Raw genomic sequence first — 57,671 nt, 5'->3', positions numbered from 1 at the left:
TCAGTTCATCCTGCGGATCCCCGTCGAACGCGACATTGAGCCCGTACGGGAACGCCACGCTGCTGACGCGGGACGCCTCGCCCGTCGCGGCCAGCCCGCGGTCGCTGGCCCGGAGACGGTAGAACTGGCTCGTCACGCCCCCGCTCACGCTGCGGGCCAGTTCGAGCACGACCTGTTGCAGGAGCCGCGCCTGCCCGTTCGTGCCGATGTGCACGATCAGGCGCATCTCCAGCTCGCCCGCCGCGGCGACCGGGTCGCTCTCGGCGCCGTCGGCCAGTTGCGTCACCTTGTCCAGCGTGACGTTGCCGACCCACAGCCCGTACGGCCACAGCGCGTCGTACGGGCTTTCGGCGCCGTACTCGGCGACCACGGGCACCCGGATCAGCGTGCCGCCCTCGTCCGTCACCTCCAGCACGCTCTGCCAGGTCGCGTTGGTGGACGGCGGCTCCGAGAGGGCCGAGCGGTCCACGGCCAGCGTGACCACCCACTCCTCGTTGCTGGACAACTCCTTCGTCAACGGCACGCCCTGAACGAGCGGCGTCCACTCGTAGCGCCCATCCTGGTAGTTGTACTCGAAGTGCAGCAGGGGAACGTCCCCCACCCTCTGCGGCGCGCCGGCCGGCGACGCCTCGCTGGCCACCAGTTGCACCGACACCTGCTGGTTGCTGCCGCACGTGTTCCAGAGCGAGAAGGAATTAATGCTGACGCCCGGCGGATAGCGCAGCGAGCCCAGCGTGGCGTGCGCGAAAATCTTCCCGATGAACGCCGAGAGCCCCTCCGTCAGGATCCAGTAGGCCTCCTTCGGGTTGATCGCCAGGATGGCCGTCTGCGAGGTGATGTCCTGCTGCGTGCCGTCCGTCTTGGTCCGGAACACCTTCCCGCCGGCCGGGGTCGGCGACACGTCGATGTTGTGCGCGTGCTCGAAAAACTCGGCGAACGTCACGCCGCCGGCCGGGTTCACGGGCAGCCCGACGAAGTTCCAGGTGTTCGGCAGCCACAGCCGCGCCGGGATGACCGGCACGCCCGTGGGCGTCCACGTGCAGTTCGTCGTGCACTCGATCAGGTAGGGGCTGTTCCCGTTCAGTTTCCAGAGCGTCGTCAGCACGCGGTGCGGCGAGTTGGAGGGATACCAGATCAGCCATTCCGTGCCGCGGGTCGGCAGGTCGGCGGCGCTCTCCGCGAACTGCGTCGTGTCGTACTGGAGGTAGTTGCGGTGCACGGCGCGGATGGGCAGGCCCGCGAACTGCGCGTCCAGCGTGTCGGGCCACGGCGTGCCCCGCAGGTACACGGCGTTCCAGCCGTTCGTGAGGTAAAAGGTCTCGGAAATCCATTGGCCGCGCGCCGGGCCGGCCGCGCAAAGGGCCGCGAGCAGCCCCCACAGGACCCGCGCTCTCGGACTATGTCGGTATTTCATGGAGTCGCCTCCCTTTCGACCTGGACGGCGGGATTACAGGGCCACGCTCACCCCGGCCAGGAATCCCTGGAATCCCATGTCCAGGTCCGCCCCTTCCTTGCTGAACTCGTACTGCAGACGCCGGTAACCCGCCCGCGCGGAGAACCGGTCGTTGAAATGGTATTGCAGGTCGGGTTGCAGGCCCCAGACCAGGTCCGAGTCGCCCGCCCCGACCGACAGCGCCGTGTTGAGGCGCAGCTTTTCCGAGATGAACCGAAGCGGGAAACTGCCGTGCAGCATGACCATGCCGTCCAAGGCGTCCGGCGCCCGGCCGCCGGCCCCCTCCCCGTTGACCTCGATCCGACCGTCCAGCCGCAGGTACCGGATGCCGGCCAGGACCTCCACCGTCGAACCCCTCTTGAATCCGTCAAACCGGTAGCCGGCCATGGCGTTCAGGAACAGCAGGTCCGATTCGAACGTCCCGCCCGGCTCGCGCTCGATGTCCCGCTCGAGCGAGAAGAAATCCGCCTGGGCGAACCCGACCCAACGCCCGCGCGCCGCCGTGCCCAGCAGCGACCCGGCGAAATCCGCGTTCTCAAACAGGTCCTTGAAGTCGGCGCTGAAATCCGCCTCCCGGCCCTCGAAGCTCACGCTCCCGTCGATGTTGACCAGCCACGCGTACGGCGTGATCTCGAAGGCCCATTCCGGCTCCCCGGCGAAAGCCGCCGACGCGAACAGCACGGTCCAAACGAGAAGGACGAATCCCGCTCTCTTTCCTGCGCTCATTTTCCGCCTCCTCATTTCTCGCGTCGGCGGCCCCGGGCCGCGGATATCAAACCCTTACGGAAAGACGACCGACACCACCGCGCGGACGTCCCAGTCCTGCACCATCTCGGGCTTCTCGAGGTAGTAGCTGCCCGCCACGGCCACGCCGATGAACTGCTTGCCGATCGGCGGAAGAATCTGGCCGAGCCCCACCGTCACCGGCACCTGCCACGCGTCGTCCTCCGCGTCCCAGTTGAACGTGGTCTCCGACCCGACGGTCAGCGAAGTGCCCTTCTTGTTGAGGAAGAGCGTCCCGGCCGGCTGGATGGTCGTCATGTTGATCCCGTCGCGGCTGTCCTTGCCCGCGAAGGACCAGACGTGCGTCAGCAGGCCGCCGACCGTGTACTTGCCCGGCACCTTCTTGGCGGCGACCAGCGTCGGCCCCGCGGATCATTTCTCCGTGCCGTAGTACTTCTCGGACGCCGTCGGCACCATCAGCGCCGCGCCGTAGCCGAGGATCAGTTCGCCCGCCGTGGGCACCCAGTACGCCGAGAGCAGCGCGTCGCCGATACCCTCGTCGTCGAACCGGAACGGATTGTCCAGCCGGTCCACGACCGCGCCGCTCCCCCCCGGGAGGGTCGGCAGCTCGTACGGCGGGGTCACCTCCGTCGAGTACAGCGGCAGGTACGCCCGGTAAAAGAGCGAGGAGTCGTCCGGAAGCTTCAGGAACCCGGCGCCGTTCAGGCGGAGTTCCTGGTTCATGTCATTCTCGGGCCCCACGTTCTGGTACGCGCGGTAGGCCGCGTTCAGGTACGTGATGGTCGCCGACGGATCGGCCAGCATCTCCGCGACCTCCTGCGCCGTCACCTTGTGGTGCTCGGCCGCCTTCTCCTTCGCCATCGCCGGCAGGGCGACGACGCACAACGCCATTGCGATCATTCTTCTCATCTTCGTTCCCTTTCTGTTCTGTTCACCGGGCCCGCGCGGTTCGCGCGCGGCCGGCTGTTTACTCGTTTCCCGCTTCCGTCGCGTCTCCGATCCGCCCAAAGCGCACGTCGAACGTCTCCCCGATCGCCGCCTGGTAGTACACGCCCGCCAGGCTGTCCGAGCCGGGAAGATAGTCGAGCTGGTAGGTGCAGCCCGGATACCCCTGATCCCGCAACTCGACGAAAAGATCAGGGCCGCCCTCCCGCTCTTGCACCTCCGCCCGCGCCACGTGGATCGGGCGCGGATTGAAGTAGCGGGCCTCCAGCGCGCCCCCGGGCAGCACCCGCACGATCTCAAGGAGGTACCCACCGTCCGGCCGCTGCCACCGGCCCACCAGCACCGACGGGTCGAAGCGCGAAGCGGCGCGCCAGGCGAGGAAGCCCCCGCCCGCGAGCAGGAGGGCCGCCAGCCCCGCGGCCGCCCAGGCCCTCCCGCGTCCCCTCCCCGCCGCGCTGTTCGCTCCGACGCCCATGCCGCTCCTTATTCCGCCGCGCGATGCGCCTGCTGCATGGCCCGCAGTTTCTGCTGCTCCTCCGGCGACAGCGGCTTCGGCTCCTCGATGTGCACGACCAGCTTCTCGATCTCGCCGGTGAACTTGAACGGCACGTCGTAGTCCTCGCAGACGGGCGTGCCGGTGTCTTCGCCGATGTCGAAGGTCTCGTCGAGGGTGAACCGGAACGGGATCGTCCGCTCGATGCGGCCCTGGGCCACCGTCGCGCCGTCCACGCTCAACGTGCCGCTCCCGCCCTTGCCGAAGCCGCCGCCGTCGTGCTTGTAGTCGAACGCGATCGTATGCCGGCCGGCGGACAGTGCCGCCGGGGCGGCGATCTCGAAGTGCGCCACGTTCAGCATGTTGTAGTGGAACACCGGCTTGCCCTCGCGCAGCATCAGCGCGTACCCGCCGAACAGGCCGCCCTGCGTCACCAGCACGCCCTCGTCCGCGTCGCCGGCCAGGACCACGTCCGCGGTGACGCTCCACGACTTGTTCTTCACGTCGGGCGCCGCGCCTTCGGGGATGCGCTTCACCGGTCCGAAGTAGGTGAAGTCGGTCCGGCCGCGCGTCAGGCTGGGCCGGTTGGCCGGGTTCAGGCGCTCGATCTTGCTGTCGTCCAGCGGCAGCACGTTGTACTTCGCCGCCTCGGCGTAGAACAGCAACTGCAGCTCGCGCAGTTTGTCGGGCTGCTGCTCCGCGAGGTTGACCGCCTCGCTGAAGTCCTCGGCGACGTGGTATAATTCCCATTTATACCCGCTGATCACGTCCACCGGCGGCAGCCGGGAGGTATCCTGCCACGGCGCGGCGCGCGGCGTGGTGCAGGCGACCCAGCCGTCGTGGTAGACCGCGCGGTTGCCGAACATCTCGAAGTACTGCGTCCGGCGCGTCGTCGGCGCCTGCGCGTTGTCGAACGTGTAGGCCATGCTCACGCCCTCGATGGGCTTCTGCGCCACGCCGTTGACGATGGACGGGGCCTGCAGGCCGCAGGCCTCGAGGACCGTCGGCACGACGTCGATCACGTGGTGCCACTGCGGCCGGATGCCGCCCGCGTCCTTGATCCGGGCCGGCCAGGAGATGACCATCCCGTTGCGCGTCCCGCCGTAGTGCGAGGCGATCTGCTTGGCCCACTGGAACGGCGAGCACATGGCGTGCGCCCAGCCGGCCGGGTAGTGGTTGTGCGTCCTCCACGTGCCCAGGTCGTCCTTTCGCTTCAACACCTCGTTGTAGTCCTCGCCGACCCCATTGAGTCCCGCGAGTTCGTTGAGCTCGCCGTTGTCCAGGCCCTCCGCGCTGGCCCCGTTGTCGCCGCAGATGTAGATGACGAGCGTGTTGTCGAGCTGGCCCATCTTCTCGATCCCGTCCAGCACGCGCCCGACGTTGTAATCCGTCTGCTCCAGGAACCCGGCGTAGACGTCCATCATGTAGGCGTAGAGGTCTTTCTGCTGGGCGTTGAGCGTATCCCAGGCGGGAATGCGCTCCGGGCGCGGCGTCAGCTTCGTGTCGGCCGGAACGAGTCCCAGTTCCTTCTGCTTCGCGAGCGTCTCCTCGCGGACCGCGTCCCAGCCCCGGCCGAAGCGCCCCTTGTACTTGGCGATCCATTCCTTCTTCGCGTGGTGCGGCGAATGCGTCGCCCCCGGCGCGTAGTAGAGGAAGAACGGCCGGTCCGGCGCCACGGACTTCTGGTTGCGGACCCACTCGATGGCCCGGTCGGCAATGTCGTAGTCGAAGTGATAGTCCGGGTTGCCCAGGTACGGCTCGATGGGCGACGTGCCCTCGGTGACCGCCGGCCGCCACTGGCTGGTCTCGGCGCAGACGAAACCGTAGAAATGCTCGAACCCGAGGCCGAGGGGCCACAGGTCGAACGGCCCCGCCTGGCTGCTCTGCCAGTCGGGCACGTTGTGGTTCTTGCCGAACCACGCGGTGTTCCAGCCCTTCTGCTTGAGGATCTCGGCGATCGTCGCCGTGTCCTTGCCCATCAGGGAGTCGTAGCCCGGGTAGCCCGTCCCCTGCTCCATGATCACGCCGGTGTGCGCGGAATGATGGTTGCGCCCGGTCAGCAGCGAGGCCCGCGTGGGCGAGCTCAACGCCGTGGTATGGAACTGGGTGAAGCGCAGCCCGTTTCGCGCCAGCCGGTCGAGCGTGGGCGTCTGGCACGGCCCGCCGAAGGTGCTCGACGCGCCGAACCCGACGTCGTCCAGCAGGATCACCACCACGTTCGGCGCGCCCTGCGGCGCCCGGACGGGCTGCGGGAAGTCGGGCTTCGAATCCCGCGCGCTCAACCCGATCTGCCCCTTGAACGGGGCGGGCGGCACGGGCAACACTTCCTGCGCGCGCGCGCCGCCGAACAGCGCGCCCGCGGCCAGCACGGAGCCGACCGCCGCCCACCGCCCGGCGCGACGCAGCTCATGATTCTCTCGCAGCTTCATGCTCACCTCTCGTTGGGCCCGTCACTCGGACGGGCCGGTTGTTCTTCCTCGATTGCAAACACGCGGTTCCAGTCGTCTTTCATGTCCACCACCGCCCAACCCCGGGCCTGCGCCTCGTCGAGGGCCTGGTCCAAACGCCCCGCGTGGGATTCCCGGTCGTACGCCCACTCGCGCTCCGCGTCGGTGTGGTGGACGAGCAGGCACAGCCGCGCGCCCGGCCCGGCCGCGGTCCACTGGAGCATCGCCAGGTCGCCGTCGGAGTTCCCGAACGCGGCGATCGGCCGGCGCCCGATGTGCATCTGGATGCCCACCGGCTTGCCCGGCCCGTCGTCCACGAAATCGCTCTCCGGCAGCCGGACGAGCACCGGGTGCCCGTCGCGCAGCTCGAATTTCGTGCGGATGCTGCTGCCCACGACCTGCTCCGGCGGGATGCCGTAGACCCGCTCCGTCCACGGCCGCATGAACTCCATGCCGCCGCCGGACACGATAAACGTCTTGAACCCGTTCGCCCGCAGGTAGTCGAGCAGTTCCAGCATCGGCTGGTAGACCATCTCGGTGAGCAGCCGCCCCGTCTTCGGGTGCCGCGCCCCGGCGATCCAGTCGGCGACCAACCGCGAGAACTCCTCGCTCGTCATGCCCGCGTGCGTCGTCATCAACAGCCGGCCGACCGCGCTCTCGCCGCCGGCCAGGGCCGCCTTCACGTCGCCCTTGAGGAGCGAGGCAAACGGCTCCTGCTCCCGCCATTCCGGGTGCTGCGGCGCCATGCGCTTCACGCGGTCCAGCATGAAGAGCCCCTGGAAGTACATCGGCTGCTCGGCCCAGAGCGTGCCGTCGTTGTCGAACACGGCGATGCGCTCGGCCGGCGGCACGAAGTCCGGCGACCCGTCGGTGGCGACCTTCGCGACGAACTCCAGGATCGCCGCCTTCGCCGCGCCGTCGTTCCACGACGGGAGCGGACCCGCCCCGATTTCCGGGGCGGGGTCGACGGCGGCAGCCGCGGAAACGCCCAGCCACAAACCGAGCGCGAGAACGGTGAAGACGGTTTTCATAGGGTGGCCCTGCTCCTCCGCGGCTATTCCGCCGCTTCCCCCTTGAGCATCGGGAAGGCTTTTTCGAGCGCGGCCTTCGCCTTGATCCCGGTCTTTACGTCCTTCATGATGTTCACCGGGTTGAAACTCGGCGGGTACGAGCGCGGCGGGAACTCCTTGAACGTCGCGACGAACTTGGAGATCTCCGCCATCATCCCGTAGTTGTTGCCGATGTGGTCGAAGTACCAATCCCAGTAGGTGTTGGACGTGATATCCGCCCGCTCGTACGGGTCCTGCATGAGATTGAAGATCTTGGTCATGCGAAGCTCCGTGAAGGGCTCGGCCCAGACGCCCATGGTGCCCGCCATGCGCTGCTCGGCGAAGACGAACTTGTAGTCGCCCTGGCGCGCGCCCACGAGCAGGCCGTCGTCATCGGAATAGAAGAACAGGTGGCGGGCGCTCTTGACGCCGTTGTTCCTGCCGACCGTGCCCTCGACCGACGTGAGGAATTGACTCTGGTCATAGCCGTCGAGATGGACCCTGTACTGGATGCCGTTCGCGGTGTACCCCTGCCGGAGCTTACCGACGATGTCCGGCTCGCCCGCGATGGCGCACAGCGTCGGGATCCAGTCGTTGTGGCTCATCAGTTCGACGGTCACCGTTCCGGCCTTCACGTGGCCGGGCCAGCGCACCAAGCAAGGCACGCGAAAGGCGCCCTCCCAGTTGGTGTTCTTCTCGGAGCGGAACGGCGTCATCGCGCTATCCGGCCAGCTGTTCATGTGCGGGCCGTTGTCGGTCGTATAGACGACGAGGGTGTTGTCCGCGATCCCCATGTCATCCAGCGCCTTGAGGATCTTGCCGATGGTTTCGTCGTGCTCGATCATCCCATCGATGTACTCGCTGTCCCCGTGCGTATAGCGGCCGCGATGCTCGGCGCGGACGTGCGTGCGGAGATGCATGCGGGTGGTGTTCATCCAGCAGAAGAACGGCTTGCCGGCCTTCACCTGCCGCGCCATGAAATCCACGGCCGCGTCGGAGGTTTCGTCGTCGATCGTCTCCATCCGTTTCCGGGTCAGCGCGCCGGTATCCTCGATGGTTTGCTTGCCGACCTTGCCGAAGCGCGGGTCCACGGTCGGGTCGTCCACGTCCGTCGCCTTGCAGCGGAGCACGCCGCGCGGGCCGAACATCTTCAGGTAGGCCGGGTCTTTCGGATAATCCGGCATCTCCGGCTCTTCCTCGGCGTTGAGGTGGTACAGGTTGCCGAAGAACTCGTCGAACCCGTTCACCGTCGGCAGGCTTTCATTGCGGTCGCCGACGTGGTTCTTGCCGAACTGACCCGTGGCATACCCCAGGTTCTTGAGCAAGCCGCCGATCGAGGGATCGAGCTGGCTCATCCCCATCCGCGCGCCGGGGAACCCGACCTTGGACAGCCCGGAGCGGATGATGTGCTGCCCGGTGAGAAACGCCGAGCGGCCGGCGGTGCAACTCTGCTCGCCGTAGTAATGAAGAAAGCGCAGCCCTTCGTCGGCGAGACGGTCAATGTTGGGCGTTTCATAGCCCATCAACCCGTCGCTGTAACAGCTAAGATTGGCGATGCCGATATCGTCCCCGAAGATGACGAGGATGTTCGGCTTCTCCGCCGCGGGCTCTTGCGCCCGCGCCGGGCGCGCCGGTACCAGCGCCCCCGCCGCCAGCACCGAGCCGACCACGGCCCAGGCGCCCGCGCATTGTCTTACGTTGGCTATCCTTTTCATGCTTGTCTCCTTTGCTGTTGTTCAACCGGTCTCGCGATCAGGTACGCCAGTGTCTGCTCGGCCCGCAGCAGCGCCTGCAGCCGCCCCACCCCGTCCTCGCCCAACTCGCGCCGCAGCGCGGCCGGCGGAACGCCGCTGTCGCCGGCCATCCGCGCGATGCGCTCGTCCACGTCGCGCGCGTCCGCTTCGATCCCCTCGGCCTCGGCGATCTGGTCGAGGATCTGCATCAGCTTCACGCGCTGCGCCGCCGCGCGCCACGCCTCGCCCCCGGCATCCGCTCCCGGCGGGCCGGACCGGTCGCATTCTTCCCGGACCAGCGCCTCGGGCGGATCCCAGGCGGTGTGCTCCAGCAGCCACGCGGTCAGGGCCTCGCGGCGCTCGTCGTCCGTCGCGCCGGTCCGCGGCGCGGCGGCATAGTCCGGCAGCTCCAGCCGGGCCAGCGGCACGCATTCAGCCGTGAACTCGAACGCGCGGCCCGGCTCGAGCACGATCTCCGTCACCGCCATCGGCCCGGCCGCGCGCAGGGTGCGCTCGCCCAGCGCCTGCCGCGCCAGCCGCCGCCCGCAGCGGGCCGTGAAGTCCGCGCGCAGTTCCTTTCGGAACCGGGTCTCGAGCACCGAACGCGGGGCCCGGCCCGGCCGGAACCCGGCGACGGCGAGGCGCCCGTAGCCCGCCAGCACGTCCTCGTAGTCCGCCGCGACCTCCGGCCACTCCGCCGTGACGCGGAGCGCCTGGCGGCCTTCGCGGAGCGGTGTGAGTTCGTGCTTCATTCCATCACCGAGCTCGTCGCGTAGGTGAGCCGCTTGACGGGCGTATGCCCGAGGTCGCGGACGATTTTCTGGATCGGCTCGTCGATGTGCTGCCAGAACCGCTTCCAGCCGGGGCAGAGATAGTTCATGCCCGGCTGGCCGTCGGGCGACTTCACGAAGCGGTTCTTGGGGCACTCCCCGTAGCAGGCGAACTCGTACTCGCACTGCCGGCAGGCGTCCGGCAGCGTGGCCTCCTTGTTCCGGCCGAACCGCTCCTGCCGCGGCGAAAAGACCATGTCGGCCAGGGGCGTCTCTCGGACGTTCCCGAGGCGGTACTCCGGGTAGACGTAGTGGTCGCACGAGTAGAGGCCGCCGTCGTGCTCGAGCGCCACGCCCTTGCCGCACAGCGGCGCGAGGGTGCACATCGGGCTGACGCGGCCCATCCACGTCTCCACGGCGGTCTCGAAGTAGTTCACGTAGATCCGGCCCGCGTCGCGCTCGATCCAGCGGTCGAACACGCGGCACAGGAATTGGCCCCAGTCGTCCGGGTCCACGCTCCAGTCCTCCACCACGGAGTCCGGCGCGCCCGGCCGCGCCGCGGGCGTGCCGACGACGGGCATCCGGTCCGGCGGCCAGAACTGCGGCGCGGTCCGCTCGAAGCCCCTCGGCTCGACAATCGGAATGAACTGCATCCGCTTCGACCCGACCTCGTCGCGGAGGAAGCGGTAGACATCGATGGGGTGCCCGGCCGTGAGCCGGTTGACGCAGGAGAGCGTGTTGAACCGGACCCCGTGTTTTCGCAGGAGCTGCGCCGCGCGGAAGACCCGGTCGAAGCTGCCGGCGCCGGCCTTGTCCTTGCGAAAGGCGTCGTGCAGGGCGCGGGGCCCGTCGATGCTCAAGCCCACGAGGAAGTTATGCTCGCGCAGGAACTCGCACCAGGCGTCGTCCAGCCGCGTGCCGTTGGTCTGGAGGTCGTTCTCGCAGCGCAGGTGCGGCGGGGCGTACTTCTTTTCCAGCGCGACGACCTTCCGGAAGAACTCCAGGCCCAGCAGGGTCGGTTCGCCGCCCTGCCAGGAGAAGATGACCTCCCGGTAGTTCTGCCCCTCGATGTACTGGCGGATGAACGCCTCGAGCGTTTCGTCGGAAATGCGCCAGTCGCTCGTCGTGCCCAGCAACTGCTCCTTGCTCAAGTAGTAGCAGTACCGGCAGTCCAGGTTGCACACCGGCCCTATCGGCTTGATCATGGCGTGCATCCGGACGACCGGGCGGCCGCGGCATACGGCGCCGGGGGTCATGCCACGCCCTCCTCGATCCGGATCTCCGCCAGTTCGGGGCAGGGCGACAGGAAGCGCCGCCCGGCCTGCGCGGCGCGCAGCGCGGGCAGCAGGTCCGACCCGAGCCGCGGCTTGACGACGTACCCGATCCCGCCTGCCGCGAAGCTCTCACGGGCAAAATCGCTGTCGGCGTGGACGGTCAGGAACACGATGCGCGCCGGGCAGCCCCTTGCCGTCAGCCGGCGCGCCAGTTCGATGCCGTTCGCGCCGGGCAAGGTGATGTCCATGACGATCAACTCGGGGCGCAACTGGGCGACCGCCGTGTCCAGGGCGGCCCCGCTCGCCAGGCTTCCGACCACGTCGAATTCGCCCTGGAGCAGTTGCTCCACCTGGCGGACCAGGAGCGGATGGTCATCCACGATCAGCAGCCGTGCCGGGTTTTGAGGGGTCTCCACGATGCCTCTTGGACGGGCACCATAGGAAATCCGCGCGGCGCGGCGCACCTGTCAGAACTGACAGGGGGGCAGCGGACCGCCATGGTCGGCGACCAGGCCGAGCCGCACGGCGTACTGGACGAGTTCGGCGCCGGTCCGGAACCCGTGCTGTTTCATCATGGCGTACTTGTGAAAGGCGATGGTCCGCGTGCTGACCTGGAGAATCGCCGCGGCCTCTTTCATCGAGCAGCCCTCGGCCAGCAGTTGCAGGACTTCCTTCTGGCGCGCGCTCAAGCCCGGCGCCGCGCGCGACTGCCGGGCGCGCTCGGCAAAGGCCTCGGGCGGCTCGCTCGTGATCAGCGGCGTGATATACGTCCGGCCCGCCGCGACCCGCTCGATGGCCGCGAACAACTCCGTGGCCGCGGACTTCTTCAGCAGGTAGCCCCTGGCCCCGCGCCGGATCGCCTCCGCCGCGATGTCCGGGTCCTCGTTGACCGTCAGGAAGATCAGCTTCGCGGCGGGCAGCCGGGCCTGCAACTGCGTCCCCGCCTCCAGGCCGTTGAGCCGGGGCATCCCGATGTCCGCGACAATGACGTCCGGCTTGAGTTCCAGCGCGGTTTCGACCAGCGCGCGCCCGTCGGTGACCGTGCCGATCACGTCGCAGGCCGGTTCGAGAAGTTTCCGCAGGGCCTCCAGCAGGAGCCCGTGGTCATCCGCCAGCAGCACCCGGGGCCGGCTCACGGGGCCTCCCGGACCGGCGGCGTCACCGGCACGGACAGTTCCACGCGGGTCCCCTGCCCCGGCCGCGAATGGACGGCAAACCGGCCGCGCGCCACCCGCGCCCGCTCCTGCATGCTGAACAACCCGATGCCGCCCTCGCGCCGCGCGCGGCCGTCGTCGAATCCCTTGCCGTTGTCGGCGACCTCCAGGTCAAGGCGCCCGCTGTTCATTCGCAGGGCCGCGGAGACCGATGTCGCCCCGCTGTGCCGTATGGCATTACCCAGCGACTCCTGCAGCACACGGTAGGCGCACAACGCGACGTCCGCGGGGAGGTCGCGCGGGACGTTCTCCTGGCTGAACTCGATGCGCAGGCCCGACTGCCCCGACAGCTCGTGGCAGAGGGTGCGCGCGGCGGTCACGAGGCCGAGTTGATCCAGCTTCGCCGGGTGGAGCTGGTAGGAGAGCTTGTGGACGTCCGTGGAGATCTCCTGCACCTGGGCGGCCATCTGTTCCATCGCGTGGCCGGTCGCGGCCGCCCCGGCGCCGGAAGAATGCCCGGCCATTTCCAGCTCGACGGACAGCAGGGCCAGCCGCTGGCTCAAGTCGTCATGGAGATCGCGGGCGATCCGGCATCGCTCCTCCTCCTGGGCCGTGATGAGCCGGCCGCTGACCTCGCGCGTGGCCAGCTCGGCGCGCCGGCGCCGGGCCCGCTGCAGCAGCAGGCCGCCGATGGTCGCCGTCTGCGCCAGGAGAATGCCCAGCGTGCCCAGGATGATCCAGCGGTACTGCTCCCAGAGCGTCGGCTGCCGGAACTGCACGAGGCTGCCCGGCGGCAGGCGTTTCTCGTCGATGCCCCACCGCCGGAGCTGCCGCCAATCGAACTGCGGGGGGCCGTTGCGGATCATCGTCGCCGGGATCGTCCCCGGCGATTCGCCCCGCAGCAGGCGGGCGCCCACGCGCGCGGACTCGCGGCCGAGGCTTTCCCCGGAGAACAACCGCCCGCCCACGATGCCCCGGCCGAGCTGCTCCTCGAACATCCCCAGCACCGGCGCGTTGGCCACCTTGACGATCTCGTCCAGCGCGTCCTGCTTCTCGTGCGACACCCCGGCGGCGTCCACGCACAACACCCCATAGCCGATGACCGTGCGCGGCGGCAGCGCGGCCACGCGGCGGCGGATTTCCGGGAACGGCAACCCGCTTAACCAGATAAACTGAAACCGGTTGGTGTACGGCGCCCAGGCGCGGCGGCATTCCTCCACCCAGAACTTCTCCAGCAGCGAGTCGCCCACCACCACGGCTACGTTCGTGGCGTCGGGCCATATTTCGGGGATCGCCTGCAAGCGGCCCTCAATGTTAAAATCAATGATGACGGCCACGGTATTGGAGCCGACCGTGACCCGCTGCAACTGGCGTTGCTCAATCCCGCCGATCACCGCCGGCGTCGAGGGAAACAGGCGGCCGCCCTGCCTGCCCCAGAAGGCCGCCGCCGGGGCGGCGATCAGCACGGCGAGATCGGGCCGGCGGCGCGCGTACAGGTCCTGGAGATACTCCACGAGCGGGGCGTCGGCAAAGGGATGGACCAGCGCGCCGGCGCCGACCGTCACCTCGTGGAAATTGACGGGGGCCGGCGCCTGCCGGACCAGTTCCCGTTTCAAGGCGGCCGTCGTGGAGTCCCAGGGCGAAATGTCGCGGCCGAAGGATTCCAGGATGAGGACATCCAGGGGCTCGGCCGCCCACGCCGCCGGCGCGGCGGCGGCCAGAAGCAGGCCTCCGCTGACGAGCCACGCCGCCGCCTTGCCCGGGGAAAACATGCACTCGATTATGCCCGGCGCGCGCCCCCGTTCAATCCCCAAGTCGCCGCCGGAACAGGGGAAATGGCGGGAGTGAGTGGGAATCGAACCCAACCGGGACCGTTTAAAGCCCCACAACGGATTTGAAGTCCGCGAGGCCCACCAGGCACCTTGTCACTCCCCCCGCTGTTTTACTTCTATCATATTGACGCTTGGCAGCCAACTGCCAACGTCCCTGAACCCGCGGGCGCTGGCCCGGGAGTGCTTTCCAGGCGGCCGGCGCACCCTGTCATCCGGCAGCACCGCCGCGCCGTATTAAACAGGGGCCGCCGGACCATGGACAACGCCCCGGCGGCTGGTATGATGACGCCATCAACTGGAGGAATGCGCCTATGAAGATACGGTCTTTGGCCTGCCTTGCGCTCGCGGCGTGCGGGTTCGTCCTGCCCGCCCGCGCCGGCATCGACCTGGTCACGCTGCCGGAACGCGATAGCGTTCAGCTCACGATCTACAACTCGGCGGACCTGACGCTGGTCCGCGAGGTGCGCAAGCTGACCCTGCAGAAGGGGCTCAACAAGCTCTCCTTCGGCTGGGCCAACACGCTGATCGATCCCACGTCCCTGCGCCTGCGCGCCGTGGACAAGCCGGATGCGGTCAAGCTGCTCGACGTCTCCTACCCGCCGCGGATCAACTCGCAGGCGGTCTGGAACATCCAGTCCGAGGTCGAGGGCGAGGTGCTCGTCGAGATCACGTTCTTCACCTCGGGCATCTCCTGGCGCGCGTTCTACATGGCCACGCTCTCGCAGGACGAGAAGGACATGCTCCTCGAGGGCTACGTCCGCGTGACCAACAACTCCGGCGAGGACTACGCCAACGCCCAGACCCGCATGATCGTCGGCGTGGTCAACCTCATCGACGAGATCGCCGACCTCGCGCGGCGCAAGGAGCCCTACGGCCGGCCGTACCCGGAAGTCGTGCCGGCGGCCCCCATGGTCATGAGAATGTCCCGGGCACCAGAAGCGATGGCCTTGGCCGGCGCGATGGATTATGCTGAAGAAGCCGGCCCGAAGGAGATCGTGAAGGAGGGCCTGTCGGAATACTTCCTCTACACGATCCCCGGCACGGAGACGATCCCGAACCAGTGGTCCAAGCGCCTGCCGTCGTTCAAGCCCGTGCGCGTGCCGGTGGTGAACCTGTTCCGGTACGACGAGGAGCGCTACGGCTCGACCACGATGCGCCTGCTGTTCTTCAAGAACGACGAGAAACACAACCTCGGCGAGACGCCGCTGCCGGACGGCTTCTTCAAGGTCTACCGGACGGCGGACAAGCAGGACCACCTCTCCTACGAGGGCGCGACGCCGGTCAAGTACATCCCGGTGGAGCAGGAGGCGGAGTTGAACCTCGGCGCGGCGCGCGGCGTGAAGGTCGAGCCGAAGCTGATGAAGATCCAGACCGACCATTACCTGTTCCACGGCACGAACGGCAACATCAGCGGCTACGACCAGGCCGAGGACTGGACGCTGGAGCTGAACAACTACCGCGACATCCCCGTGCGCGTGGAGGTCTTCCGCCGGCTGCGCCACCAGTACGTGGACGAGATCAAGCCCAAGGGCGAACTGGCCTCGTTCGAGAAGCAGGACGCCCAGCGGCTGAAGTTCGTGGTCGAGCTGCCGCCGAACACGGAGCGCGAAATCACCTACCGGGTCGTGTACCACGAAGGAGACAGGAGGGAACGCCGATGAAAAAGACCAATCTATACACCCTTACATCGCGCTGCAGCGGCTCGCCGGAGGCTCGCCCTCCAAAAGGCCGTCCGACGACATGGAGCGCGAGCGTCCCCGCGAGCCGCTTGCTGTCCGGCTTGTGCCTCTTGTGGATTTTTGCGGCAATCCCCGCCGGCGCCCGCATCAAGCTGGTCGCCCTGCCGGACCGCGACGCGACGATGATCCGCCTGGACAATCCCGCCGCCACGGTCGTCGAGGAGGAGCGCGTGCTGACGCTCCAGAAGGGCCTGAACCAGGTGGACTTCTCCTGGAAGGGCGTCACGATCGACCAGGATTCCATCCGGCTTGCGGCGCTCTCGCCCGCGGACAAGGTCCAACTGCTGAACGTCAGCTACCCGCCCGGCGAGGGGGCGCTGGTCTGGCAGCTCTCCTGCGCGGAGGCCTGCAACGCGAAGGTGCGGATCAGCTACCTGCTCTCGGGCATCGACCGGCTGGTGACCTACACCGGCACGGCCGAGAAGGACGAGAGCAAGCTGGACCTGGAGTCGTTCCTGGTGCTCCGTAACTTCTCCGGCGAGGACTTTGCCGACGCCCAGGTCCGCCTGGACTACGGCGAGCCGTTCTCCATGAGCGCGAAGCACGAGGAGACCCGGCAGCGGCTGTTCTTGAGCAAGGCCGGCCTGCCGATCGTGAAGACGTTCAAGTGGGACGCGCGCGAGAAGCCGTGGGACCCGTCGCGCCTGGACGAAAACGTGGGCATCCCGGTCTACTACGCGATCGCCAACACCAAGGCGAAGGGCCTCGGGGAGAACGCCCTCTGGGACGGCAAGGTCCGCGTGTTCCAGAAGGACGGGCACGGCTCGACGATCTTCGTCGGCGAGGATAATCCCGGCTTCGTCCCGGTCGGCGAGGACATGGAGATCCGGGTCGGCGAGGGCCGCGACGTGGTCGTGACCCAGCGCCAGAAGGTGAACCGGCAGATCAACATCAAGCGCAACTCGTCGAACGAGATCATCCTCTACGACAACGAGGAACTGATCGAGACCGAGGTGGAGAACTTCAAGGACCAGCCGGCGGTGCTCGTGCTGACCCAGTACATCCCGGGCGAGTGGACCATGCGGTCGGCCAGCCTCGACTACGAGCTGAAGGACCATGAGACGCTGGAGTTCCGGGTCGAGCTGAAGCCCAAGGACAAACTGACGCTCAAGATGGACTTCGTCCGGAACAACATCCGGGCGCGGGATCTGCGGTAAGTTTTTGAAGGTCGCGCACCCGCGCCCCTCGAGGGGGTCACAGTTTATTAACTGTGCCCCCCGGGGTGGCGTGCTTTACGGGCCCACAACCTGGTGAACGGCGCCCTTGCCCTTGTCGCCGCGGTTCTTATCCCCGCCGGCGAACACCGACACGGCTCCGAGCACCAGCAGCAGAACGATCATCCACTTCTTCATGGTCTCCGCTCCTTTCCTTGCGTTACTTGTTCAGGCACGAACCGTCACGCAAACGGCTCTGCAAACGATCCTGGGCCGCGGCGGTGGTCGAGGTCAGGCAGGAGCCGTCGCGCAGCCGATCTTGCGAGCGCGTCTTGAGCGCCGTCGCGGACGCACTGCCCGTGCGGGTAGCGGTCCCGTAACCGTGACCCTTCCGCTGCCGAGCGTTCCCGCCCGCCGCCTGCGCCGTGCCGGCCGCCAGCGAAACCCCCATCGCCACCGCCACCGTCCACCGAACTGCCGTCTTCATCCAAGTCTCCTTCCGGGCTGTCGCCCCGTCTCGTCGCATCCGAACCGCCGGATGTTCTACTCTAGATACACCGGGCCCCCGCAAAAGGTCACATTCCGGTTTTTTGCGGGGGCCACGTGACAAAACCGCGGCCTCCGGTGTACAAGCTGTAGGAGATAATGAATGCAAGCGATGCCGAGATCGTCGCCCGGTGCCGGGAAGGCGATACCAACGCCTTCACGGAACTGGTGCGGCGAAATCAGGATTCCGTATTCAACCTGGTGTGGAGCATGACCGGCAACTGGCATGAGGCGGCCGATATCGCGCAGGAGACCTTCATCCGGGCCTTCCGGAAACTGCATTCGTACAAGCCGGAGTTTTCTTTTCGGAACTGGGTGATGAGCATCGGCGCCAACCTCACGCGCAACCGGTTCCGGAGCTTCAGCCGGCGGCGCCGGATGGAGGAGACGCTGACCCGTCTGCAGGAAGCCGGTCCGCCGCCCGCGCCGGCACTGCCCGACGAGGGGCTGGAGGCCGCCCTCGCCCAAATGCCCGAGACCCTGCGCACCGCCTTGCTCCTCAAACATGTCGAGGGACAGTCCTACGAAGAGATCGCGCGCACGCTGGGCATCGGGTTGAGCGCGGCCAAGATGCGCGTGGCGCGCGGGCGCGACGAACTGGTCCACTTGCTCAAGACCGAACGGGAGCGCGAGTCATGAAGAACCATCCCCGCGACCGGTTCCATGCTCGGCTGGACGGCGAGAACGTCCCCGCGCCCGCCGCGGATACGGAGGAGGAAGCCCGGCTGACGGCCTATCGCGCGGCGCTCGATCGGCTCGAGGCCCGGCGGGTCCGCGCGCCGGCCGACCTGGCCGCGCGCGTCATGGCGGCGATCACCCCCGCCCCGCGCCCAACCTTCCTCGAATGGCTGGGGACACTGGTCCCGGCGCGGCGGCAGTGGGCGATCCCCGCGCTGGCCGGCGCCTTGCTCGTGCTCGCGCTCCTGCCGGTGCTGCGGCAACCGGGCGCTCCGTCCGGACCGCCGCGGATGCTGGTGCATTTCCAGATCCACGCGCCGGGGGCGGAGCGCGTGGAACTCGTCGGCGATTTCAACAACTGGACGGCCGGCACCATCCAGCTCCAGGGCCCGGACGCCTCGGGGCATTGGACGACAGACGTCGAATTGCCCGAGGGGCGATACGAATACCAGTTTCTTGTGAACGGCACCACCTGGGTGACCGATCCGGACGCGGAAGTGCGCCGGCCCGATGGGTTCGGCCGGGAGAACGCCGTCCGCGTGGTTTACGAGGAAAGGAGTTAGGCGATGAAGCGCAACCTGCTGTGGCCCCGGGGCCTGGCCGTGCTGCTCGCGTTGCGGGCCGCGACCGGAGCCTTCGGCCAGGCGCCCGCGGTCGGCGAGCCGACGTGGGACGGCCAGGCGCGGGACTGCCCGGCCGGGCTGGACCCGCGCCGCTGGCAACGGCTGCTCGATCAATTGAAGGCCAACGGCCTGACCCCCGCCGCGGCGGAGCCCTGCCTGGCCGCCGCGAGGGAGGCGGCGCGGGACGACCTGCCCGCCGCGGCGGTCGTGAGCCGCATCGAGGAAGGCGCCACGAAACGCGCGGGGGCCGAGGCCCTGGGTCAGGCCGCCGGGCAGCGCCTCCGGCACCTGAAGACCGCGGGCGGCCTGCTGCGCGAAACCGGCTACGGTCCGCGCTCTCCGCGGCATGACGAGTTGATGATGTCCGTGGCCCTGGCGATGGAAAGCGGGTTGTCCGCGCCCACGCTGCAAGGCGTCCTGGCCCAGGGCGCGGGCGGCCAGAGCGAACGCCTGCGCAGCATCGTGGAGGCCGGCGAGACCATGGTTCTCGATGGGATGGACGAACCCACGGTCGGGCAGATGATGACTGACTTCACCCAGCGCAACATGCGGCGCTCGGAAATCATGCGGGCAACCCGCTTCGCGGTGCAGCAGCACGACGCGCGGATGGAGGGCTCCCGCATACGCCAGCAACTGTGGAACGGCGCCGGAAGCGGAGGCCGTTGGTCCGAAGGCGGCGCGGGAGGCGGGTCGGGCGGCGGAGCCGGGCCCGGCGGGGGAGGCGGCGGATACTCGGGCCGGGGCAGCGGCTCCAGCCGAGCCGGCGGAGCGTACAGTTCGCCGGCGGCCGGAGCCCCCGGCGGCGCGGGAAGCGGCATCGGGCCGACCACGAGCAGCGGCAGCCCCGGCAGCGGACCGGGCCCCGGAAGTACGTATTCCTCGCCCGGCCCGGGGTCATCCTCGCCCGGCCCCTCCTCGTCCACATCGGGCAACGCGCCGTCGGACGCCGGAAGCGGAAGCCCGGGGGCCGGCGGCTCCGGCAGCGGCCAGGGCGGGTCGGACAACCAGGGCAATGGCGGGACGGGCGGCGGCTCGTCCAAGAACTGAACGGCCCCCTACACCGGTGAATCATTTCTCCACCATGAGGTTTATACCAGCCAGCATGGCCCTTCTGCTCTCTCTGCGGATGCCTTGCGCCGCCGAGACCTATCTCACATCGAGCCTCGAGGCCCAGGCCGGCTTCGAACAAAATCGCTGGACCGAATCCGGCAGTGGCGAGGGCTCTGCGTTCTGGCTGGCGGCGCCGGCCTTGGAATTGCTCCGGTTCGGTAACAAGACGGAGGCCGCGCTGGGCGCCGAGTACCGCGTGACCAGCTACTTCGAGGAAGGATTCGAGTACCGGGAGGAGCCTTCGGGCTACGGGCGCTGGCGCTATTTCGACGGCCCGTACGAGGCCGGCTTGACGGCCGGCGGCGGCCAGTACCGCGACCGCGCCCTGCCCGACGACGATTGCACATACTGGTACGCGCGGCCGTACGCGACCCGGACGCTGGCGCGCGCGCCCGCGGAATGGACACTCGGCGGAACGGTCCGGCAAACCTTCTATGACACGTCCGTTTACACGTCGGCCACCGACCGGGCGGACCTGCGGGTGGAACTGCGGCCCGGCTTGCGCTGGCACCTGTCCAATCGGGCGACGCTGTGGGCGGAGGGCTATGCCGAGTGGAACACGTCCGACGCGCCCGAGGCGGAGTACTCGGGCTTCGGCGCGGCCGCGGGCGGCCTCTGCCAGCTCTCGGCCCGATGGACTGCGGGGGCCTGGGCGGAAACGGGCACGCGGATCTATGACGTCGAGGTAGATGGGACCGAATGGCGGGACACTCCGTTCCGCGCCGGCATGTGGACCACGTGCCGTCTCCGACCCTGGCTGGAACTGCTGGCCTCTGTGGACGGGGAATCTTTCTCCAGCACGGTGGACGGCAACGACTACAGCTGGTGGCGCGCGGCAGCCGGCGTTCGCCTGGTATTTGAGCACGAGGCGGGCGCCCGCTGACACGGGGGCCAGGACTGATTCATAAGGAATCACAACCTGATGCAAACAGCGAAGAGCAAGGTCCGCGCAAAGCAGGGCCTGCGCTGGCCTCGGGGGCGAGGCCGCGCTACCCCGACAGCGAGGAGGCGGAACTCGGAGTAGCCCGCGACCGCCCTCGGTCGCAGGGCCGGCCGGCTCCGCGGACCCGGCCCCACAGGCTTCGCGAGCTGAGCCGTTGTGGAAAAGACACATCCCCTTCATGGCAGGAGGATTCACCGTCCTCGTGAATCAGTCCTGCACGGGGGGCCCGCTTGCCAATCCCCCCATTGCCCGCGGGCCGGAGTCAGAGTACAATGGGGCCATGCGCTGGCAGAAGACGAAGGAATGGATCAGCACGGGCTGGGCGCGGGCGTGGTTCGCGCTGACGCCGGAGGAGCGGAAGTTCATCGGCGGCATCCTGCTGATTTTCATCATCGGGCTGATCGCGCGCTACACGTACCTGAAGTCGGAAAAACCCGAGCCCTACACACCAGCCGGGCTGGAGAACACGCCATGAGCGAGAACTGCATCTTCTGCAAGATTATCCGGGGCGAAATACCGTCCACGCGCGTGTATGAGGATGAGCACACGCTGGCGTTCCTGGACATCGGGCCGCTGGTCAAGGGCCACACGCTGGTCATCCCGAAGCAGCACTTCGACTCGCTCCGGGACGCCGCCCCGGAGGCCGCCGCGCAGGTCATGGTCACGGCGCAGAAAATCGCGCGGGCGCAGTTGAACGGGCTGGGCGCCGACGGCGTCAATATTCACCAGGCCAACGGCCGGGTCGCGGGCCAGGTGGTCCCCCACCTGCACGTGCACGTGGTCCCGCGGTTCAAGGACGACGGCTACCACTGGAACTGGAAGGCCGGAAAATACGCCGCGCCTGATGAGGCGGCCGGCGTGGCGGAAAAAATACGGCAGGGATTGAAGCAGACCGCATGAAGAAACCGAGCTACGAGGACGTGCTTCAACAGATCGTGCGCGAGGATCCGCGCTACGACGCGCAGGCCTACGAGTTTCTGCGCGAGGCGCTGGATTTCACCATCAAGCTGCTGTCCAAGCCCACGGAGGGCCCGGCGCGGCACGTCACCGGCGGCGAACTGCTCGAGGGCATCCGCCAGTACGCGCTCCAGGAATTCGGGCCGATGGCGCTGACCGTGCTGAACCGCTGGGGCATCCGGCGCTGCGAGGACATCGGGGAAATGGTGTTCAACCTGGTCGAGAAGGGCATCCTCGGCAAGACCGAGCGGGACAAGAAGGAGGATTTTTCGGGCGGCTACGACTTCAAGCAGGCCTTCCGGGAGCCCTTCCTGGCCGGCGGCAAGGCCGACCTGCCCGCCCCGCCGGGGCGGGACAACTGAAATCATGGCCACGCGATTGCAGATTACCATCCTGCTGGCGCTCCTGGCCGGGCTGCCGGTGTCCCGGGCGGCGGAGCCGGGCGGCAACCCCGTGGACACCCTGCGCCGGGCCCATGAAGGATTGCGCCGGACGGTGCTGGACAACGGGATGGTGCTGCTGGTCAAGGAGGACCACAGCGCGCCGGTCGTGGCCATCCAGGTCTGGGTCGGCAGCGGGTCCATCCACGAGCAGGAATGGCTGGGCGCGGGCCTCTCGCACTTCGTCGAGCACATGATCTTCAAGGGGACCCCCACCCGCTCGCCGGGCGATATCAGCCGCCAGATCAGCGACGCGGGCGGGGACATCAACGCCTACACGGGATTCGACCGGACGGTCTTTCACGTGACGCTGCCCGCGAAGAACTGGACCGTCGGCCTCGACGTGCTCGCGGACGCCGTGATGAACGCCTCGTTCCCGGAGGAGGAGTGGGCCCGGGAGCGGGACGTGATCCTGCGCGAGTTCGCGATGCACCGCGACAATCCCGACCGGGAGGTCGGGCTGATGCTCTGGGCCAATGCCTTCCGGGTCCATCCGTACCGCATCCCGGTGATCGGCTACGAGGATGTGTTCAAGTCCACGACCCGGGACGATCTCGCGGCCTATTTCCGCCGGAACTACACGCCGGACAACATGATCGTGTCCATCGCGGGCGATATCGCCGCCGGCGAAGCCGAGCGGCGCGTACAAGAAACGTTTGCCGGATTCGCCCGCCGGGCCCGGGCCCCGGTCGGCCTGCCCACCGAACCGCCCCAGATTGCCCCCCGCTTCGAGCGAAGAACGGGGCCGTACGAGGTGACCCGGGTGCGCGTGGCCTGGCCCACCGTACCGATGAACCATCCGGACGCCGCCGCGCTCGACGTCCTGGCCGCCCTGATGGGACAGGGACGCAGTTCCCGCCTGACGGCGGATCTCGTGGAAAAGCGCAAGCTGGCCTTCGACTTGTCGGCCTGGTCGTACACGCCGCTCGACATCGGCCTGTTCGGGATCGGCGGCACCTGCGACCCGGCCCGCGAGACGGACCTGCTGAACGCCATCGAGGAGGATGTGGCCGGCTGGGCCGCCATGACCGTTCCGCCCGAAGACCTGGCCAAGGCCCGGCGGCAGGTCCTCGTCGGGGAACTCTCGTCGCTGGAGGACATGGCCGGGCAGGCGGCCAGTTTCGCCTCGGGCGAGTTCTACGCCGCCGACCCGCGCTTCAGCGAAAGGTATCTCCAGAGCGTGGAGCGGGTGGACGAGGCCGCGCTGCGCGACGTGGCGCGGCGCTACCTGGCGCCCGAGAAGAGAACCCTCGTCATCCTGGCCCCGGCCGGCGCCGGCGCCGCGGCCCAGGCTGTCGAGCCGCCCCGTCCCGGGTCCGACGTCGTGAAAATGGAATTGGCCGGCGGCATTCCGCTGATCGTACGGGAGGACCACCGCCTGCCGTTCGTGAACATCGCCGTCGTGCTTCGCGGCGGGCTGTTGAGCGAGGACGCGGAGCGCAACGGCATCACGCCGCTCATGGCGGAACTGCTGACCCGGGGCACCGCGTCGAGATCGTCCGGGGAAATCGCGCGGCAGGTGGAACAGCTGGGCGGCTCGCTCTCGGCCTTCTCCGGCTGGAACAGCTTCGGCCTGCAGGCGCGCGGCTTGAGCCAGGATGCCGCCGTGTTACTGGACCTCGCGGCGGAATGCCTGCTCCAGCCCTCCTTCGATCCGGCTGAACTCGACAAGCAGCGCGACCTGCAGAAGGCCGCCATCCGGCGTCAGCGCGAGCAACCCATGTACCGGGCGCAGGTGGCCCTCCAGGAAGCGCTGTTCCCGGGCCACCCTTACCGGCTCCCCGAGCTGGGCACGGAGGCCAGCGTGGACCGCATCGGCCGCGAAGACCTCGTCGCCCACCTCCGGAAGCTCGCCGTCTCCGGCAACCTGGCCCTCTCCGTGTTCGGCGATATCACCCCGGACGAGGCGCGCCGGCTCGCGGAAAAGGCGTTCGCGGGCCTTCCCCGGGGCCGGCCCCCCGAACCGCCCCCGCCCGCCGCCGCGCCGACGCTGCCGTCCCGCGCGGAAGCGCGCGAGCCCCGGGAGCAGGCCATTCTGCTCGTCGGCTATCCCGGCGTGGACGTCCGCGACCCGCGGTGCGACGCGCTGGCCGTGGTCCGCGATACCTTGAGCGGGCTCTCGTCCGACCTCGGGATCGAGGTCCGGGACCGCCGCGGCCTGGCCTATTTCGTCGGCGCCACCTCGCGGGAAGGCCTGCAGCCCGGCCTGTTCGCGCTGTACGCCGGGGTCAAGGAAGACACCGTAAAACAGGTCGAAGACCTGATGGCGGCCCAGGTCGAACGACTGGGCCGCGAGGGACCGAGACCGGAGGAATTGCAGCGGGCCGTGGAGCAACTGGTCGCCGGGCACCAGATGAGCCTGCAGAACAACGCGGGCCTGGCCCAGATGTGCGCCCTGCACGAACTGTACGGGCTCGGTTACCGGCACGCCTTCACGGCGGAGGAACGCTGGCGCGCCCTGACCGTCGGACAGGTGCGCGACGCCGTCGCTTCCCTGCTCCAGCCCGACCGCCAGGCGGTTTCCATCGTACTGCCCGAGGCGTCCCAACCCAGCGGAGAAAAACCATGAACGAACAACCACGCACCGGGGATATTCACAAGTCGCTGTTCATCCAGCTCGTCATGATGCTGGCCACGTCCGCCAGCCAGGCGATGGGCAAGCTCGTCAACCCGGCCACGAAAAAGGCCGAGGTAAACGTGGAGGCCGCCGAGGCCACCATCGACCTGCTGGACATGATCGAGGCCAAGACCAAGGGAAACCTCGACCGGGACGAGGAACGGCTGCTGAAGGACACGCTGATGTCCCTGAAACTGACCTTCGTGGAAACCCGGAACGCGGCGCCGGCTCCCGCGCCCGCCGAACCTCCCGCGCCCGCCCCGGCGCCGGAGTCGAAGGCGGAAGGCGGCAAGGATTCCCAGGAACCGCGGTTCCACAAGTCGTATTGAGCCGGCTCGGATGGTCTGTTCTGTAGTTCCGGCGCTCCGTCACCGGAAAAGACTCCGCCGGCAGAGCGGCGGAGCTACAGAAGACCGGATCGGGCCCCGCTTCAGCGCCGGATGTCCAGGTATACGGGATAGTGATCCGACGCGTGGTTCGGGTCCACGCCGGGCAGGGCCAGGATGTCGGCCGTGTTGACGCCTTTTTGAAGCACATGCGGCCTTCCCACCGTCCACGGCGGCTGGGTCACGCCGGGCGTGACGATGAACCGGTCGAAGGCCGCCGGCGGGAATTCCTTGGCGGGATCGCCGTACCGCGTGGGAATGGTGGCGCGCTCGGCCAGGGGTTGCCCCCTCCAGAGGTCCACCCAGTCGGCCAGCGGATCGAGCGTGGGATCGCGCGCGAATTCCCGCGAGTCCGGGTCGGTGTTCATGTCGCCCAGGACCAGTACCTCCCACCGGCGGTCCGGGCGGCTCCGGATGAAGGACTCGGCGTCCTCGCGCAGGAACCGCAGCGCGTGCCGGCGCTGCGCGTAATTGACCGTGGACGCCCCGCCGTAGTTGGACTTCAGGTGGACGGCGTAGACCAGCAACCCGAGCCCGGGCTCCAGTTCGAGCGTGAAGCTCAACAGCCCGCGCGGCGGGCTGTCCCGCCCGCGCAGGTAGCCGAAGTCCTGCTCGCGCAGCGCCTGGACCGGCAACCGTGAAAGCACGGCCAGGTTCAGCTTCTCCGGCCAGTCGGGCGCGCTTCGGATGCGAGTGATCGCGGCCACCGGGTACGGTCGGGGCAACGCCGCGTTGAGCAGGTTGAGCGATACCTCGTTCTCGATTTCCTGGATGACCAGGATATCGGGATCGATCTCGGCCACGAGGGCGGCCGCGGCTTTCGCCTGAATCTCCGCGTGCGGCGGGATGCGGGGCTCCTTGTCGTTCACGCCGTCCGTAAAGTTCTCGATATTGTAGCTCGCGACGCGAAAGGCCTCGCCGACCGGAACGGTCGCGCCGCGGTCGTACTTCACGATGCGCGGCGGCTCCATGGGCGCGTCCCCGTACAGCCGGCGAAACCCGGCCGCCCGGCTGTTCGCCGCCATGACCGTCACCAGCGCCCAGACCACCGCGAAGTATCGTTTCATGGGGATCACTTCCTTAAAAGGTCACGGTAAACAGGGGGACCCGCATTTCCTCGGCGGACATGCCTCCGTGGTTGCCCCGCTTGAACTTCGACGGCATCCCCGGCGGCGTGGTGTTGAAGGCGTACCCGTCCCGGGCGATGAGGACGTAGTCCCCCACGCGCTGGGCCAGCGCCGGGTGATCGCGGCCCGGGCCGAAGAATCCGCGCTTCACCAGGTACTCGCCCTCGACGCAGTAGCAGGCCCTCCGCAGTCGGGTCCGCACCAGCGACCGGAAGGCTTTCACCTTTGACGGGCGCACGAAGCAAGAGACCTCGCGGGCGTCGCCCGAGGGCAACACGGCCAGGCCGTCGTAAAACCCCGGCACGCTCCGCAACTCGATGCACTTTTCCGGCGGGGTATCGACCAGCCCGTGATCGGCCGTGATGGCGAGGGCCGTGCCCGTGCCGCGGAGCCGCCCGCCGAGGTCCGCCAGGGTGCGGTCGAGGGCGGCCATGTGGGCAAAGGTCTTCGGGTGAAAGCAGCCCCACTCGTGGCAGAGGGAATCGAGGCCGGGCCAGTAGGCATAGGCCAGCCCGCGGCCGGGCGCCCGCGCGAACGCGGTCACGTGCCGGACGAGGCCGTTCAGCGTCGTGCAGGCGACGGTCTCGTGCCAGCGCAGGCCGGCGCGGGAGTAGCGGCTGTCCGGGATGTCGCCGTAGGAAATCAGGGTGCGCCGGCCGGGCACGGTCGCCAGGTGGGACGGCAGGCGCATGTATTCCTTCAGGGGGAAATCCGGCCCCATCATGGGCATGCCGGTGCGCGTGGTGCCGATGAGGATCGTGCTGACCATGCCCAGGTCCGGGAGATGCAGGTGCCAGCCCAGCACGCCGTGCGCGCGGGGCGGCGCACCGGTCGCGAAGGTCGTCACGGCCGCGGCCGTGGTGGCGGGGAAGACGGTGGAGATGACCGAGCGCGGCTGCGTTCCGAAAAACGGGCTGCGCCGGACGCGGCCGAGATACCACCGGAGTTGATGCTCCCCCAGCCCGTCCAGCACCAGGTAGACCGCGCGGCGCGCCCGGCGAAACACCCCGGCGGGAAAGCCGCGCAGGCCCGCGTACGGCGAGCGCCCGCCCCGCGCCCGGATCAGGCTGGCCAGCAGGTTGACGATGCTGTTTCCGCGGTATTCCGGGGCGTACAACCCGCGCAGGACGCCTTGTTCGATCAGGGCCATGGCGGGCTACTATAGGCCCGCCCGCGCCCATTCTCAAGGGCCGGCTTTTTTCGGCTGGTTTTGAGGGCCGCGATGTTGTTTCATGCGCAAGGAAGGAGCGGGAATTTCATGAGTCGATGCCTGGTTACCGGGGCGGCGGGTTTCATCGGGTCGCATCTGTGCGAGGCCCTCCTGGAACAGGGCCACGACGTGGTCGGCCTGGACGCCTTCATCCCCTACTATCCCCGCCCGATCAAGGAAACCCACCTCGCGAACGCGCGCCGGAACCCCCGCTTCACGTTCCACGAACTGGACCTGCGCACCGCCGACCTGGCCGCGGCCGTGGACGGCTGCGAGGTCGTCTTCCACGAGGCCGCCATGCCCGGCCTGATGAAGAGCTGGAGCCACCTGGACCTCTATGCCTCCTGCAACCTGACCGGCACCCAGCGGCTGCTCGAGGCGGCCCGCGAGGCGCACGTGTCGCATTTCATCCACGTGTCCACGTCCAGCGTGTACGGGCGCGAGGCGACGGGCCCGGAGAACTCCATCCTGCGGCCCTGCTCGCCCTACGGCATCACGAAGCTCGCGGCCGAACATCTCTGCCGGACGTACGCGGACAGTTTCGGCCTGCCCCTGACCATCCTCCGGTATTTTTCCGTCTACGGCCCGCGCCAGCGCCCGGACATGGCCTACCACATCCTGATCCGCTGCCTGCTGAAGGGCGAGCCCTTCACCCTCTACGGGGTCGGGGATCAAACCCGGAGCAACACCTACGTGGCGGACTGCGTTCGGGCGACCCTGCTGGTCATGGAGCAGCGCGACAAGGCCCTGGGCGAGACCTTCAATGTCGGCGGCGGGCAGGTCGTGTCGCTCAACGAAGTCGTCTCGCTGCTGGAGGAACTGACCGGCCGCGCGCTGGACATCCGGCGCGAACCCGCCCGGCCGGGCGACCAGAAGCACACGGCGGCGGACATCGCCCGCATCGCGTCCATGCTAGGCTACCGACCCTCGACGCCCGTGCGGGAAGGCCTGCAGGCGCAACTGGCCTGGCAGAAGCAGTCGATTTAAGCGCGGGTCTTCTGGATCAGCGCCGCATCCGCCAGCACCAGGGCGGCCATCGCTTCGACGATGGGCACCGCCCGCGGCACGACGCACGGGTCGTGCCGGCCGGCCGCTTCCAGCACCACCGGCCGCCCGTCGAAATCCACCGTCCGCTGCGGCGTCCCGATGGTCGCGGGCGGCTTGAACGCCACGCGAAACATGATGGGTTCGCCGTTGGAGATCCCGCCCTGCACGCCCCCGCTGCGGTTGGTCGCGGTGCCGAGGCGCCCGTTCTTCATGACGAAGGGGTCGTTGTGCTCCGATCCGCGCATCCGGGCCCCGGCAAAGCCGGAGCCGATTTCGAAGCCCTTGGTCGCGGGAATGGACAGCATGGCCTGCGCCAGCCGCGCCTCCAGCTTGCCGAAGACGGGTTCGCCCCAGCCCGCCGGAACGCCCCGGCACACGGCCGTGATCACCCCGCCGGTCGAGTCCCTCGCCTCGCGCGCGGCCCGGATGGCCTCCGCCATTTTCTCCGCCGCGGCCGGATCGGGGCACCGGGTCGGGTGCGCATCCACGTCCCGCCGCGTCAGCGCGCGGCCGGCCAGGTCGGGCGCGTCGACGGGCCCCACGGCGCTGACCCAGGCCACGATGTCCACGCCGAACTGTTCCCGCAGCCACTTCTCCGCGATGGCGCCGGCCGCCACGCGGCCGATCGTCTCGCGCGCGCTGGAGCGGCCGCCGCCGCTGGACGCCCGGATGCCGTACTTGGCCTGGTAGGTCCAGTCGGCATGCGACGGACGGGGGATGCGGCTCATGTCCGAGTAATCGCCCGGCCGCTGGTCCCGGTTCGGAACCAGCAAGCCGATCGGGGTGCCCAGCGTGAGCCCGTTTTCCACGCCGGAAAGTATGCTGACCCTGTCGCTCTCCTCGCGCGGCGTCGACAGGTCGCTCTGCCCCGGGCGCCGGCGGTCCAGTTGCGCCTGGATATCGGCCTCGGCCAGGGCCAGCCGGGGCGGGCAGCCGTCCACGACCGCCCCCACGCCCTTCCCGTGCGACTCGCCGAACGTGGTCACCCTGAAGATCGCGCCGAACGTGCTGGACATAACCGGATTCCTTTCCTTCCGGGCCCAGCATAAATCGGGGGCGGGACGGATGCAACCTTGCCGTCGCGCGGGCTTGACGCTCCCGCGGAAAAGTTCGATGCTGGCCCGTGTCCAACGCACAGCATCGGAGAAACCCATGAAGAAACACCCCGGGCGCGGCAGGGCGGGTTTTACGCTGATTGAAATCCTGGTCGTGGTGCTGATCATCACGATCCTGGCCGGCCTCGTCGGGGTCAACATCCTGCACAAGCCCGGCGAGGCGCGCGTCTCGGCGGCGCGCATGCAGCTCCAGCAGCTGAAGACCGCCGTGCAGCTCTACCGGGCCGAGCAGGGTGCCGTGCCGACCCAGGAGCAGGGCCTGGAAGCGCTCGTGTCCCGGCCGTCCCGCGAGCCAATGCCCCGCAACTATCCCGACGGCGGATACCTGGACTCCGTCAAGGTTCCCGAGGATCCCTGGGGCCGCGAGTACCTCTACCTCGCGCCCGGACGCCGCAACGAACTCTTCGAGATCATCAGTTACGGCGGCGACGGCGAGCCCGGCGGCAGCGGCGAGGCCGGGGATCTCACGAGTTCCGACCTGCAATGAACTCGGCGTCACGCGGGGGCTTTACCTTCGTGGAGATCGTCGTCGCGCTGCTGGTCGCCGCGCTCCTGGTCCACGTCGCCGCCCGCTCGCTGGCCACCGTATTCCGGGCCGACCGCGCCTCCGCGCGCCTGCTGGAAGGCCGGCTGCTGCTGCGGCAGGCGGCCGCGGCCCGCTACCTGGGCGCGGTCCTGGAGGATCGCCCGGAAGACTGGCCGGCCGGCTGGAGCTTGCAGTCCGAAGAGATCCTGACCGGCGCCGAACCCGACGTGTGGCGATGGAAAGTCCTGCGCTGTTTCACGGAGGGCCTCGCCCTCACCGCGGCCTTCCGGGAATCCTGAAGCCCTCGAAAGAGGCTGGCTATCCCGGCCCCGGGAAGTGCCGTTCGACCAGGCGCTTCAACTCCTCGTGAAGGCGCCCGTTGGTGCACAGGTACCGCAGGTGGACCGGGCTGAATTGCCGGAGCGTTTCGGTCCGCCCGCCGGCTCGGCGGACCACCAGGCCGGCGGCGGCCACATCCCACAGGTAGATGCTCGACTCGAAGTAGCCGTCGGACCGCCCGCAGGCCACATGGCAAAGGTCCACGGCCGCCGCCCCCATGAGCCGTACTTTCTGCGCCCGGACGGCGATCTCCGCCAGGAAGTCCAGCGCGGCCGGGTTGGAGCCCATGTGCTTGGAAAGACCGGTCAGGATCATCGCGTCCGACAGCGACGCCGTATCCGACACCCGGATCGCCGCCCCATTCCGCTCGGCCGGCCCTTCGCAGGTGGCCGTGTAGAGTTCGTCCAGTTCCGGGACCAGCACGGCGCCGGCCAGGGTTTCATCGCCCTGGAGGACGGCCACGGACGAACACCACAGCGGCATGCCGTGGGAGAAATTCACGGTTCCGTCGATGGGATCGATGACCCAGACCGGGGCGCCGTCCCCTCCGCCCGAGCCGCCTTCCTCCCCCATCACGCGGGCGTGTGGAAAGACGCGGGCAATCACGGCTTCGGCTTCGCGTTGGCACTCCAGATCCAGGGCCAGTTTGACGTCGTGGGCGGAGCGTTCGACCGTTTCGGTCCGGCGGCGCCGGTTTTCCAGCGCGTGGCGGCCCGCGGCGCGGACGGCCGCCACGGCGGTTTCCAGCCACCGATCCAGCGGGAAGGAATCCGTCATGGCGCGTTCAGGGCCGTGCAAGGAACCACTCAACGGTACGCCGCAGGCCTTCCTCGAAGGGCACCTTCGGCTTCCAACCAAGCCGGGACTGGGCGAGGGCGGAATCGGCCTGCGAGTCGTGCACGTCCCCGGCCCGCGTCGCCTCGTAGAGGGGCTCGATGCTCTTGCCCATGATCTGCTTCAGCCGGGAGACGAGTTCCCGCAGCGAAATGCGGTTGCCCCAGGCCACGTTGTAGGCCGCCCCGGCGGCATCGAGCGGAGCGCTGCAGCAACAGAGGTTCGCCGACACCACGTCCTCCACGAACGTGAAATCCCGCGTTTGCATGCCATCCCCGTAAATCACGGGGGCCTGGTCGTGATGCAGAGCGTCGATGAAACGGGGAATCACCGCCGAGTACTGCGAGGAGGGATCCTGGCGCGGGCCGAAGACATTGAAGTACCGGAGGGAAAACGTCGCCAGCCCGAATAACTCCGTGAAGATGCTGCCGTAGTGCTCCCCCGCCAGCTTGGACAGCGCGTACGGGGAGCGCGGGCTCGGCAGCATGTCTTCCCGCTTGGGCAGGACCTTCGTGTCTCCGTAGACGGAGGACGAGGAGGAAAACACCACCCGCTCTACCTTGGCGTCGCGGGCCGCCAGGAGCAGGTTGAGCGTGCCGGCGACGTTGACCTCGTTGGTGGCGACGGGATCCCGGACCGACCGGGCCACGGAGGGCAAGGCGGCGGCGTGCAGCACGTATCGCACGCCCCGGACCGCGCCCTTGACCGCCTCCGCGTCGCGGAGATCGCCCAGGATGAACTCGATGCTCGACTCCACGTCCTCGAGGTTCTCCCGGTGGCCGGTGGAAAGGTTGTCGAACACCCGGACACGGCGGCCCTGCCCGACCAACGCCCTCACGAGGTTCGAGCCGATGAATCCGCCGCCGCCGGTCACCAGGTATTCTGCGCTCATGCGTTGCCCACTCTTTCCGGATCAAAGTCCCATCTTGATGTAGCTCTTCGGGAAGGCCGTCAGCCAGACCTGGAACCAGATCTGGTCGTCGTCGTCCAACTCCACCCTCCGGTAGCCGGTGCCGATCCCCAGGCAGGAGGTCTTGTGCTCGATGAAGTACGCCTGTTCCTCGAGCTCGCTGGTTTCGATGTCATACCGCATGTACAACCGGAAGGACCACGGGTCGTACGGGAAAAGCCGCAGGTCCGTCGCCACCTGGTTCCGCTTGTCCAGCCGGTAAAGGTACTGCACGGAAAGCCGGCTGGCGTCCTCGAGATCCAGCAGGGCGGCCTCCACGCGGGCCTCCGTGATCTCCGATTCGTACGGGTCGTAGGTCACCCACGCATCGATGGGCAGCCAGTCGACCAGCCGCAACCGGGCGTCAAAATCCACGTTGCTGAAGTCGTTTTCGCCGGGATAGGGATCGAGCCGGTAGGTGCTGAACACGCCGACATCGAGGAAGTCATGAATGGTCAGCCCGCTGTTCTGCGGGAGCAGGAGGTCCGTTACGCTGGAATCCGGCGGCTCCACGGGCACGACCTGCCCCGTGCGGCGCTTGGACTGCAGCTTGTTGCGGACGCCGAAGTAGATGTCGTGCCGACGGTCCAGTTCGTCCACCGCGTCGAACTGCGGCAGCTCAAAGAATCGCAGGTTCGGCTCGGGAACGTAGGTGTGTTTCGCGTACGGCTCGACGACGTGCCGGAGCCCCTGGAAATCGCGGCCAATCGGGCTCTCGTGGAGCACCTTGAACGCCTTGAACGACACCTCCACGCCCGTCTCGTACAGGTTTCGAAGCCCGGCGCTTTCCTTCACCAGTTCCTCGACCGTGTTCGTCGCGCCCACGATGACGCCGTTGGTGTCCGTGAGGGCCACCGTGTTCGTGACGTAGGCCGTCTCGTAGGTGGTGGAATAGTAGGTGGCCCGGTAGCCGCCGCGCGGGGTGATCGTCAGGAATCCGAAGTGCCGGGTCGGCCAGTACAGCATGTGGCTGGAGTCGAGCCGGATGGCGTCGTAGTTGTTGGTCTCGAAGCCCTCGGGATACTCCAGTTCCAGCCACGCCGCCCCGTTATAGGTCTCGTAGTAGAAGGGCGTGTCCCCGAGTTGCATCCGCGGGACGTCCAGCCGGGCCTCGGGCAGGCGGTTGACGTTTGCGAAGAAATCGTTCAGCCGCTTGTTCACGGACAGGGAGGCCGTGTACCGGTCGCCGCGGTGGATCAGCGAGACGCGGTTCTCCGGCAGGGAGCGGAGGCGGAACTCCTCGTTGAAGAACTCCTCGATCACGCGGGGATCGCTCAAGTAGTTCAACTCGGTGACCAGGGTGTCCCGCGTCCCCAGGCTGCGCACGTCCGAGAGGCGCAGGCGGTAGCGGTCGCTGTCCACCAGTTCGCCCCACTCCTCCTCTTCCTCCTCGTCCTTGAACGGCTTCTGGTCGTCGGCGTAATACACCGTCACCAGGCCGCGCGGCGTGGTCCCGGCCTTGCCCCAGATGAAGTCCTGCCCGCCGGCCCAGCCGCGCTCGCTGCGGTAATCGATGTGCGTGGAGGACAGCAGGTTGGACGAGACGGGGAACGTGTAGGCGGACAGCAGGAAGTATCCCGAACGGCCGCTGCGCCCGGGCACGAACTCCCAGCCCATGCTGTCCAGCCGCTTGGACAGGAACGGCGTGTAGAGGATGGGCAGCGGCCCCAGGAAGATCCAGACGCCCTTCGCGCGCAACCGGATGTCGTCGATGATCTTCGCCTCCCTCATTTTCATGAAGACCAGCGGGCGCTCGCCTTCGCACGTGGTGAAGACGGCCTTCTTCATCACGAACTCGTTGGAGGACACCTGCCGGGATTCCTTGGCGCGTATGTAATAGGGATCGGCGAAGTACTCGAAGGTGCCGAAATCGCCGAGGCGGGTCTTGAAGTTGTACTTCAGCTTCTCCCCCCGCCACAGGCTGCCCGAACGCTCCAGCACGACGTTGCCCTGCGCCACGGCGTCCTGCGTGTCGGTCCGGTACGTCACGTGGTCCGCCCGCAGCACGTCGGCCTCGCGCACGATCACGACATTCCCCCGGCCGGTCAGAAGCCGCTTCGCGGACTCGTATTCCAACTGGTCGGCGTGGATCTCGGCGCCGCCGACCTCGGCCGACTGTTTCTCGGCCGCCCCCGCCGCGGGCCCCGCGGCCGCCAATAGGCTGGCGGCCACGATCCCCCTCCAACGGCCCGCTATGTTTCGGCGCATTATCGGCTGCTCCTGAATCGGGCGCACGCTACCATACCCCCGGTCGTGAGCCAAGGAGTTTCTCGCTTAAATGGGCGGCCGGCATCATCTGCCGGGTTGCCTTGCCCGGCCCGTTTCCCTATGCTGACCGGCGGTTCGGGTGGGATCCCCATGAACGAGAAGAGAGTCCTGCAGATCCTGGCGGCGGGCATGGCGCTGGCGGTCCTCGCGCTGCTGACGGGCTGCGAAGTGCGACGCCCGCCCCGCGTGGTCCGGATGGCCCGCCCCACAATCTCCATTCACGACGCGGTCCGGCGCGACCATCGCGAGGAACTGGCGCTCAACCGCGCCGTCGGCGTGGACGTCAACCTCCGCGACCTGCAAGGCGCCACGCCCCTCCATGTCGCGGCGGAACTCGGGCGGGAGGCCGCCGCCGACCTCCTGATCGCCTGGGGCGCCGACGTCAACGCGCAGGATGCGCACGGCCGGACCCCCATGCACCTGGCCGCTTCCGCGGGCCAGGCCGGCATCGAGCGCCTGCTGATCGCCGCGAGCGCCAATGTCAACGCCAACGATGCCGAGGGCCTCACGCCCGTCCTGACCGCGCACCTGCAGAACCGCAAGGAGGTCTTCGACCTTCTGATTTCAGCCGGCGCGGAGTTCGATTTTGCCCCGGAGGTGGAGGAGTGGGTTCCCGCCCCGGCGGCCGCCGCCGGCCCCGCCGCGCCCGCCCCGTCCCCCGCCGCGCGCCGCACGGGAGGCTCGTTCCGCATCTGGACCAGCGCCTCGTCGGCGCAGATCGAGGCGGAATTCGTGGATATCGTCACGGACACCGTCGTGCTGCGCAGCCCCCAGAACGAGCTCTTTCGCATCCCCATCACCCGCCTCACGCGCGAGGACCAGATCCTGGCGCGGCAAATGAGCGGCGCCGCCCCGCCCCGGCTGGTGCGGAGAACATCCCCCGCGCCCGACAGGCCCGGCCGGACCTCGGCCGACTCGCTCGGCCCGCGGATCGGCAAACAAAACGGATGGACCCTTCTTGAAAACTGCCGCCTCGAGCACAACGACTCCAACGACGGCGACTCGTTGCACATCAGCCACCAGGGCAAGGAGTACATCTTCCGCCTCTATTACGTGGACGCGCCCGAAACCAGCCTGAACTTCCCCCAGCGCGTCGAGGATCAGGGTCGCTACTTCAACCTGAAGGCGGAGGAGGCGCTGAACATCGGCCACAAGGCCGCCCGCTTCACGACGCAGGCGCTGGCCGGCAAGCCGCTGACCATCGCGACCAAGTGGGAGGACGCGCGGGGCCAGAGCGCGCTGCCGCGGTATTACGCGTTCATCACCACGGACGCCGGGGATCTGGACGAAATGCTGGTCGCGGAAGGCCTGGCCCGGATCTACGGCATGCCCATCAGCAGCAGCCTAGGCGACCAGAAGCGCCAGAACCTCAAGAGGCTGGAAAGCAAGGCCCGGCAAGGCCGTCACGGCGCATGGAACAAGTCCAAGTCCGGAGAAGAAACGGAAGCGATTTGAGGCCGGGCGCTATCCCACGCGGGCAAAGCCGCGCTTGCCGCACCGGATCACGACCCCGTCGGGAACCTCTACCGCGGCCTTCGGATCGGAGACCTTAACGTCCGCCACCCGCACGGCGCCCTGCTGCACTAACCGCCGCGCCTCGCTGTTGCTCGAGGCCAGGCCCGCCTTGACCAGCAGGGCGACGATATTCATCCGGCCGTCCGGGCGGTCGGCCGCTTCCAGCCGCACCGTCGGAATATCCGCGGGGACCTGGTCCTGCGAAAAGACCTTGGCGAACTCCTCGGACGCCGCCCGGGCCGCGCCGGCCCCGTGGAACTTGGCGACGACCTCCTGCGCGATCCCGTCCTTCACCTGCCGGGGATGCCGGCGGCCGGCCTGCACGTCCTTCTTCAGCGCCTCGATTTCCGCCTCGGGCCGGCACAGCACCAGGGACAGATAGCGCCACATGAGTTCGTCACTGACGGACATCATCTTGCCGAAGATTTCCTTCGGCGGCTCGGTCACCCCGATGTAGTTACCGAGGCTCTTGCTCATCTTGTTGACGCCGTCGAGACCTTCGAGCAAAGGCAGCGTCATGGCGATCTGCGGTTCCTGGCCGAACACCTTCTGCAATTCGCGGCCGAGCAGGAGGTTGAACAGCTGGTCCGTGCCGCCCAGCTCCACGTCGGCCTTCACCATCACCGAATCGTACGCCTGGACCAGCGGGTACAGGAACTCGACCAGGGAAATCGGCTGCTGGGCTGCGTAACGCTTCCCGAAATCGTCCCGGGCCAGCATCTGGGCCACGGTGACGTGCGCGGAAAGCCGGATGACATCCTCGAACGTCATCGGGGAGAGCCATTCGGAATTGAAGCGCGTTTCCGTGCGCGCCGGGTCCAGGATCTTGAACACCTGTTCCTGGTAGCTCTTCGCGTTTTCCCGGACCTGTTCCCGGGAGAGCGCTTTCCGGGTCTGGGACTTGCCCGACGGGTCGCCGATCATGCCTGTGAAATCGCCGATGATGAAGACCACGGTGTGGCCCTGGTCCTGGAATTCGCGCAGCTTATTCAGACCCACCACGTGGCCCAGGTGGATGTCCGGCGCGGACGGATCGGCCCCGTATTTCACGCGCAGCGGCCGGTGCTCTTTCCGGGCGCGCTCCAGGCGAATGCGAAGTTCGTCCGCGGAATGGAGATCCACGGTCCGGGAGGCCAGCACGTGGAACGATGGATCGATGGATGGAGGCATGACCGGTATGGGGTATCAGTTTCTCGAGCGATGGTACGGATTTACGCCCGGAAATGAAGCGAAAAAAACGCCGGCGGCTTGACCGCCGGCGTTTCCTGGGCTTTCCCTGCAGACAGGTCAGGACCCGGACTCGGGCGCCTCCTCCTTCTTCTCGCCCGGGCGCCACTCCTCCGCGGTCTGGCCGGCCACGCCCAGAGCGGCGTCGAAGGCGCCCGCGAGATCCACCAGGTCTTCGCCCGGCCGCAGGCCTTCCAGCATCGAATCGTCCACCTTGAACTCGTCGTCGGCGAGTTGGGCGGCCTTGATCGAGAGGCCGATCCGGCGCTCGACCGGGTCCACCTTGATCACGCGGGCCTCGACCTCCTGGCCGGGCTGCAACACGTCGCGCACCTTCTGGATGTGCTGGTCGCTGACCTGGCTGATGTGTACCAGGCCCTCTACGTTCTCCTCGATCTCCACGAAGGCGCCGAAGGACGCCAGCTTGGTGACCTTGCCCTTGACCTTCTGGCCCACTTGGTACCGCGAGGAAATACCGGTCCACGGGTCTTCCTGCGCCTGCTTGAGGCCCAGGCTGATCCGCTGGTTCACGGCATCGACTTCGAGCACGACGGCCTCGACCTCGTCGCCCTTCTTGAGGACTTCCGAGGGGTGGTTGATCTTGCGGGTCCAGGACATGTCGGAGACGTGGATCATGCCGTCCACGCCCTCCTCCAACTGGACGAAGGCGCCGTAGTTGGTGAAGTTGCGGACCACCCCCTTGACGCGGGCGCCGATGGCGTAATGCTGGGCCACCAGGTCCCACGGGTTGGCCTCGGTCTGCCGGATGCCGAGCGAGATCTTCTGCTCGTCCTTGTTGATATTCAACACGACGGCTTCGACCATGTCGTCGACATTGAGCACATCCGAGGCGCGCACGACACGCTTGGTCCAGGACATCTCGGAGACGTGCACCAGGCCCTCGACGCCCTCCTCGACCTGGACGAACGCGCCGTACGGGACCAGCTTGACCACCTTGCCACGGATGCGGGTACCGATCGGGTACTTGGCCTCGATGTCGTCCCACGGATTCGGGAGGCGCTGCTTGAGGCCCAGGGAAATGCGCTCCTTCTCCAGATTGACGTCGAGCACGGTGACTTCGACTTCCTGGCCGACCGCGAGCATTTCCGAGGGGTGGTTGAGGCGGCCCCAGCTCATATCGGTGATATGGAGCAGGCCGTCCATGCCGTTCAGGTCGATGAACGCGCCGAAGTCGGTGATATTCTTGACCATGCCCTTGCGCACCTGGCCGGGCTGGATCTCGGTAAGCAGCTTCTTCTTCTGTTCGCGCCGGCGCTCCTCGAGCAGTTCGCGGCGGGACAGCACAACATTGCGGCGTTCCTTGTTGATCTTGAGAATCTTGAATTCCAGCTTCTTGCCGAGCAGCTCGTCCGGGTTGCGGACGGGCAGCACGTCGACCTGGGATCCCGGCAGGAACGCGTCCACGCCGATATCCACGATCAGGCCGCCCTTGACCCGGCCCTTGACCGTGCCCTCGAGGATGGAGCCCTCTTCGCAGGTGTCCACCACGCGGTTCCAGGTGCGTTGCTGTTCGGCGCGCTTCTTGCTCAACACGACCATGCCGTCGTCGTCCTCGAGCTTCTCGAGGAGCACTTCGACCTGGTCCCCCGCCTTGACATCCTCGGCCGTCCCGAACTCGTACAGGGGAATGCAGCCTTCGGACTTGTAGCCGATGTCCACGAGGACTTCCGTCGGCCGGACTTCCAGGACCTTGCCGTTGACGATCGAGCCCTCGTTGAATTCCTTGAGGGTGTCTTCGTACATCTTGGAGGCATCGGCCTGCTCGTCGCCTTCGAGTTTTTGAAGGTCGACATCCATCTTCTGCTTCTGAACCTTGGTTTTTTCCATGTTGCTAACGGTTAGGGTTCCGGGCGTATCCTGCTGCTTCGGCCCCGCGAAACCGCCCCTTCATTTCGCGGGCAATTGATTCGGGGACCACGGATTACACGGATGCGCAGATCTCCATCCGGTCATCCGATTCATCCGTGTCCACCGCGGTTCATGCTTTAAAAAAAGGGGCTGTCCGGTTTCCACCGAACAGCCCCGTGAAATAATAAACCCGGCGACGTGCTACTCTCCCATGGCCGATTACCACAGTACCATCGCCGCTGAGGAGCTTAACGATCGTGTTCGGAATGGGAACGGGTGTTTCCTCCTCGCCATGGTCGCCGGGAAAAACTCTAAAAGAACAATGCATAGAGAGAGGGTGGCGGTCCCCCTGCATGGGAGGGCCACCCGAAGTACGTAAAAAAATGGTCAAGCTAATAGGCTGATTAGGACTGGTTAGCTCAACTCCTCGCGGAGCGTACACACCCAGCCTATCAAGGTCGTGGTCTTCAACCGGCCTATATCCCGGAGACTTGCGCCCCCGGAAATTGACATCTTATCTTGGAGACGGCTTGGCGCTTAGATGCTTTCAGCGCTTATCCATTCCGCACATAGCTACCCGGCGATGCCCCTGGCGGGACAACCGGAACACCAGCGGTGCGTCATTCCCGGTCCTCTCGTACTAAGGAATGTTCTCCTCAAATGTCATGCGCCCACAGTGGATAAAGACCGAACTGTCTCACGACGTTCTGAACCCAGCTCGCGTACCGCTTTAATTGGCGAACAGCCAAACCCTTGGGACCTTCTACAGCCCCAGGATGCGATGAGCCGACATCGAGGTGCCAAACCGCCGCGTCGATATGGACTCTTGGCGGCGATCAGCCTGTTATCCCCGGAGTACCTTTTGTCCGTTGAGCGATGGCGCTACCACTTGCAACCACCGGATCACTTAAGCCTGCTTTCGCACCTGCTCGACTTGTTAGTCTCGCAGTTAAGCTCCCTTCTACTTATACGCTCTACGCACGATTGCCGACCGTGCTGAGGGAACCTTCGCGCTCCTCCGTTATTCTTTTGGAGGAAACCGCCCCAGTCAAACTGACCCTCTGACACTGTCCCCCGCCCGGTTTCACGGGACACGGTTAGAATTCCGGTTAATAAAGACTGGTATTTCACTGTTGGCTCCACCTGAGCTGACGCCCAAGCTTCGCAGCCTCCCAGCTATGCTACACATCATCAACCAAAACCCAATATCAGATTACAGTAAAGGTTCACAGGGTCTTTCCGTCCTACTGCGGGTATCCGGCATTTGCACCGGAATTACAATTTCACCGAGATCCTCGTTGAGACAGCGCTCAGATCGTTACACGATTCGTGCAGGTCGGAACTTACCCGACAAGGAATTTCGCTACCTTAGGACCGTTATAGTTACGGCCGACATTCACCGGGGCTTCAGTTCAAAGCGTCGCCTTGCGGCTAACCTCTCACCTTAACCTTACGGCATTGGTCACGTGTCACACCCTATACATCCTCTTGCGAGTTAGCAGAGTGCTGTGTTTTTGATAAACAGTCGCCTGAGCTCTTTCACTGCGCCTCCAGCGGGCTTCTCTGTTACGATGACCCCTTGGAGGACCCCTTCTTCCGAAGTTACGGGGCTAGATTGCCGAGTTCCTTAACGAGGTTTCTCTCGCGCGCCTGGGTATTTTCTACCCTCCCACCTGTGTCGGTTTGCGATACGGTTACCTGCCTGGCTCGCTAGAAGGTCTTTCCTGGCAGTCTAGCATCGGTTGATCCGCCCCCGCTCGCGCGGGAACGTCCCGTCACCTTTCGGAGTTGCCCCGGCGGATTTGCCAACCGGAACCTCCTACGGGCTTGGACCATCACTTCCAATCGATGGCCAACCTAGCTTCCTGCGTCCCTCCATCGCTCGAACGCCAAGCCGGTAGTACAGGAATATTAAACCTGTTACCCATCCCCTACGCCTTTCGGCCTCGGGTTAGGGACCGACTAACCCTGGGTGGACGAACCTTCCCCAGGAAATCTTGGGATTTCGGCGGTCCGAATTCTCATCGGACTTGTCGTTACTCATGTCCGCATAATCACTTGTGTGCAGTCCATCTCCGGTTACCCTCGGACTTCAATCCGCACACAACGCTCCTCTACCACTGGCAGCGCTCCGAAGAGCGCCGTCAATCCGCGGCTTCGGCAGCAGGTTTTAGTCCCGATCATTTTCGGCGCGAGATCACTCGACTAGTCAGCTGTTACGCACTGTTTAAATGATGGCTGCCTCTAAGCCAACATCCTAGCTGTCTTAGCAATCTCACATCCTTACGCACTTAACCTGCTTCGGGGGCCTTAGCCGGCGGTCTGGGCTTTTTCCCTCTTGACAACGGAGCTTATCCCCCGCTGTCTACCTCCACGCGTGTCTGCGCCGGTATTCGGAGTTTGATTGGCGTCGGAATCCCGGTAAGGACCCTAGTCCATTCAGTGCTCTACCTCCGGCACGAGCAATCGCGCAGGCTAACCCTAAAGTTATTTCGAGGAGAACCAGCTATCACCGAGTTTGGTAAGTCTTTCGCTCCAACCCACAGCTCATCCAAGGATTTTTCAACATCCACTAGTTCGGACCTCCACGAGGTGTTACCCTCGTTTCATCCTGGCCATGGGTAGCTCACACGGCTTCGGGTCTACGGCATCCGACTAGACGCGCATTTCGCACTCGCTTTCGCTACGGTTGCGTCGCTGTCGCGACTTAACCTCGCCGGATAACGTAACTCGCGGACTCATTATGCAAAAGGCAAGCGGCCACCCCGACACCCGCCTTGCGGCGGGGCAGGGCTACCACAGCTTGTAAGCGTATGGTTTCAGGTACTATTTCACTCCCTTAAAAAGGGTTCTTTTCACCTTTCCCTCACGGTACTGGTTCACTATCGGTCATCAGCAAGTATTTAGCCTTGGAAGGTGGACCTTCCGGATTCAAGCAGGGTTTCACGTGTCCCGCTCTACTTGGGATACTCCTAGAGCCGTTTCGGATTTCGAGTACGGGCCTGTCACCCTCTCTGGCGGTTCTTTCCAGAACCTTCCTCTATCCGTCCCGGTCTCATATCGGAGTCCCGCAACCCCCCGCGGTAAACCGCGGGGTTTGGGCTGTTCCCCTTTCGCTCGCCACTACTCAGGGAATCGCTTGCGCTTTCTTTTCCTCGGGGTACTGAGATGTTTCACTTCCCCCGGTATTGCCCTGAAGCCCTATTTTATTCGAGCTCCAGTATCCCGACATGACTCGGGATGGGTTTCCCCATTCGGACATCTCCGGATCAATGCGTGTTTGCCGCTCCCCGGAGCTTATCGCAGCTTGCTACGTCCTTCATCGCCTGCTGATGCCAAGGCATCCACCATGCGCCCTTTTGAGCTTGACCAAAATTCATTGGTCACATCCCCTTCTTCCCGCCGCTTGCGCGCCGGGTCGTCGGGGAATCTAGTTAATTCTTCGGTGAAGAATTGTACTACCCCTCTCTCTATGCAATTGTCAAAGAACCACCCGCCTGCGGCGGGAAAATGTTCAAGACCGAATAAACCGGATGGCATGGGCGTGCCTGGAGTCGAACCAGGGACCTCGTCCTTATCAGGGACGCGCTCTAACCAACTGAGCTACACGCCCGAGCAAAACCTCGCTATGGCTTGCCCGGGCGTAGTTCGAGGCGAACTCCAAGTCCGGCCCGGCTTCACCCCCTCCCTGCGGTCGGGGACTTCGCCGTGGCAGGCTTCATCCTCGGCTTCGCCTCGGACGAAGCCTGGTGGAGGCAAGGGGGTTCGAACCCCTGACCCCGAGCTTGCAAAGCTCGTGCTCTTCCAACTGAGCTATGCCCCCTCGAAAAATAAGAGGGCCGAGACGACCATCCGTTGGACTTACGCAATCTTCGGACCAGAAGCGGCGCGACGTGCCAGGCCTGATGATGAAACTTCCCACGGGTTGCCCCGTCGGAAGGTCGTCTTCGCCCCGTTAAAAACGGGGCGGGACGATTGTCCTACCGCAGCAGGTTGATTTGTTGATTTGATGATTCGATGATTGGAAACCAATCCTCCAATCAACCCGTCTTCCAATCAACCGCCTTGGTGCTCCTTAGAAAGGAGGTGATCCAGCCGCAGGTTCCCCTACGGCTACCTTGTTACGACTTCATCCCAGTCATCAACCACACCTTCGGCACCATCCTCCCTTGCGGGTCGTACCGGTGACTTCGGGTGCAGTCGACTTCCATGATGTGACGGGCGGTGTGTACAAGGCCCGGGAACGTATTCACGGCGCCGTAGCTGATGCGCCATTACTAGCGATTCCAGCTTCATGAAGTCGAGTTGCAGACTTCAATCTGAACTGTGAACAGTTTTGGGGATTAGCTCCACCTCGCGGTTTTGCGTCCTTCTGTACTGTTCATTGTAGCACGTGTGCAGCCCTGGACATAAGGACCATACTGACTTGACGTCATCCCCACCTTCCTCCTGCTTTTCACAGGCGGTCTGATTAGAGTGCTTCGGGCTTGCGCCCAAAGAGCAACTAACCACAGGGGTTGCGCTCGTTGCAGGACTTAACCTAACACCTCACGGCACGAGCTGACGACAGCCATGCAGCACCTGTGCGGCACCCTCGAAGGGGGCCCCCGTTTCCGGGGGCTTGCAGCCGCATGTCAAGTCCAGGTAAGGTTCTTCGCGTTGCATCGAATTAAGCCACATGCTCCACCGCTTGTGCGGGCCCCCGTCAATTCCTTTGAGTTTTAATCTTGCGACCGTACTCCCCAGGCGGCGCACTTAACGCGTTAGCTCCGGCGCGAACGGGGACAATGCCGCTCACACCAAGTGCGCACCGTTTAGGGCTGGGACTACCAGGGTATCTAATCCTGTTTGCTCCCCCAGCTTTCGTGCCTCAGCGTCAGTATCCGTCCAGAAGGCCGCCTTCGCCACCGGTGTACCTCTAGATATCTACGCATTTCACCGCTACACCTAGAATTCCGCCTTCCTCTCCGGTACTCGAGCCCCGCAGTTTCGGATGCCATTCCACAGTTGAGCCGTGAGATTTCACATCCGACATACGGAACCGCCTACGCACCCTTTACGCCCAGTAAATCCGAACAACGCTCGCCGCCTCTGTATTACCGCGGCTGCTGGCACAGAGTTAGCCGTGGCTTCCTCCTGAGGTACTATCACGCCTCCGGGGTGTTAGCCCGGTGGCCGTTGCTCCCTCACGACAGCAGTTTACAATCCGAAGACCTTCATCCTGCACGCGGCGTCGCACCGTCAGGCTTTCGCCCATTGCGAATGATTCTCGACTGCAGCCTCCCGTAGGAGTCTGGGCAGTGTCTCAGTCCCAGTGTGGCTGACCATCCTCTCAGACCAGCTAACCGTCATAGCCTTGGTGGGCCGTTACCTCACCAACTAGCTGATAGTACGTGGGCCCATCCTTCAGCGCCAGGTCCTTTCGGATCCCCGGCTTTGGACAGTCCCGGATGCCCGGGACGACCACATTCGGTATTAATTCCGCTTTCGCAGAGCTATCCCCAACTGAAGGGCAGGTTGCCCGCGTGTTACTCACCCTTTCGCCACTGTCACCGGAATTATATTGCTATAGCTCCGGATCTCGTTCGACTTGCATGCCTAATCCACGCCGCCAGCGTTCGTTCTGAGCCAGGATCAAACTCTCCGTTAAAAAACGTTGAGCCCATCCTCGCCGTTTCCGGCTCGGACGGTTTATTGATCCCAAATCAACAACCCCGTAAACGGGATTGTGGAATTGATTACAGGCTCCGACACATCGCGCCACTTCTGATTCGAAGTGGCGTAAGTCTTATTCGGTTGTCAAAGATCAAGACGACAAACTACCCCTCTGTCGCCTTTCCCTCTTTCGGCCTCGGGTCAAGGCGACTACAGGGCTCATTAAAGAGCAACTACAAAAAAACAACCCGAAATTCTGCTGCCAAGATATCGGGATAACGTGAGCGTGTCAATAGACTTTTTTAAAAAATTTTTCCCGGCTGAAAAACGGCTGTTTCCCCCTATTTCAGCGGGGTTCCGTCGCCCCCCCGCTGTAGGCCGCCTCGACGGATACCTTCGCCTCGCCGATTCCGGAGATCCCCTCGCGCAGCCGATCCCGGACGCCGGCGGCCACCTCGGCATACGCCTTTTCCGGCAAATCCACCGAAACGACCAGGTCCACGGACACCTCGAATCCATGCGCTTCTCCCGACACCCGCAGATCGTGAAAACCCACCAGGCGCTCATCCCCCGCCACGAACTGCTGCAGCCATCCCCGCACACGCCCGTACGCGGGATGGCCCCGATCCACAGGATCCACGTGAACGATCGCCTTGCAGCCCGTCACGCTCTCGACCTCGTCCTCCACGCGCTCGGCCAGGTCGTGTGCTTCGAGCGCACTCCGCGCCGCGTCCACCTCGATGTGGAAGGACACCAGTTTCACATCGCCGTACTTGTGCAGGATCACGTCATGCACGCCGCGCACGCCCGGCACGCGCGCCGCGGCCTGCTCTACGCCATCGACTTCCTCTTTGGTCGGCGCCTCGCCCACGAGCGGGCCGATGCCGCCGATCACCAGGCGGATTCCTGTCCACGCGACCACGCCCGAAATGAACAGGCCGATCCAGCCGTCCACGGCCGTCCACCCCCACCGGGACAGGATCAAACCGAGCGTCACGGTTGCGGAGGTGATGGCGTCGAACCGAAGGTACCAGTAACTGGCCTCCATGGAGGATAGCCCGGTGGCCTCGGAGATCCGGCGGGAGAAGGTCGCGAGCCCCTCCTTCAGGGGAACGGCGAGGGCGACCACGGCGATCATCCACCACGGCGCCACGTAGTCCGGCGGATGAAGGATCCGGTCCGCGGAGGTGCGCGCCAATTCGATGCCGACGACGACCAGGAGCACGGCCATGATCAGCCCGGCCACGAGGTCCATGCGGCCGTGGCCGAACGGATGCTCGCGGTCGCGCGGCCGCCGGAACCAGTGAATGCTCCAGACCACGATCCCGCTGCCGACCACGTCGAAGAAGCTGTCCGCGGAATCCGCCACCAGGGCGATACTGCCCAGGACCAGGCCGAGCATCAGCTTGGTCAGAAACACCCCGGTATTCACTCCGATGCTGGCCCAGCCCTGCAACAGGCCCAGGCGCGCCTTGCGTTCGGTGGCCGGCCGGTCCCCGGCCACGCGGTGGAGCCACCGCGCGATCCAGCCCCCGGATGCCCCTGGAACCTGGCTCGTCATGAAAGGTTGCCGCTCATCGTAGGACGTCGGCCCGAAAAGGTACAGCGAGTTTACGCACCCGGTGGCGCCCGCGGTTTTTTTTATTACAGGCCTTCGTTGTTCGTGCTATGGATTGAACAAGAATCGGGGCGAGAGCGCCCGGAGGTGAACTGCATGAAATCAGGAAAGCTGTTGGCCACGTGCGCGATCTCCCTTCTTTGGCCCGCGCCCGCGCCGGCGTTCATTTTTACTAATGTCGGATATGCCAAGGTGGATTCCGAGGACCACTCCGTGTTTCCCGGCGAGACGGTCAATTACTCCTTTTTTTTGGATCCCGAGCGATCGTCGGACACGGACGTAACCATCACGGACTGGCGCGGGCCCGGCACGACGGGGTATAGCGATATCGTTTCCTTCCCCACCGCCACCCCCGTCTTCCTCAACGGCGGCTCGGGCGTGCAGTGGAACGTCACGGTCCCCGCGGATGAGCCGTTCCAGGCCAGCTACAAGGTCCACGTGGATACCAACGCGCCGCCGGGCCAGTTCATACAGAACAAGATCTTCTTTGCCTTCACAAACGTGACGCCGGCTTTCACGTCCCGCGCGAATTACGAGGTCGCGGTGGAGGCCCCGAACGCCACACGGGGCGCGACGCCCCACGCGGAGGAAACCGAGGAACCCGTCGCCACGATGACGGGCGAGTACGTCCTGCCGCCGGTCACGGACCTGGACCTGGGCGGGCCCCTGCCCCTGCGCTTCACGCGCCGCTACGCCTCGCGGCTGAACGACCCGGGCACGGACGGGATGCGCACGCCGCTGGGCTCCGGCTGGTCCTCCGACTTCGACGCCCAGGTCATGCGCTCGCCCGGTTCGGACCCGGCCGAGTGGCATATGCACGTCCTGCTCCCTTCCGGCAAGCGGGTGGTGTTCATCGAGGTGTACAACACCAACGGCCAGGGCGGGGTGTGGGCCCTGAACTTCGACCGGGAGCCCGACCCCTACGAGCTCAAGACCGACGGGACGGACCTCTGGTTCCTCGACCCGGAATCGGAACGGCTCTACCGCTTTGACTGGAGCGCGCACGCCTTCGCGAAGGAAATCCTCGACCGCTACGGGAACGCCCTGCGGCTGCAGCGCCGGCCGGACGGGCTGGTCACCAATGTGTCCGACGGGCTCGGTCGCGCGCTGACCTTCGACTACAACGCCGCGAGCAACCTGGTCCGCGTCTCGGACGGGACGCGGTCGGCCGGCTTCGGCCACGACGCGCAGGGCGCCCTGACCCACGCGACCAACGCCGCGGGCGAGGTCACCGTGTACGCCTACGACGCCACCCACTCCTTCACCAACGGGAACGGCGCGTTGATGACCTCCGTCCAGTACCCGGCCGGCAACGCGCCGTACGTCCAGCTTTTCAATGCCGGCGGCCAGGTCACCAACCAGGCCGACGCCTACGGCGCGGCCTCCTCGTTCGAATACGGCGCGGGCGGCGATACGACCGTCACCGATCCGCAGGGGGTGCTGGTCCATCGTCACACGAACATGCAGTATGCGTCCCGGACCGTGGACCAGGGCGGCGGGACCAACACCTTCACTCTCGGCTTTGATTACGACCGGCCGATCGCCACGAGGAACCGGCTGGGACAAAGCGCGAACATCGGCCTCAACGCGGCACGGAAGATCGGAACTTATGTGGACCCGCTCTCCCGCGTGACGCAATGGCGCTACGAGGAGACCGTCCAGGTGTTCACCAACCGCGACCAGCCGGGCCTGGCCGTCACCTTTGTTTTCGAGGACCTGTCTACCAACCGGTTCTCCAACTTGAGCACCCTGGACTACCAACGCGACGGGCGCGGGCTGCCGACGAACCTGACGGACCGCGCAAGCAATGTCTGGTCGGCCACCTACAACGAGCGTGGCCAGCCCGTGGCCCTCGCCCGGCCCGGCGGCGGAACGCAATCCCTGACGTATAACGCCGACGGCACCGTCGCCTCCGTCGCGGACGACGACACCGGCCCCACCCTGTTCGCATACGACGCGCTCGGCCGGCTGACCGGCATCCAGCGCCCGGACGGCTCGGCCGAGCGGTGGGGCCTCGACGCGATGGGCCGCGTGACGGCCTTCACGAACGCGGCGGGCGGCGTGACGGCCTTCGCCTATGACGCCAACGGGAGGCTCGCCACCCTGACCGATCCGGCCGGGTACGCCGTCGCCGAGCAGGCCGACCTGATGGACCGGGCGACCAACCGGGCGGACAGCCTGGGCTTCCTGGCGGCGGATGCGTACGACGACATGGGGCGGCTCGTCCGGCGGCGCGAGCCGGCCGGCACGAACACCTACGCCTATGACCTGCGCGGCTGGCGCACCAACCTCGTCCGCGGCGCCCGGTCCTGGTCCTGGGACTATGACCGGGAGGGCCAGGTCACGCGCGCGGTCGATCCGCTGGGCCAGGCGATGGCCTATTCCTATAACGCCGTCGGGCTCATGACGCAGTCCGTCAGCGCCGCGCACCAGACCAACCGGTACGTGTACTACCCCGACGGCATGCTCGCCCTTCACCGGGATGCGTACACCAACTTGACCCGCTTCAGGTACGACGGGGAGAAGCGGCTCATCTGGATCACCAACGCCCTGGGGCACAGGGCGGCCTTCGATCGCGACGCGGATGGGAACCTCGCGCGCCGCACGGACTTCGACGGGAACGCGACGACCTTCGGCTACACGCCGATGGGCCGGCTGGCGGCCGTCACCAACGCGCTGGGCGAGGCCACCCGCCTGGCCTATGACGCTTCCGGCCGGCCGATCCGCGCGGACTACGCGGACGGGACGCGGTCGGAGCGCGCGTACAATGCCGCCGGCCGGCCGGCGTCGGTCACGGACGAAGGAACCAACACCTGGCGGTTCAGCTACCACCCGCGCGGCGAGTTGCTGGCCGTGACCAATCCCGCCGGCGGCGCGGCGGCCTTCACCTATAATCTCGACGGCACGCTGCAAACCGCAACCGACACGGACACCGGCCCGGTCTCCAACCGCTACGACGCGGCCCGTCGGCGGACGGAGACCGCGTTCCCCGACGGGTCGAGCGTCTTCTACGAGTACAACGAGCACCACGAGTTGACCGCCCGCACCGACGGGCGCGGCAACCGGACGGAATATGCCTATGACGACGCCGGCCGGCTGACGAGGATCACGGACGCGAAGGGGCAGCCCACGGATGTCCGCTACGACGCAGACGGCCGCCCGACCAACCTCGTGGACCGGACCGGCGCGACCACGACGTTCGAGTACGACCTGGCGGGCCGCCTGATCGCCGTAACGGACCCCACGGGCGTGCGCACCGCGTATGGCTATGACGCGCTCGGCCGCGCCACGAACATCACCGTCGGGACCTCGACGTGGGCCCTCGCCTACAACAATTCCGGCGTCCTCACCGGGTGGGTCAGCCCGCTGGGCCGGATGACGACGAGGGTCCCCGACGCGCTGCAGCGCGTCGCGCAGACCGTCAATGCCCTGGGGCACACGAACACCACGACCTACGACGCGCGGGGACGCGTGGCGCGAACCACGGATGCGCAGGGCCGGAACACGGACTACGCGTACGACCCGCGCGGCCTGCTCGCGGGCGTAACGCTGCCGGACACGGGCACGGTGACCTACGCGCGCGACGCGCTCGGCCGGGTCAGTCGGATCACCGACTTCAACGGCGCGCACTGGGATTTCGCTTCCACGCCGATGGGCCGGCTGCAGACCCTGGCCGATCCCCTATCCCGGGTCACCCAGTACGCCCGGGACCCGGTCGGGCGGGTGTCCGGGGTCACCTGGCCGGACAGCTCGACGGTCGCGTACACCCGCGACGCCAATGGGGAGATTGTCCGCGCCCAGTATTCCGGCGGGCCGGACCTGGCGTTCCAACGCGACGAACTGGGGCTGATCACCAATGCCCCCGGGCTCGCGCTGGCGTACGATGCCGAGGGCCGCGTCAACGCCGCCGACTTCTCCGGCGCGGTCTTCGGCGCGACCTACGACGCCGCCGGGCGGCTCGCTACGGTGACGTATCCGGCCCTCGGGTCGGGCGCGGCGTTCACGGTGACGTACGGCTACAACACCGGCCCCGCGGGCGACGGGCGGCTCGCCTCGGTCTCGAACAGCCTGACCGGCGTGACCGTTTTCTTCGGCTATGACGCCGACGGCCGCCTGCGGACCGTGAGCCTCCCCAACGGGGAGGTCATCACGTACACCTGGGACGACGCCGACCGGCTAACCCGGCTGCAATCCGGCGATTACGTGGACCTCGCGCTGACCTACGACCTTTCGGGACGCGTGACGGAAACCGACCTGATCGCCCCTCTCACGCCCTCCGGGAACCTGGTCTCCGCCATCGCCAACCTGGCGTACGATGCCGCCTCGCAGATTTCATCGGCCGGCTACGCGCACGACGCGCGCGGCCGGCTGACCGCCGCGCCCGGCCGGACGTTCGCCTGGGACGGCGCCTCGCGGCTGACCAACGTCAACGCCGCGACGCTGGAATACACCGCGCTGGGCGACGTGATGACGCGCACGGAAGGGGCCGCCGGCACGTATTTCTATCACCACCATGCCTTCCCGCTCCCGGCCATCGTGGCCGAGCAGAACGCCTTGAGCAACCAGACGCGGTTTTACATCTACACGCCCTCCGGCCGGCTGCTGTACATGGTAGACACGGCCGACGGCAACAAGACGTACTTCTATCACTTCGACCAGGCAGGAAACACCCTGGCGCTCACCGACATGGACCGGGCCGTGACCGATGCCTACGCCTACGATCCCTACGGCCGAATCCTCGCCCGCACCGGCGCGAATCCCCAGCCGTTCGCCTTCTCCGGCGCGTGGGGCGTGCGCCGGGACGGCACCAACGGCCTCTACCAGATGCGCGCGCGCTGGTACGACGCCACGATCGGCCGGTTCCTCTCCCCCGAGCCCCTCTGGCCCGACATCGGCTCTCCCCAGAAGCTCAATCCATATCAGTACGTCGGCAACGATCCCTTGCGGCGTGTTGACAGGGATGGCCTCGATTGGGAGGGGTTGGACACCCGTCTACTGGATCCTCTTCTGGAGCGTGCACTCGAAACGCGGATCTCGGACCTCCCCAGACCTCCGCAGCAGGAGTTTAGCAAGACCGTCGCGCTCCGGGCGCCCATCCCGGCTGAATTGGCGCACCCCTGGCGGCCTCCCCTGCAGCCTACGAATGCGCCCCCGCAGCCGGAGAATCTGGAATGCCATCAACTACCCAAGAATACCGCCCCGCAGCGCCCCTCGCCGCTCGAGCAACTGGCCTACAACATCCACGGCGCGCAGACCCCGTTCCCCGGCGCGCCCTTCCAGCCCATCGCGCCGGACAAGGACGAATCGCCGGTCCGGAAATCGCTGACGGAATACACTTCCACGGACATCGTCGGGGGGCTTTTCGATTTCAATCCCGCCCACGCGAGTGGCGAATTCCGGCTTCAGCTCCACATCATAGAGGCCATGGGGAGACGCCCCGTCCCGAACGGACCGCTGTATGTCGTGCAGGGCGGCTCGCCCTGGGCCCAACCGCCCGCGGCGGACCCGGCGGCGGCGCGCCGGTGGGACGAGGAACTGGACCGGCATTTCCGGCAGCGGGGCGATGAACCGCTCTCCCTGTACGAAGTGCAGGGCGGCTCGCCGTGGGGGCGCCCGGCGCCGCAGGAGATCGGCCGGCAAATGATACGCCGCTGGGAACGTAATGTGAGACGGCACCTCCTGCGCTCGATGCGGCATCAAGAGAACCACCTGAAAGACCTGCGCAACCAGGTCGCAGGCCGGTTGTTCGAAGTTCCGCTCCCCGCGGACCCGGCGCTGGACGAACTGCCCGCCGACGAATTGCCGGCCGTCCTGCAGGATGTGAACCGTCAACTGGATGACGTGTTGTTTCTACGAAGTTGGCTTGATCTGTAATCAATAAATGAGGCCATCCCATGAAGAACCCGCCTTGTTCAACAAGCGTTCTCCTCGCCCTGCTGCTCCCGGCGCTCGCGGCGTCCGCTGTGACCATCCAGTACACCTACGACGAGGCCGGGCGGCTGACCCGGGCCGACTACGGCGGCGGGGAGAAAATAGATTATGTCTATGACGCCAACGGCAACCTGCTGCAACGCACGGTGAGCGGGTCGGGCGAGATCACCTACACGCTGATCTACCGCGCCGGGACGGGCGGCACGATCGGCGGCGTCGCGACGCAGGAGGTCGCCGTCGGCGGCAACGGCTCGCCGGTCACGGCCGTGGTGGACAACGCCAGTGTGGTCTTCAGGCGATGGAGCGATGGGGCCACCGACCCGATCCGGACCGACACGAATGTGCAGGCGAACCTCACGATCCAGGCCGCCTTCCGCAGCACGGGCGGGGCGGACCTGGATTGGTACGCCGCGCGCGGCATTGCGCCGGGCGGCGGCGAGGACTGGACCGACGTGGACGCCCGCGCCGTCGCCGGCAAGGGCACCACGCTGCGGCACGAGAACATCGCGGACACCGACCCGGCCAACACCGCCAATGTCTTCCGCGTCACCGGCATCGAGGCCAGGAACGCGACGGTCGTGCACTTCGAGCCCGGCTCGACCGGCCGCGTGTACACCTTCCAGTTCAACGAGGCCCTGAACGACGGCGCCTGGAGCAATGTCCCCGGCGTCGACCCGCGCCCCGGCGCCGGCGGAGAGGACGCGATGGCCGACACCAATAACGCGGCCGCAAGACGTTATCGAGTGACCGTAGAGGTTCCGAACTGACGGCTTATGAGAGGATTGCGGCGGTAATCCCCCTCGCGCGGGAAATGAACGCTTGTTTTCCCGTGCCGATCCATGCTCTACAGACGGGGAACCGATAAGGAAACACCTATGTCCCGTTCCGAACTGATCGTCGCCCTGGATGTCGCCGGGACCGCCGAGGCGCTGGCGCTGGTGGACCGGCTGCCGCCGGACATCACCTGGTACAAGATCGGTCTTGAGCTTTTCTGCGCGGAGGGGCCGGCGGTCGTGCAGGCCGTTCGCGCGCGCGGCAAGAATGTCTTTCTGGATCTCAAGCTGCACGACATCCCCCGCACGGTCGAGCGGGCGGTGATCTCCGCCGCCAAGGGCGGGGCAGGCATGCTGACGATTCATTCTTGCGGGGGCCGGGTGATGCTCAAGGCCGCGGCCGACGCGGCCCGGCGCAGCACGCGCCCTCCCCTGCTGGTGGCCGTGACCACGCTGACCAGCCTGGACCAGCGGGACCTGGCCGAACTCGGCATTGCCCGCGATCCGCAGATCCACGTCATGGCCATGGCGGACATGGCCTTGAAGCAGGGGATCCACGGCCTCGTCTGCTCGCCGCAGGAAGTCGAAGGACTCCGGGCGCGCTTCGGGGCCCGCACCGTGCTGGTGACCCCGGGGATCCGCCCGGCGGGAAGCGACCCGGGCGATCAGAAGCGCGTGGCCACGCCGGCGGCAGCCGCGCGGGCCGGGGCGGATTTCCTGGTCGTGGGCCGCCCGATCCTCGACGCGACCGATCCCGCGGCGACGGCGCGGGCGATCATCAAGGAAATGACGCTGTAGCGCGTCCCGCGCCGTCTCCGCCCGGGAACGTCGAAGGGCGAATTACGGAGACCGGGTGGCGTCGAAACTGCCGGAATAGACGCCGCTTCCGCCCGGGCCTTCCTCGCGCCCGGTGATGCGGCCGAACAGCTCCCGGTCCACGATGGTGCCGTCGTAGTACACCTCGCCGGTCACCCCGTTGGTGCCGCCCGAAATTTCGGCCACGAGCAGGAACTTGTTGCCGTTCATGCGCCCCGTCAACAGGGTCTCGCTGCGGAGATTGGTGCTGCGCACGTCTCCGGAGGCATAGACGGTCAGGGCCATGCTCCGGGTTTCGCAGGTCTGGGCCTGACCGCTCGGCGCAAAGCATTCCGTCACGGTGCCCTGGTACACGCCGGAGTAGTCTTCGTCATCATCGTCGTCATCATCCGACGAGTCGTCGTCCGTGTTCGCGATGAGGATGGCGGCGCCCGCCACGGCGGCGGCGCCGCCGGCGATGAGCCCGACGCCCAGGAGGCTCGACCGCTCCCGAGGCGGCGGGGCCGGCGCCACGGGAGCCACGACGGGTTTCTCCTCCGCCGTGGGCCGGGCGGAGGCGCTCCGGATTTCGATGGTGTTCCAGGCGGTCTCCTGGGTGGCCTCGTCGGCGTCCATGGCTTCGATATAATACAGCACCTGGTCGACATCCGCGAGGAGGTCGGGCGGAATGGTGCCGACGTACAGGTCGGCGTCGGAGGCTTTCATGGGTACGCGGAACGGAGCAGCGTCGCGGGACAGGGAATAAAACAGCGTCACGTACTTGACCGGCCCGGCGTCGTCCGTGACGCGCGCCATGACGGAAATCGGCTGGCCGCGGATGGCCGCCTTGACGGGCTGGTGCCGGATTTCGGGCGGCTCGTTGGCGCGCGCCGCCAGGTTAAAGGCCAAGATGCAACCCGCCATGATTCCCGCCCGCCGTGAAAATAAAGCATTCATGTCGATGATCTCCCCCGGCCGCGCCGGAAACGGCCTGACGAATCTTTGCGGCTATCCTACCAGATCGTCATTCATTGCGCAAAGCCTCGGCAGGGGAAATGCGGGCCGCCAGGCGCGCGGGCCAGTAGGAGAACAGGATGCCGAGGACCGCCGCCGCGCCCAAGGGCCACAACAGCACAACCCCTTCCAGCCGAACGGGGACGCCCCAGCGCCGGCGCACTGTTTCCACCAGCAACCCGGCCACCCCCATGCCCGCGAGGGCCGCCAGGCCGGTCACCATGCAGGCTTCGAGGGTGAACAGGCGCGCGATATCGCCCCGCGTGGCGCCGATGGCGCGGCGCAGGCCGATTTCGGGCAGGCGGTCCCTTACGTTCGCCACCATCAGGCTCATGAGCGTGGTGCCGCCTAGGACGAGGCACAGCAGGGCGATGCTGCCGCCCGCCAGGCGTACGGCCTGCTGCCAGCGGCGCACGCCGCGCAGGAGGATATCCGGCGTGATCCATGAAAGCCCGTCGGCTCCGAGCAAGTCGCGCGCGACCGGCAGCAGGTCCTCCACGCGGCGGTCGGAAGGAACCTGGATGAACATGGCATCCGCCCGCCCGAAGGCGTCCGGCGTTTTATCGCCCCAGGCCACGGGCGCCGAATGCGGCACGAGCACGACCAGGTCGCCGGTTTGCAGGCGCGGATTTTCCGCCTCTTTCTCCAAATCGCCTCCTCCGATCAATGCAACGCCGACGACCCGAAAGGAGACCTGGTCCAGGCTGACCAGGGCGCCGGGCCCGGCGCTCCAGCGGCGGGCGAGGGCCGAACTGATGACGCCATGGCGCGCCCCTTCCCTCATGTCGTGCGAGTCCAGGTTGCGTCCGGACTCCAGCATCCAGCCGCGGACGGGGAGCATATACTCGTCGGTCGCCAGGACCGTCACCCGGCTCTTGTCCGAGGGCATGCCGACCTCGTAGCGCCGCGCGGCGGTGACGCGGCATTCCGGCAACTGGCGGGCCAGTCGGTCGGCCTGCGCCCGCGTCAGAATCGGCGGCGCATCCGCGGCGCCGCGGGACTCGGGCAGCACGGCCATCACCTGGGCGCCCAACTCGCGCACCAACTCCTGCGCTCTCGCCCGCAATCCGTCCAGCACGGCGAGCAGGAGCGTCAACGCCGTGAACCCGATGGCCACGGCCAGGAAAGACAGGCCCACGCGCGCCGGCTCCGCGCGCACGCCCTCCCAGAGATCCCGGGCCCAGAAACGCAGGCCGGAACGGGCGCTCATGGCTTCAGCGCTCCTTCCACGCAGACCAGGTGTCGGGTGGCGTACCGGAGCAGCGCCTCGTTATGGGTCACCAGGAGCACGGTCAATCCGTCCGCATTCAACCGGCGAAAACAATCCATCACGGCGCCCGCGGAGGCGGCATCCAGGTTGCCCGTCGGCTCGTCGGCTACCAGGAGTTCGGGCCGCAGCGCCACGGCGCGGGCGATGGCGACGCGCTGCATCTCGCCGGCCGACAGCACCCGGACCGGGCGATCCGCCAGGTCCGCCAGGCCGACCGTGTTCAGGGCGCGCGCCGCGGCCCTCCGGTTTTCCTCCTCGTCGCCTCCGACGTAGCGGAAACGGAACAGCACGTTCTGCACAACGGTCCGGTGCGCGAGCAGGCAGAAGCGCTGAAAGACGACGCCGATGGCCTGCTTCCGCAAGTCGCAGAGCGCCTCCTCCCCCAGCCCGGAAACTTGCCGCCCCCCGAAGGTAACCCGGCCCTCGGTGGGAAAATCGAGGAGCGCGGCGAGGTTCAAGAGGGTGGTCTTGCCGCTTCCTGAAGGGCCCGTGATCATCACGAAGTCGCCGCGACTGATCTCCAGGTCCACGCCCTTGAGCACGTCCACGCGCCCGGCGGGCGACGGGAAGCTTTTCCGCACGCCGGCCAGTTGCAGCACGGGAGCCGCCGAACTCATCGGATCGCCACCCGTTCCCCGGCCTCGAGGCCCTCGATCACCTCGAAGTTCTGCTCGTCGGCTTGCCCCAGCTTAAGCGCCCTCCGCGCGGCGACCGGACCGTTCACGACCTCGCACCAAGCGCCCTCGCCGTCCCAGCGGACGGCGCGGCGCGGCACCTGGAGCGCGTCGGGCCGGGCATAGGACAGGACGCTGGCGCGCACGGACATCCCGGCGCGCAGGCGCTCGTCCGAATCGGTGACGCCGATCACGACGCGGAAGTACTTCTGCCAGCCGGGCCGGCCCACCATGCTCTGGGCCATGGACCCGATGGATTCCACGACGCCCCGGAGCTGGAGTTGGGGATAGGCGGCCGGCACGATGACGACCTCGGCGCCCTCGCGCAACAGGGAGAGTTCCGCCTCCGGCACGTCGCACTGCACCAGGGGCTCGGTCATGTCCGGCAGGGCCAGGAACGCCTGGTTGCGGTAGATCGTGTCCCCGACGCGGACCGTGCGGTACTCGCTGCCGACATGGATCGGCTTGTAGACCACCATGCCGGCGACCGGCGAACGGACCACGCAATTGGAGAGTTTCTCGCGGGCCAGCTGCAACTCCTGCTCCGACGAGGCCAAGGTGGCCCGGGCCCGGTCGAGCGCCGAGGGATGCAGGAATTTCTTCGTCAACTCCAGCTGGAGGGCCAGCCGTTCGGCCTGCGCGCGCGCCGCGGCGACTTTGACCTCCTGCTGCTGCACCTCCTGCTCCGAGATCAGGCCTTCCTCCAGCAGCTGGCGGCTGTCCACGAGGTACTGCCGTTCGGACTCGTGATCACTGACGGCCTTGGCGTGGTTGACCTCCAGTTCGCGGATTTCCAGCGGGATCTTGGCGTTTTCCAGGCTTTCCAGG

45 protein-coding genes, 3 tRNA genes and 3 rRNA genes (1 of these 51 running past the window's edge) are annotated in these 57,671 nt (G+C 66.7%); 18 read left to right on the top strand and 33 right to left on the bottom strand.

Annotated elements, in window-relative coordinates:
- From KA248_05240 to KA248_05175, 14 genes are all read right to left on the bottom strand, one after another.
- Nucleotides 1–1,414 carry the 5' portion of a hypothetical protein gene (locus KA248_05240; GenBank protein MBP7829300.1) on the bottom strand. The gene continues 311 nt to the left of window position 1, outside the view, so only the first 1,414 of its 1,725 coding nucleotides appear in the window; it begins with the start codon at nt 1,412–1,414; the stop codon falls past the left edge of the window.
- Nucleotides 1,415–1,447: 33 nt separating this feature from the next.
- Nucleotides 1,448–2,179, bottom strand: a complete 732-nt coding sequence (locus KA248_05235) for an outer membrane beta-barrel protein (GenBank protein ID MBP7829299.1) — start codon at nt 2,177–2,179, stop codon at nt 1,448–1,450.
- A gap of 54 nt (nt 2,180–2,233) precedes the next feature.
- Nucleotides 2,234–2,575 carry a hypothetical protein gene (locus KA248_05230; protein MBP7829298.1) on the bottom strand — a complete coding sequence of 114 codons (342 nt, stop codon included), beginning with the start codon at nt 2,573–2,575 and terminating at the stop codon, nt 2,234–2,236.
- A 33-nt stretch (nt 2,576–2,608) separates the two neighbouring features.
- Complete coding sequence (locus KA248_05225; protein ID MBP7829297.1) at nt 2,609–3,106, bottom strand: hypothetical protein; 498 nt, start codon at nt 3,104–3,106, stop codon at nt 2,609–2,611.
- Between the two features lie 58 nt (nt 3,107–3,164).
- The gene (locus tag KA248_05220; protein MBP7829296.1) at nt 3,165–3,617 is read right to left on the bottom strand and encodes a hypothetical protein; all 453 of its coding nucleotides are present in this window, start codon (nt 3,615–3,617) and stop codon (nt 3,165–3,167) included.
- An 8-nt stretch (nt 3,618–3,625) separates the two neighbouring features.
- Nucleotides 3,626–6,064 carry an arylsulfatase gene (locus KA248_05215; protein MBP7829295.1) on the bottom strand — a complete coding sequence of 813 codons (2,439 nt, stop codon included), beginning with the start codon at nt 6,062–6,064 and terminating at the stop codon, nt 3,626–3,628.
- Nucleotides 6,065–6,066: 2 nt separating this feature from the next.
- Nucleotides 6,067–7,113, bottom strand: a complete 1,047-nt coding sequence (locus KA248_05210) for a haloacid dehalogenase-like hydrolase (GenBank protein MBP7829294.1) — start codon at nt 7,111–7,113, stop codon at nt 6,067–6,069.
- Nucleotides 7,114–7,136: 23 nt separating this feature from the next.
- On the bottom strand, nt 7,137–8,846 hold the full coding sequence (locus tag KA248_05205) for an arylsulfatase (protein ID MBP7829293.1): 1,710 nt from the start codon (nt 8,844–8,846) through the stop codon (nt 7,137–7,139).
- Entirely contained in the window at nt 8,843–9,616 is a 774-nt protein-coding gene (locus tag KA248_05200) for a hypothetical protein (protein MBP7829292.1), read from the bottom strand. The genes KA248_05205 and KA248_05200 overlap by 4 nt, the downstream gene beginning before the upstream one ends.
- Nucleotides 9,613–10,890, bottom strand: a complete 1,278-nt coding sequence (locus KA248_05195; protein ID MBP7829291.1) for an anaerobic sulfatase maturase — start codon at nt 10,888–10,890, stop codon at nt 9,613–9,615. Before KA248_05195 ends, KA248_05200 begins: the two co-directional genes overlap by 4 nt.
- Nucleotides 10,887–11,324: a response regulator transcription factor gene (locus tag KA248_05190; GenBank protein ID MBP7829290.1), complete on the bottom strand. Its 438-nt coding sequence runs from the start codon at nt 11,322–11,324 to the stop codon at nt 10,887–10,889. Before KA248_05190 ends, KA248_05195 begins: the two co-directional genes overlap by 4 nt.
- Nucleotides 11,325–11,375: 51 nt before the next feature.
- Nucleotides 11,376–12,044 carry a response regulator transcription factor gene (locus KA248_05185; GenBank protein MBP7829289.1) on the bottom strand — a complete coding sequence of 223 codons (669 nt, stop codon included), beginning with the start codon at nt 12,042–12,044 and terminating at the stop codon, nt 11,376–11,378.
- Complete coding sequence (locus KA248_05180; GenBank protein ID MBP7829288.1) at nt 12,041–13,834, bottom strand: hypothetical protein; 1,794 nt, start codon at nt 13,832–13,834, stop codon at nt 12,041–12,043. Before KA248_05180 ends, KA248_05185 begins: the two co-directional genes overlap by 4 nt.
- A gap of 64 nt (nt 13,835–13,898) precedes the next feature.
- Nucleotides 13,899–13,995 (bottom strand) — tRNA-Sec (locus tag KA248_05175).
- A gap of 210 nt (nt 13,996–14,205) precedes the next feature.
- On the opposite strand from KA248_05175, the gene KA248_05170 reads away from it, so the two are divergent.
- Nucleotides 14,206–15,555: a DUF4139 domain-containing protein gene (locus KA248_05170; GenBank protein MBP7829287.1), complete on the top strand. Its 1,350-nt coding sequence runs from the start codon at nt 14,206–14,208 to the stop codon at nt 15,553–15,555.
- A complete protein-coding gene (locus KA248_05165) occupies nt 15,552–16,790 on the top strand; it encodes a hypothetical protein (protein MBP7829286.1) in 1,239 nt (412 codons plus the stop codon). Before KA248_05170 ends, KA248_05165 begins: the two co-directional genes overlap by 4 nt.
- A gap of 217 nt (nt 16,791–17,007) precedes the next feature.
- Here KA248_05165 and KA248_05160 read toward each other — a convergent pair whose 3' ends face one another.
- On the bottom strand, nt 17,008–17,274 hold the full coding sequence (locus KA248_05160; GenBank protein ID MBP7829285.1) for a hypothetical protein: 267 nt from the start codon (nt 17,272–17,274) through the stop codon (nt 17,008–17,010).
- A gap of 158 nt (nt 17,275–17,432) precedes the next feature.
- Here KA248_05160 and KA248_05155 point away from each other — a divergent pair, with 158 nt between their 5' ends.
- From KA248_05155 to KA248_05115, 9 genes are all read left to right on the top strand, one after another.
- A complete protein-coding gene (locus tag KA248_05155) occupies nt 17,433–17,972 on the top strand; it encodes a sigma-70 family RNA polymerase sigma factor (GenBank protein MBP7829284.1) in 540 nt (179 codons plus the stop codon).
- Complete coding sequence (locus KA248_05150; GenBank protein ID MBP7829283.1) at nt 17,969–18,574, top strand: isoamylase early set domain-containing protein; 606 nt, start codon at nt 17,969–17,971, stop codon at nt 18,572–18,574. Before KA248_05155 ends, KA248_05150 begins: the two co-directional genes overlap by 4 nt.
- 3 nt (nt 18,575–18,577) lie before the next feature.
- On the top strand, nt 18,578–19,681 hold the full coding sequence (locus tag KA248_05145) for a hypothetical protein (GenBank protein ID MBP7829282.1): 1,104 nt from the start codon (nt 18,578–18,580) through the stop codon (nt 19,679–19,681).
- 55 nt (nt 19,682–19,736) lie between these two features.
- On the top strand, nt 19,737–20,627 hold the full coding sequence (locus KA248_05140; protein MBP7829281.1) for a hypothetical protein: 891 nt from the start codon (nt 19,737–19,739) through the stop codon (nt 20,625–20,627).
- Between the two features lie 340 nt (nt 20,628–20,967).
- A complete protein-coding gene (locus KA248_05135) occupies nt 20,968–21,162 on the top strand; it encodes a hypothetical protein (protein MBP7829280.1) in 195 nt (64 codons plus the stop codon).
- Entirely contained in the window at nt 21,159–21,587 is a 429-nt protein-coding gene (locus KA248_05130; protein ID MBP7829279.1) for an HIT family protein, read from the top strand. The genes KA248_05135 and KA248_05130 overlap by 4 nt, the downstream gene beginning before the upstream one ends.
- Nucleotides 21,584–22,006, top strand: a complete 423-nt coding sequence (locus KA248_05125; GenBank protein ID MBP7829278.1) for a hypothetical protein — start codon at nt 21,584–21,586, stop codon at nt 22,004–22,006. Before KA248_05130 ends, KA248_05125 begins: the two co-directional genes overlap by 4 nt.
- 4 nt (nt 22,007–22,010) lie before the next feature.
- On the top strand, nt 22,011–24,653 hold the full coding sequence (locus KA248_05120) for an insulinase family protein (protein MBP7829277.1): 2,643 nt from the start codon (nt 22,011–22,013) through the stop codon (nt 24,651–24,653).
- The gene (locus KA248_05115; protein ID MBP7829276.1) at nt 24,650–25,030 is read left to right on the top strand and encodes a DUF1844 domain-containing protein; all 381 of its coding nucleotides are present in this window, start codon (nt 24,650–24,652) and stop codon (nt 25,028–25,030) included. The genes KA248_05120 and KA248_05115 overlap by 4 nt, the downstream gene beginning before the upstream one ends.
- Before the next feature lie 101 nt (nt 25,031–25,131).
- Here the strand turns inward: KA248_05115 and KA248_05110 are convergent, their stop codons facing one another.
- Together KA248_05110 and KA248_05105 are read right to left on the bottom strand one after the other, a co-directional pair.
- Nucleotides 25,132–26,154 (bottom strand): endonuclease/exonuclease/phosphatase family protein, encoded by a 1,023-nt coding sequence (locus KA248_05110; protein MBP7829275.1) that lies wholly within the window; start codon nt 26,152–26,154, stop codon nt 25,132–25,134.
- Nucleotides 26,155–26,167: 13 nt separating this feature from the next.
- Nucleotides 26,168–27,364, bottom strand: coding sequence for an alkaline phosphatase family protein (locus KA248_05105; GenBank protein ID MBP7829274.1), 1,197 nt, complete (start codon nt 27,362–27,364; stop codon nt 26,168–26,170).
- Nucleotides 27,365–27,472: 108 nt separating this feature from the next.
- On the opposite strand from KA248_05105, the gene KA248_05100 reads away from it, so the two are divergent.
- On the top strand, nt 27,473–28,411 hold the full coding sequence (locus tag KA248_05100) for an NAD-dependent epimerase/dehydratase family protein (GenBank protein MBP7829273.1): 939 nt from the start codon (nt 27,473–27,475) through the stop codon (nt 28,409–28,411).
- Here the strand turns inward: KA248_05100 and aroC are convergent.
- Entirely contained in the window at nt 28,408–29,487 is a 1,080-nt protein-coding gene (gene aroC, locus KA248_05095; protein MBP7829272.1) for a chorismate synthase, read from the bottom strand. The two genes, KA248_05100 and aroC, sit on opposite strands and share 4 nt — an antisense overlap.
- A gap of 136 nt (nt 29,488–29,623) precedes the next feature.
- Between aroC and gspG the strand changes: the two genes are divergently transcribed.
- On the top strand, nt 29,624–30,073 hold the full coding sequence (gene gspG, locus KA248_05090; protein MBP7829271.1) for a type II secretion system major pseudopilin GspG: 450 nt from the start codon (nt 29,624–29,626) through the stop codon (nt 30,071–30,073).
- Complete coding sequence (locus KA248_05085; GenBank protein MBP7829270.1) at nt 30,070–30,411, top strand: hypothetical protein; 342 nt, start codon at nt 30,070–30,072, stop codon at nt 30,409–30,411. Before gspG ends, KA248_05085 begins: the two co-directional genes overlap by 4 nt.
- Nucleotides 30,412–30,430: 19 nt before the next feature.
- Here KA248_05085 and KA248_05080 read toward each other — a convergent pair whose 3' ends face one another.
- From KA248_05080 to KA248_05070, 3 genes are read right to left on the bottom strand one after another with little or no spacing between them, the layout of a single operon-like run.
- A complete protein-coding gene (locus KA248_05080; protein MBP7829269.1) occupies nt 30,431–31,228 on the bottom strand; it encodes an inositol monophosphatase in 798 nt (265 codons plus the stop codon).
- 7 nt (nt 31,229–31,235) lie between these two features.
- Entirely contained in the window at nt 31,236–32,177 is a 942-nt protein-coding gene (locus tag KA248_05075) for an SDR family oxidoreductase (GenBank protein MBP7829268.1), read from the bottom strand.
- Between the two features lie 21 nt (nt 32,178–32,198).
- Nucleotides 32,199–34,406 carry an LPS-assembly protein LptD gene (locus tag KA248_05070; GenBank protein MBP7829267.1) on the bottom strand — a complete coding sequence of 736 codons (2,208 nt, stop codon included), beginning with the start codon at nt 34,404–34,406 and terminating at the stop codon, nt 32,199–32,201.
- Nucleotides 34,407–34,592: 186 nt separating this feature from the next.
- Between KA248_05070 and KA248_05065 the strand changes: the two genes are divergently transcribed.
- Complete coding sequence (locus KA248_05065; GenBank protein MBP7829266.1) at nt 34,593–35,957, top strand: ankyrin repeat domain-containing protein; 1,365 nt, start codon at nt 34,593–34,595, stop codon at nt 35,955–35,957.
- A 9-nt stretch (nt 35,958–35,966) separates the two neighbouring features.
- Here the strand turns inward: KA248_05065 and KA248_05060 are convergent, their stop codons facing one another.
- From KA248_05060 to KA248_05025, 8 genes are all read right to left on the bottom strand, one after another.
- Nucleotides 35,967–37,187 carry a tyrosine--tRNA ligase gene (locus KA248_05060; GenBank protein ID MBP7829265.1) on the bottom strand — a complete coding sequence of 407 codons (1,221 nt, stop codon included), beginning with the start codon at nt 37,185–37,187 and terminating at the stop codon, nt 35,967–35,969.
- Nucleotides 37,188–37,304: 117 nt separating this feature from the next.
- Entirely contained in the window at nt 37,305–39,092 is a 1,788-nt protein-coding gene (locus tag KA248_05055; protein ID MBP7829264.1) for a 30S ribosomal protein S1, read from the bottom strand.
- 209 nt (nt 39,093–39,301) lie between these two features.
- Nucleotides 39,302–39,417 (bottom strand): 5S ribosomal RNA (gene rrf, locus KA248_05050).
- Nucleotides 39,418–39,496: 79 nt separating this feature from the next.
- Nucleotides 39,497–42,484, bottom strand: a 23S ribosomal RNA gene (locus tag KA248_05045).
- 168 nt (nt 42,485–42,652) lie between these two features.
- Nucleotides 42,653–42,726: transfer RNA gene (locus KA248_05040), tRNA-Ile, on the bottom strand.
- Between the two features lie 134 nt (nt 42,727–42,860).
- Nucleotides 42,861–42,936: transfer RNA gene (locus KA248_05035), tRNA-Ala, on the bottom strand.
- Nucleotides 42,937–43,192: 256 nt separating this feature from the next.
- Nucleotides 43,193–44,763 (bottom strand): 16S ribosomal RNA (locus tag KA248_05030).
- Together the 16S, 23S and 5S rRNA genes with 2 tRNA genes alongside form the textbook arrangement of a ribosomal RNA operon.
- A 351-nt stretch (nt 44,764–45,114) precedes the next feature.
- Nucleotides 45,115–46,329, bottom strand: a complete 1,215-nt coding sequence (locus KA248_05025; GenBank protein ID MBP7829263.1) for a cation transporter — start codon at nt 46,327–46,329, stop codon at nt 45,115–45,117.
- A 153-nt stretch (nt 46,330–46,482) separates the two neighbouring features.
- On the opposite strand from KA248_05025, the gene KA248_05020 reads away from it, so the two are divergent.
- From KA248_05020 to pyrF, 3 genes are all read left to right on the top strand, one after another.
- The gene (locus KA248_05020; GenBank protein MBP7829262.1) at nt 46,483–52,260 is read left to right on the top strand and encodes a hypothetical protein; all 5,778 of its coding nucleotides are present in this window, start codon (nt 46,483–46,485) and stop codon (nt 52,258–52,260) included.
- Nucleotides 52,261–52,280: 20 nt separating this feature from the next.
- Nucleotides 52,281–53,084 carry an RHS repeat protein gene (locus tag KA248_05015; GenBank protein ID MBP7829261.1) on the top strand — a complete coding sequence of 268 codons (804 nt, stop codon included), beginning with the start codon at nt 52,281–52,283 and terminating at the stop codon, nt 53,082–53,084.
- A 108-nt stretch (nt 53,085–53,192) separates the two neighbouring features.
- Nucleotides 53,193–53,888: an orotidine-5'-phosphate decarboxylase gene (pyrF, locus tag KA248_05010; GenBank protein MBP7829260.1), complete on the top strand. Its 696-nt coding sequence runs from the start codon at nt 53,193–53,195 to the stop codon at nt 53,886–53,888.
- A gap of 42 nt (nt 53,889–53,930) precedes the next feature.
- On the opposite strand, the gene KA248_05005 is transcribed toward pyrF, so the two are convergent.
- The 4 genes from KA248_05005 to KA248_04990 all read right to left on the bottom strand — a co-directional run.
- Nucleotides 53,931–54,809, bottom strand: coding sequence for a hypothetical protein (locus KA248_05005; protein MBP7829259.1), 879 nt, complete (start codon nt 54,807–54,809; stop codon nt 53,931–53,933).
- 100 nt (nt 54,810–54,909) lie between these two features.
- Nucleotides 54,910–56,109: an ABC transporter permease gene (locus tag KA248_05000; GenBank protein MBP7829258.1), complete on the bottom strand. Its 1,200-nt coding sequence runs from the start codon at nt 56,107–56,109 to the stop codon at nt 54,910–54,912.
- Nucleotides 56,106–56,786 (bottom strand): ATP-binding cassette domain-containing protein, encoded by a 681-nt coding sequence (locus KA248_04995; GenBank protein MBP7829257.1) that lies wholly within the window; start codon nt 56,784–56,786, stop codon nt 56,106–56,108. Before KA248_04995 ends, KA248_05000 begins: the two co-directional genes overlap by 4 nt.
- A partial coding sequence (locus tag KA248_04990) for an efflux RND transporter periplasmic adaptor subunit (protein MBP7829256.1) occupies nt 56,783–57,671 on the bottom strand: 889 nt, incomplete at its 5' end. The genes KA248_04990 and KA248_04995, both read right to left, overlap by 4 nt.

This window comes from Kiritimatiellia bacterium (assembly GCA_018001225.1).
Lineage (GTDB): Bacteria > Verrucomicrobiota > Kiritimatiellia > CAIQIC01 > JAGNIJ01 > JAGNIJ01.
The sequence above is the reverse complement of the archived record's forward strand: the minus strand, read 5'-3'. Positions and strand labels throughout refer to the sequence as shown.

Excerpts from the sequence above, each read along its gene's own strand:
- KA248_05210 (MBP7829294.1), bottom strand. The coding sequence starts at position 7,113 with ATGAAAACCGTCTTCACCGTTCTCGCGCTCGGTTTGTGGCTGGGCGTT.
- KA248_05215 (MBP7829295.1), bottom strand. The coding sequence starts at position 6,064 with ATGAAGCTGCGAGAGAATCATGAGCTGCGTCGCGCCGGGCGGTGGGCG.
- KA248_05195 (MBP7829291.1), bottom strand. The coding sequence starts at position 10,890 with ATGACCCCCGGCGCCGTATGCCGCGGCCGCCCGGTCGTCCGGATGCAC.
- KA248_05065 (MBP7829266.1), top strand. The coding sequence starts at position 34,593 with ATGAACGAGAAGAGAGTCCTGCAGATCCTGGCGGCGGGCATGGCGCTG.
- KA248_05085 (MBP7829270.1), top strand. The coding sequence starts at position 30,070 with ATGAACTCGGCGTCACGCGGGGGCTTTACCTTCGTGGAGATCGTCGTC.
- KA248_05125 (MBP7829278.1), top strand. The coding sequence starts at position 21,584 with ATGAAGAAACCGAGCTACGAGGACGTGCTTCAACAGATCGTGCGCGAG.
- KA248_05060 (MBP7829265.1), bottom strand. The coding sequence starts at position 37,187 with ATGCCTCCATCCATCGATCCATCGTTCCACGTGCTGGCCTCCCGGACC.
- KA248_05080 (MBP7829269.1), bottom strand. The coding sequence starts at position 31,228 with ATGACGGATTCCTTCCCGCTGGATCGGTGGCTGGAAACCGCCGTGGCG.
- KA248_05155 (MBP7829284.1), top strand. The coding sequence starts at position 17,433 with ATGAATGCAAGCGATGCCGAGATCGTCGCCCGGTGCCGGGAAGGCGAT.
- aroC (MBP7829272.1), bottom strand. The coding sequence starts at position 29,487 with ATGTCCAGCACGTTCGGCGCGATCTTCAGGGTGACCACGTTCGGCGAG.
- KA248_05000 (MBP7829258.1), bottom strand. The coding sequence starts at position 56,109 with ATGAGCGCCCGTTCCGGCCTGCGTTTCTGGGCCCGGGATCTCTGGGAG.
- KA248_05020 (MBP7829262.1), top strand. The coding sequence starts at position 46,483 with ATGAAATCAGGAAAGCTGTTGGCCACGTGCGCGATCTCCCTTCTTTGG.
- KA248_05105 (MBP7829274.1), bottom strand. The coding sequence starts at position 27,364 with ATGGCCCTGATCGAACAAGGCGTCCTGCGCGGGTTGTACGCCCCGGAA.
- KA248_05075 (MBP7829268.1), bottom strand. The coding sequence starts at position 32,177 with ATGAGCGCAGAATACCTGGTGACCGGCGGCGGCGGATTCATCGGCTCG.
- KA248_05110 (MBP7829275.1), bottom strand. The coding sequence starts at position 26,154 with ATGAAACGATACTTCGCGGTGGTCTGGGCGCTGGTGACGGTCATGGCG.
- KA248_05225 (MBP7829297.1), bottom strand. The coding sequence starts at position 3,106 with ATGAGAAGAATGATCGCAATGGCGTTGTGCGTCGTCGCCCTGCCGGCG.
- KA248_05200 (MBP7829292.1), bottom strand. The coding sequence starts at position 9,616 with ATGAAGCACGAACTCACACCGCTCCGCGAAGGCCGCCAGGCGCTCCGC.
- KA248_04995 (MBP7829257.1), bottom strand. The coding sequence starts at position 56,786 with ATGAGTTCGGCGGCTCCCGTGCTGCAACTGGCCGGCGTGCGGAAAAGC.
- KA248_05140 (MBP7829281.1), top strand. The coding sequence starts at position 19,737 with ATGGCCCTTCTGCTCTCTCTGCGGATGCCTTGCGCCGCCGAGACCTAT.
- KA248_05160 (MBP7829285.1), bottom strand. The coding sequence starts at position 17,274 with ATGAAGACGGCAGTTCGGTGGACGGTGGCGGTGGCGATGGGGGTTTCG.
- KA248_05005 (MBP7829259.1), bottom strand. The coding sequence starts at position 54,809 with ATGGCGGGTTGCATCTTGGCCTTTAACCTGGCGGCGCGCGCCAACGAG.
- KA248_05130 (MBP7829279.1), top strand. The coding sequence starts at position 21,159 with ATGAGCGAGAACTGCATCTTCTGCAAGATTATCCGGGGCGAAATACCG.
- KA248_05100 (MBP7829273.1), top strand. The coding sequence starts at position 27,473 with ATGAGTCGATGCCTGGTTACCGGGGCGGCGGGTTTCATCGGGTCGCAT.
- KA248_05015 (MBP7829261.1), top strand. The coding sequence starts at position 52,281 with ATGAAGAACCCGCCTTGTTCAACAAGCGTTCTCCTCGCCCTGCTGCTC.
- KA248_05120 (MBP7829277.1), top strand. The coding sequence starts at position 22,011 with ATGGCCACGCGATTGCAGATTACCATCCTGCTGGCGCTCCTGGCCGGG.
- KA248_05170 (MBP7829287.1), top strand. The coding sequence starts at position 14,206 with ATGAAGATACGGTCTTTGGCCTGCCTTGCGCTCGCGGCGTGCGGGTTC.
- KA248_05055 (MBP7829264.1), bottom strand. The coding sequence starts at position 39,092 with ATGGAAAAAACCAAGGTTCAGAAGCAGAAGATGGATGTCGACCTTCAA.
- KA248_05165 (MBP7829286.1), top strand. The coding sequence starts at position 15,552 with ATGAAAAAGACCAATCTATACACCCTTACATCGCGCTGCAGCGGCTCG.
- KA248_05145 (MBP7829282.1), top strand. The coding sequence starts at position 18,578 with ATGAAGCGCAACCTGCTGTGGCCCCGGGGCCTGGCCGTGCTGCTCGCG.
- KA248_05205 (MBP7829293.1), bottom strand. The coding sequence starts at position 8,846 with ATGAAAAGGATAGCCAACGTAAGACAATGCGCGGGCGCCTGGGCCGTG.
- pyrF (MBP7829260.1), top strand. The coding sequence starts at position 53,193 with ATGTCCCGTTCCGAACTGATCGTCGCCCTGGATGTCGCCGGGACCGCC.
- KA248_05150 (MBP7829283.1), top strand. The coding sequence starts at position 17,969 with ATGAAGAACCATCCCCGCGACCGGTTCCATGCTCGGCTGGACGGCGAG.
- gspG (MBP7829271.1), top strand. The coding sequence starts at position 29,624 with ATGAAGAAACACCCCGGGCGCGGCAGGGCGGGTTTTACGCTGATTGAA.
- KA248_05220 (MBP7829296.1), bottom strand. The coding sequence starts at position 3,617 with ATGGGCGTCGGAGCGAACAGCGCGGCGGGGAGGGGACGCGGGAGGGCC.
- KA248_05235 (MBP7829299.1), bottom strand. The coding sequence starts at position 2,179 with ATGAGCGCAGGAAAGAGAGCGGGATTCGTCCTTCTCGTTTGGACCGTG.
- KA248_05115 (MBP7829276.1), top strand. The coding sequence starts at position 24,650 with ATGAACGAACAACCACGCACCGGGGATATTCACAAGTCGCTGTTCATC.
- KA248_05180 (MBP7829288.1), bottom strand. The coding sequence starts at position 13,834 with ATGTTTTCCCCGGGCAAGGCGGCGGCGTGGCTCGTCAGCGGAGGCCTG.
- KA248_05135 (MBP7829280.1), top strand. The coding sequence starts at position 20,968 with ATGCGCTGGCAGAAGACGAAGGAATGGATCAGCACGGGCTGGGCGCGG.
- KA248_05025 (MBP7829263.1), bottom strand. The coding sequence starts at position 46,329 with ATGACGAGCCAGGTTCCAGGGGCATCCGGGGGCTGGATCGCGCGGTGG.